Origin of the sequence: Lewinella cohaerens DSM 23179, from assembly GCF_000379805.1 — a bacterium.
Lineage (GTDB): Bacteria > Bacteroidota > Bacteroidia > Chitinophagales > Saprospiraceae > Lewinella > Lewinella cohaerens.
In genome coordinates this window covers 1-57,671 of record NZ_KB903537.1, presented here as the reverse complement: position 1 = coordinate 57,671, position 57,671 = coordinate 1, and the positions used below count along the sequence as shown (strand labels likewise).

Below are 57,671 nucleotides of genomic sequence, written 5' to 3'. Positions count from 1 at the left end.
ATTTCAAGATTAACGAAGCCGGTAATGGCCTGTTTTACGGTGAAGTATCGTTGGAGAACAATGGTGGGTTTTCCTCTGTCCGGCATCGTTTTAAATCAAAACAGGTAAGCGATTATTCCCATTGTGTCATCCGGCTCAAAGGCGATGGGCGCCGCTACCAGCTACGGTTCAAGAGCAGCCCTGATGATGCCCATTCTTATGTTTATTACTTCACCACCACTGGCGAGTGGGAGGAGATCACCGTGCCCTTGGCAGAGATGTACCCTACCTTTAGAGGCCGCAAATTGCGCATGCCCAACTACCCCGGTGAGCAACTGGCAGAGATCGCATTCCTGATCGGCAATAAAGAGGCGCAAGCCTTTCGCTTGGAGCTGGATTATTTGAGGCTAGCGTAGTTGCAATTGGTTGTTAATTGAATTTCTCGCATCTTTTTTGGGGCCCTGCCGGCAGCAGCGTTGCGGTGCAAACGCCACTGCGGCACCAGGCTGTCTATCCCTGCGGTCTGCCCATCCTTGGTCCTCCTCGTCACTGCGGCGTGCTTCGGCCTATTGGCCTACGCACATTTTATGTGTTTTGACCTTTCCGAGGTATTTCGTTTGATTCCCACTCCTGATTTGGTTGAGATGTGTCCCAATCGTAGATCGCACTGGTACGATTGGTGCAAAATAGCGCGCAAGCCAACGGCTGAAGCGCGAGGCGTTCCGATCTTCCATCGGAAACTAAGGACAAGGGATCGCAGCGGTATGCAATGCGCAGCACTGCATGAGAGCGAAGAGCCCGGTGCCGATCCCGTCCCGACTTTTCTAGTCGGGACGGGAGATGGCATGGCCCCAAAGCACCTGAAAGCTACTTTAGGTGCTCCCCGTTGCCGCTACAAATGAAATATGATGAAAATCACATGTTTCGTTGATGAAAATCAATGACCTCGCTGGTATAGTCGGGTAATTTTGTAATGAATTAGATAACCAGCAAAATGAAAAATCTCTTAATCTTAGGTGCGGGTACAGCGGGAACGATGATGGCCAACCACCTCGTCAAGAAGTTGCCTGCCAACGAATGGCAAATCACGATTGTCGATAAAGAAAAAACGCATTATTACCAACCTGGGTACTTGTTTGTTCCTTTCGATATCTATAAACCAGAACAGATTGTTAAGTCTATTGATCAGTTTATTCCTAAAGGAGTGAAACTGGTGCGTGAGCCTATTGACCGGATCGCTAAAGACGAAGACCAGGTGTATCTGGCTAATGGTGAAGCGCTGAGTTATGATTTGCTCATCGTTGCTACAGGTACCGATATTGCTCCTGACGAGATAGAGGGAATGCTGGGTGAGCACTGGCAGGAGAGCATCTTTGATTTCTACACCTTCGATGGTGCGAGCAATTTGCGCAAGAAGCTGATGAATTGGGAGGGCGGTAAAATGGTCGTTCATATCTGTGAAATGCCGATCAAATGTCCGGTAGCTCCCTTGGAGTTTGCCTTCCTCGCCGATTCTTTCTTCAAGAATAAAGGGATGAGGGACAAGGTAGACCTCACCTTCGTGACACCGATGGATGGTGCCTTTACCAAGCCGCGAGCCACCAAGGAACTCAACTACTTGCTGGAGCAGAAAAACATCCGCATTGTCCCCAATTTTAATGTAGAACGAGTCGACGGCGAAGCGAGGAAAGTATACGACTACGGCGGTCAAGTAGTAGATTATGATCTGCTGGTGACGGTGCCTACCAACATGGGAGACCCCATGATCGAACGTTCTGGTATGGGGGATGATCTGAACTTTGTGCCGACGAATAAGGCCACGCTGCAAAGCCTGGTCAAAGACAACATCTTTGTGATCGGCGATGCTACCAATGTTCCAGCTTCTAAAGCGGGTTCTGTAGCTCACTTTGAAGCAGAGGTACTGACAGAAAACATCCTTGCCTACATCGCAGGTAAAGAAATGAACGGAAGCTTTGATGGCCACGCCAACTGTTTTGTAGAAACAGGAAATGGCAAAGCGCTACTCATTGACTTTAACTACGATCAAGAACCCGTAACGGGTACCTTCCCAATACCAGGAGTAGGCCCACTACGGTTGCTCAAAGAGAGCCGGGTAAACCACTGGGGTAAGCTGGCTTTTCGCTGGATTTACTGGAATATGCTGATCACCGGAAAACCGATCCCCTTCGTGTCTTCTGCGATGATGACTGCCGGTAAAGACATAGAACCTGCGCCTGCTGAGGTAGGATAATAGCAGTACTGCTACGACAAAGCAATCAACCAACAACAATCAATCAATCAATCAACTAACAACTAATAATATCATGGCAACAAGAGCATATGCAGGAACCAATGTAGCTTGTAACGACGAAGGCTACATGACCAACCTGGAAGAATGGACACAGCAGGTAGGTGAAGAAATTGCAAAAGAAGAAGAAGTGGAGATGACCCCCAAGCACTGGGAAGTGATCAGTTTCCTTCAGGATCAATACCGCGCGGAAGTACCGTTGACGATCCGTAAGATAGGCAAGAGCGGCGTGACCAACATCAAGGAGTTTTATCAGCTGTTTCCTAATGGCCCCCTCAAAAAGGCGAGTAGAATAGCTGGGATACCCAAGCCTGTCAGTTGTATTTAATCTTTCCTCCTTTGGAGATTTCTTGCGAGGAGAAAAGTACGCTAAACTAAATAAGCAATAATGGAAAAGAATAATAAAGTAAAGAAAATGATGCTCATATTGTCTAAAGCGACTTTAGACAATGTATATGCCTGCTTTATTCTGGCTAATGGTGCCCGGATGGAAGGGATTGAATCTGAGATTTTCTTCACGTTCTTCGGCCTGGAAGCTATCCAGAAGTCTAGGCTAGAACACCTGCACGTAGCTACGGTAGGCAACCCGGCCATGCACATCCCGAGTATGCTAGGCGGTTTGCCAGGCATGGAAGCTATGGCGACCAAGATGATGAAGAAAAAGATTGAGGATTTGGATATTCCCCCCATTGATGAGTTTCTGGAAATCCTCACGGCATCTGGTACCAAAATATGGGCCTGTAAGCTGGCCATGGATATGTTTGACCTCGAAGAGAAAGACCTCATTGATGACCTGGATGGCGTACTGACGGTAGGTGATTTCTATGGTCGCGCGGAAGGGGAGGGTACCCATGTGGTGTTCATCTAGTAATAACAAACAAAGTCGGAGTTAAAGGTGTAAGGGTTGGATGGGTGTAAGTGTAGGGTGTCCAATCTGGTGCTTTTCTGATGCGACGGATTTTAGCGCTTTCTTGACAGGCTAAATTGCCAGGTAGAGTTGCCCTCAGCCAGGTTGCGCGGGCTTCAGCCCGCACCCCTAGAACGGAGAGAACTCCTTGCGGGCTAAAGCCACGCGTAACCTGAATTATCAGCCAGGTTGGACAGCCTAGGTGTAAGTGTGTAAATGTTGACCTCAATCGACCACGCGTAGCGGAATAGACTCGCTGCCACCACCAGGTGAACATAACAAACAAAGTCGGAACTATAGGAACCGGAGGATAGCTTTTAGCTGCTTCCGGTTTTTTTTTGAACATGTAAGGTCATAAAAGAACACATAAGCGCTTTCAATCAACGTCTGGGCGGTTAGACATCTAATCAAATCAAGAGCGGGGATCAAAAGAAACACCTCGGAGAGGTCAAAATCATACACGAAAATGTGCCCGAACCTTAGGGCTGAAGCCGAGGACGGTATCCCGACGAACCCTTACACTTTTACACTTTTACACCTTGTAAACCCTGAAAATCGTCTATTTTGCGGGCATGAAAATACCGCGTCATATCCTGCCCGTCATCGTTATTGCTCAATTTTGTTGTACATCCTTGTGGTTTGCCGGTAATGCGGTGATGGCTGATTTGGTGGTAGACTTTTCCTTGCCGGTGAGTGCGTTGGGGAACCTCACATCGGCGGTACAATTTGGTTTTATTGCGGGCACGCTGTTGTTTGCTTTACTAACGATTGCGGATCGGTTTTCACCAGCGAAGGTGTTTTTTGCGTGTGCAGTGCTGGGCGCGCTGTTCAATGTTGTCTCTATTGGCGCGTACAATACGCCGTTTACCTTGCTGTTGCTACGTTTTTTGATGGGGTGCAGCCTGGCTGGTATTTACCCTGTAGGCATGAAGATTGCTGCCGATTATTACGCGCAGGGCTTGGGCAAGTCGCTGGGCTATTTGGTGGGGGCGTTGGTGCTGGGTACGGCATTCCCGCACCTGTTGCAGGCCTTCAGCGGCGACTGGCCTTGGCGATATGTATTATTGATCACCTCGGGGTTAGCGCTGCTGGGCGGTACTTTGATGTTGGTATTGGTGCCGGATGGTCCTCACCGCCGAGCAGGGCAAGGGCTGGACGTTGGCGCCTTCTTTAGCGTGTTCAAAGACCGTTCCTTTCGGGCGGCGGCCTTTGGTTACTTTGGTCACATGTGGGAGCTGTATGCTTTTTGGGCTTTTGTGCCTGTGGCATTGCTAGCCTATATTCAGCTACACCCAGCGGTTGGTTTTAGTATCCCTGTTTTGTCCTTTGTGGTTATTGGTGTTGGCGGGATGGCGTGCGTATTGGGTGGTTATTTGTCGTTGCGCTTTGGTGCCCGCAAGATAGCGGCGATGGCCTTGGCGCTGTCTGGGGTGTGTTGCTTGCTTTCGCCGCTGTTTTTCCTGTACGCGCCTGCCGTTGTATTTGCTTTGTTTCTCGTCTTTTGGGGAATGGTTGTAGTGGCTGATTCACCGCTTTTTTCTACGTTGGTAGCGCAAAATGCTCCTGCTGAGAAAAAGGGGACCGCTCTGACGATTGTTAACTGCCTTGGTTTTTCGATTACCATCTTAAGCATCCAGTTGCTCAATTATTTACAATTGGAGGTGGCCCCGGCATATTTGTTTTTAGCGTTGGCGGTAGGGCCGGTGCTGGGGTTGCGGGGGCTTTTGCAGGGGTAATGGAAAAATTGACCACCCTCGGAAACCGTCAGAAGTTTTATATTGGGTGAGCATTCGCTTAATGACTCAGAACTTTGCAGGTACGATCATGCTCATTCCTCGTTCCGGCGCACTAGCTTGAGTTATCTTCAATCAAAAGAAAATATGAAACATATAGCATTGATATTGACCCTGCTGTTACTGGTTTCGTGTAAGCTTGAAACCAATAGCAGTAAATCGATCTCATCGGAAGAACCTGTAAACGAAAAGCTGTTTCTGGATTTAGGAGGAGCGTTGCAATATGTAGAGATAATAGGATCATCAAATAAGAATCCAATATTATTATTTATACATGGAGGACCAGGGTGGCCTCAAACGCCTCAATTGAGGTATTATAATTCTCAAATTGCAGAGGAATACACTTTAGTAATATGGGAACAGAGAGGGGCTGGAAACAGCTATGGAAAAAATCCAACGCCAGAGAACTTAACCCTAGAACAGATAATAAAGGATGGGCATCAATTAACCACCTGGTTGAAAGCAGAATATGATCAGGAAAAAGTGTTTTTGGCAGGCTATTCCTGGGGGAGTTTGGTCGGTATAAATTTGGTGAAAGATTATCCAGAAGACTATAGTGCGTACATCGGGATAGCCCAAATAGTAAACATGAATAAGGGCATACAAATTACTCAAGGCTGGCTAACTGAACAGGCAATAAAAGCCAATGACGATGAGGCCTTAGAACGTTTAGACAGCCTAAGAAACTTAGCCTATTATGAAGGTGATTTAGATAGATTCTTTCAGCAATGGGTGCTGTTGAATAAATACAATGGTACAACGTTTAACAAAGCCTCTGAAGAGGAAACAGAAAAGGCGATGTCCTATTACGAGGATTACAAGGATTATGACTGGTTTAAAGTATGGGAGCATTCCGCTAAAAAAATGCAGGAGGATATGTTTGGTACAGATGTAGAGCGTATTGAAGAAATAGAAACGCCAATCTTTTTATTGCAAGGAAGACATGATTGGAATATACCATCAAAATTAGCAGAAGAGTGGTTGAATAAGTTAAAATCCCCGAAGAAGAAGTTGTACTGGTTTGAGAATTCAGGTCACGGACCATTAGAAGAGGAACCGAAGAAGTTTAATGAAACAATGATTGGTATACTGGCCGAAATGGAATAAATGCCTGTCCGGAACGTGTATGGCGCTAAACCGCATCCCTTTTGTTTAGCGGGCTATTTAGCTGTAGTAGTAACATTCTAGGAGTTCCGGATTCGCCTTACCCTATTAGCAATGATTCCTTTGCAAAGGTCTCTCGATTAAAGATAGAGAACAATGCAGCCGTTGTGAAATTTAATTTAGCAAAGAGTGGATAATTGTCAATTATTGGCAACTTAAACACAAGTAAACAAAATGCCTCCTCAAGGCATTATAATAAGCCTAACTAATGTGTACTTTCGGCCTGTGTATGGACGAAATGATCGAAACCAATAAGATGCTGAATTATATTAAAGAGGTATTAGCTAATATGCCAATAGACTGGTTGGAGCTAACGACCCATCGATTAGATATTTTTAATGAAAAATTGGCCAAGGTTCAATTCCTGGAACAGTTTGAAATCTTGTTTAAGGACAATAATGCTGAAACTTCGGCACTCCGCGAATTACCTACTGCTTTCGACTATATTCGGTTAGGTCATCCGCTGTCTTCTGTTCTCGAGTGGGCAATTGCCAGGATGAACAACCTTAATGCAGAAAGTGTAATAAGTTTTTCGTCAAAGACGGTTCCTATTATGGCAATTCTAAGAAAGAATCTGTTGGATAATAGGAACACTCAAATCATTTATACCGATGAATTACCTGCCTCTTTTGATGTAGACCTGCTGCAGCGTGTTTACGGTTATAATTTTGAATTGAAGAGGGTAGAGGACGTAGCGGAGATTACCGCATTTGATGGCAGCACTATCTTCGTTTCTCAACAAGAAGAAATTTGTACGATTGACAGCTCCCTGAATGTTGACTTTTTTGTCAATATACACCCTCAACTTGGTAGTGTATTAATCGTGAAAGGAGAGCAAAATGAAGGTTATATCTCCGAAATTCAACATGTTAGAAGAAGAGAGACGATTGCCATGACACCAGCCAATTGTCTTGCGGCTTTAAAGGCGCTGATAGAGGAGCCTGCTGCTGAAGAGAAGCAAAACAATGTCCAGAAGAACAAAGCACGTGTCTTAGATTCCATTAAAGAGATTACGGGTATCAATACAAAGCCACTTGTAGGGTCTAGTGGACTATCTATCCAGTATGCGATCATGATGGGCTTGGTGCACGATGCTCTGGAAAAGTACCAGGGGAAGGCGATCAAGATTATTGTTCCTCCCAACTGTTATGGTGGTACCAATGATCAGGCAAGGCGAGTGGCTGCTTGTGTTGACAATGTGGAGGTCTTGGACTTACCCGTTGATGGGGATCATGATATGGTGCAAAGCATCGACATCGTTTTAAACCAAGTTGCTCATGAGAATGCGGTCCCTTACATCATCGCAGAAATCCCTACAAACCCCAGGGTTGAAGTTCCGGATCTTATAAAGTTAAGGGATGTTTTGAGTGCTCCTCGTAAAACCCAAAGCGGTGAGGCTGCTATCGACCCAGTGTTTATTTTAGACCAAACGTTTTGCCCTAATGTCCAATTCTTAGGGGAAGATGGAGTATTCTCAACGATCAGGACAATTTCCTACGTTAGTGGATCGAAATTCCCAAGTGGCGGCAAGTGTACCGCTGGCTACTGTGTCGCAAATACAAAGGGCGAAGCCCTGATGGAAAAGATAGATCAGCATTTAAAGCTTTGCGATAATGAAGCTACGGACCTTCAGGTTGAAATACTAGCGCAGCAGTTGCCTTCCATGAATCAAAGGATACAAGCAGCTTATGAAAATACGCGCGCCTTTGTAAATTTCATCAAGGAAGCCTTACCAGCAGCGAAGATCAATTTTGTTTCAGAAGAATTGGCAAAAGAAGGATTTACGCCATCCGTTTTTTCCTTAGACCTGCCCACAAAAGGGAATACCGAGGAAGAAAAAGAAGCCTACAAAAGAGCGCTGAATCTAAAGTTAATCAATTTGATGATTAACGAAATTCCTCACGAAAGCAAGTACTGTGTAAGCTATGGCCAGCTAAAAGGCTGTTACTGGACCATACCTGCCACCTCTACCCAAGGGACCACCAAAGAAGGCGATAAGGATTATATCGCCCGTGTAGCCCTTTCGCCTAATCTGGACCTTGAACTTCATAAAAAGGTCTTTTTAGATTTTGTGAGTGGGATGTGACCTCGTTCTTTCTAGGAAAATATCCAATAGACTGGAGATTGACTTGTATATGAACTATACTTACGGTATGTAGTTATCTAATTAGATAACTACATACCGGCATTTTTTACCATTAATGGAGTTAAAATTCAATTGTTTTTCCAAGATCATGCACCACCACATTTTCATACTTCTATTGCGGAATATAAGGCTATCATAAAGATTGAGACCTCAGAAATTCTAGAAGGTACGCTGCCAAAAAATAAGAAAAAAGAAATTTTGGATTGGGCAAGCGAGAATAAGGAAGTTTTGATGGAAATATGGAATGGTCTAAATGATTAAAATACAACAGGATATTTATGAAAAATGTAATTCACCTTCTGAAAATTAACGAAGTTAAAGGCTTTGAAATATACTGCGTATTCAGTAATGGTGAGTATAGAGTCATAGATATTTTAAAATTTTTAAATAGTAAAGAACTAAAGTCGGATAGCATTTTGAGAAACCTTTATGATGAGGATAAAGTGAAAAATGTAATTATTAAAAACGCTACGCTTACTTGGCCTGATATAAAAAAAGTAACTCGCCTCTCAAATGGTATGGAATTTGAAGTGGAGCTGGATTTGGATCCGGTCGTATTATACGAAAACAGTAAAATAGATAAAGAAAGAGATAGTGCGTACCAGCTAGGGCGAGCATTGAAAAAAGCAAGAATATCAGCAGGTATAACCCAAGAGGAACTTGCTCAGAAGGTAGGTACATCGAAATCCTATATTAGTAAGATTGAAAACAGTAGATCAGATATAGGCTATAAAACTTTGCGTAAAATCATTGAAGTGGGGCTTAATAAAAGAATAGTAATTGAGTGATTTCAAGTTATCTAAACTAGAGCGTTTGTCTATATGGTGAGAAATGAAGGAGCGAAAGCAATGATAGATATTGACTCAGGACTAGAGTTGGAGCATAACGACCCTGATTTGTTAATGTATAAAGATACGTTTGTTGATCTGAGTAATTCTAATTCGGTGAACCTGTCTAAACATTTTGATGGATTGCTATTGTTGCAGAACGTTTCTACCCCAGAAAAGTAGAGCTCTAGCTTTCTATGGCTCCTCCATTGTTATGAACAATCCGCAAAATCATAAACTCCGCAGGGCGAACCACAGCCATGCCGATTTCTATGATCATTCTACCGTCTAGAATATCCTGGGCGGTCATTGTTTGGTTCAGGCCTACCTTAATGAAGTAGGCTTGCTTGGGCGTGGACCCAGCTAAAGCTCCCTGTTGCCAGAGGCCATATAGATAACTGTCAACCATGTTTTCTACCTTTTTCCAGGTAGGGTGATCATTCGGTTCAAATACGGCGAAGGAGGTTGATTTTTGTATAGACTCCTCGACCGTGATAAAGAGTCGCCTGACGGGCACGTAGCGCCATTCGTTGTCGTTACCAGCTAAGGTGCGGGCGCCCCACACCAGCGTTCCTTTTCCGGTAAAGGCGCGAATGGTATTGATCGACTTCCCGGCGGTAGCGTCGATATTCAATGACGCTTGTTCCCTGTCCGTTATCTTTCTTGTTGGGCCTTCGATGCCTATTACACTCACATTTGCTGGGGCTTTCCAAACGCCACGATTCTGGTCAACGCGGGCATAAACACCTGCTATAGCCGCACTTGGCGGTAAGACGACTTTGGGGGCATTATTTAAGGCTGTTTTTACAAAACGGTAGATTTTTGGTTGGTCTTTACTCAGCTCAGCAAGCGTTTGGGTTTTAGTTTGATCTATGGTTACCTCTACCTGGGGTTCATCGTATCCATAGGACAAATTGGTCTTCAAATAGGGGAGGTAGGCTGCTCCGCATTTTAAATTTTCGTTCCCAATTTCATTTCGAAACTCAGCGGCTTCTAAGTCAGTATCCAGGACGTCTAATATCGCAAACCTATCCTTTGAGTCAGCACATTGCTGTAGTGCTTTTTGGCAAATAGCATAATACGGATTACTCGCTCCCCCTTGGGGCGAAGATGCATGAATTGTTGCGGCATCCGGGCAAACCAATAACGTGACTTCGTCTACGCTGGCTACAGCTTCCAAGCCCTCCTCGTGGGTGTCGCCATCGCTTAAGGGGACGATATAACAAGGCCCTCCATCATTTGTAAAATAGAGCTGCAAAGCGTAGTAAATAATGGTTTTTTCGGCTGCGGCATCCTTGCCAATAGAGGTTATACTGGGTTTGGCCGTGTTTGTGTCACGAACTATTTTTACGTCGTATGCATAGGGTTTGGCCTTGCCAAACAACCCCTCATATTCCAGCATCGAAGTAATTCTCACGGGTACTTTAGGGCCTGTTTTGGGAACTATTTGTGTAAATCCAATAAATGCAGGAATGGCAGTAGCGACTTCTGCAACGGAAAGAGGAGCGTTTGAAGTTTCTTCTACATAAACACCTGGTGTTTTGTAGATTGCCATAATTTTCACCTTTATTTTTTTGAAGAATCTACGTAGAAATGCGATCACTGGGCTTTGTTTTTTTAAGGAAACAATGTATTCTATCCAATAAACACAAAAAATGTCAGAGAATCAGGCAATTTACCATGCTTTTTAATAAGCTTACTCATACCGCAAAGCCGTAATTGGTACCATCGCAGCAGCTTTTTTAGCGGAATAGCAACCAAAGAAAATACCTGTAAATGCACAGACGGTAGAGGAAATCAAAATGGAGGAAACCGTAGCACTTACGAGGTACGTTCTTTCTGAGTAACTCCAATTCTGTGAATCTGTCTAAATACTTTGATGGATTGCTGTTGCTGCAGAACGTTTCTATCCCGGAGAAATAAAGCAAACAAGCACTTACCACTATCGGCGTCGTCACCTATGTTGAGTTGACGATAGTCACCCACCTCGATGACAATTATCACCAGGTATACCTCTAGCTTTTATTTGCTTTGTATACGTCAAGAACCATTACGGAAACCAATAGAAATGGGCTTTTGTGCGCTTAACAAGTCTTCCCTCGTGGGGTCTGTGTCGTCAGTGAGAGGCTGGCAATAAACAGGTGGAGGATATTTTTTAATAAAACCGACTTTATACAATGGATTTTACTGCAGAGCATTTGAAAAAAGTAAAAACGAGGGATGACTTAATTGCGATAGCAGAAAAGAACGATATCTCAATTGCTAAGACACTGAATAAGTTACAATATGAAGCAGAGCTTGTGATGCTACAAGCGGAGTTTGTCAACCTTCAGAAATGGATAGCTCAGAAGGGAATGAGGGTTGCGGTAATATTTGAAGGTAGAGATGCTGCGGGGAAAGGAGGCTCCATAAAACGATTTAAGGAACACTTGAACCCCAGAACATCAAGAGTGGTGGCATTGACGAAGCCAACGGAGGTTGAAAGAGGGCAATGGTACTTCCGACGGTATATAAAAGTATTGCCTAACCCCGGCGAGATTGTGTTTTTCGATAGAAGCTGGTACAACCGAGCCGTTGTGGAGCCGGTTATGGATTTCTGTACCCCCGAGCAGTATGAACAATTTATTATGCAAGTGCCTGAGTTTGAGCATTTGCTTTATGAAGATAATTTGAAAATCATCAAATTCTGGTTCTCTATTTCTAAGGATGAACAAAAAAAGAGATTCGATGCTCGATTGAGCAATCCCCTGAAGCAATGGAAATTTAGCCCGGTAGATGTGAAAGGGCAAGAGCTTTGGGACAAATACACGCACTACAAAGAACAGATGTTTAGTAAAACACATACTAATTTTAGCCCATGGATCATCGTGAAAACGAATGACAAAAAGCAAGCAAGGCTGGAAAGTATGAGGTATGTATTGTCGCAGTTTGATTATGAAGGAAAAGGGGAGTCTAAAATACCGCTTTTACCTGACCCCAATGTGATCATGAGGTATCATAGAAGTGCTATTCAAATCGACATTTAAAAAGAAACCTACTCTGACGTTTTTTGTGTTTCACGATGAACTCTAAATACAAAAGACACACCAGAGAATTAAAAGAAGCAAGATGAATTTAACAAAAGAAGAACTTACGCTCCTTAATTCTAAAGTAGGTCTGCACACGCTTTTTAAAAATAAAAAAGTGAGTATCCCTAAAGTTTTGGAAGAGGTGAAATACATCCATGACTTGAAGAAGAATCAAGAGGAATTGATAAAGCTTCAGAATTGGGTAATAAAGGGAAATAAGAAAGTTGTCATCCTTTTTGAAGGAAGAGACGCTGCAGGAAAGGGCGGGGCTATAAGGCGGATTACGGAATATATCAACCCCAGGCATTTTAAAATCGTTGCTTTAAATATTCCTACCAGCGACGAAAGAAATCAGTGGTTTTTTCAACGGTACATCAATCAGTTGCCAAAACCAGGAGAAATAGTTTTCTTTGATAGGAGCTGGTATAATCGAGCAGTGGTGGAGCCTGTCAATAACTTTTGTACAGACAGAGAATATGAAGTTTTCATGTCTCAGGTCAACAGCTTCGAGGAAATGCTCATTCAGTCTGACACCTACCTGATTAAGTTTTACTTTTCAATATCAAAGAAGGAACAAGCAAAACGCTTTAGAGATATCAAGAATAGTCCCTTGAAGCGGTGGAAGATGTCTTCTGTTGATGAAAAAGCCCAAGCATTGTGGAATGAATATACCCTCTACAAAGAGAAAATGTTTGAGGTAACCAATACGGAACACGCCCCTTGGAAAATCATTGATGCGAATAAAAAACCCAGTGCCCGATTAAAGGCGATTGAACATATTTTAGCATCAATTCCTTATTGAAAATCAGGAAGCACAAAGCGCTTGTTTGCAAATTTTGCGAACAAGCGCTTTTTCTTATCTTAAGCCACTTGCTAATTGGGTAAACGTTTGCTAAACATACGCTAATCCAAAAATGAAAAATTAATGAGTTTACTTACTGTCGGTGTTTTCGGAACTTCTAGAAAAAAACAAGAAAAACGCGTGCCCATCCATCCTGATCAATTGAGCTGGATCGATGAAGAGATCAGAAATCACCTGCTTTTTGAAGAAGGATATGGCTTGCCATTCGGGATGAGTGACGCCGAACTCGCCAAGATGAGTGGTGGTGTGCTTACGAGGTCTGAGCTCTTTCAGCGTTGTGATGTCGCTTTGTTGGCTAAGCCGGTACAGGGCGATTTTGATGATATGAAAGATGGCACCATCCATTGGGGGTGGCCACACTGTGTACAGCAAAGAGGAATTACACAAACAGCTATTGACCGAAAGCTGACCCTGATTGCCTGGGAGGCGATGCACCGCTGGTCGGCCCATGGAGATTGGCAAATGCACATCTTTCAAAACAACAATGAAATTGCAGGATATGCCGGTGTACACCATGCGATGAACCTGATGGGAATCGATGGAAACTATGGCCCGAATAGAAAAGCCGTAGTGATTAGTTTCGGTTCAGTGAGTAGAGGGGCGATACGCGCATTACAGGCTCGAGGGATTCAAGAGATTACGGTGTTTACCCAACGGCATTATTTCTTGGTAGCCGACCAAATGGCCGGGGTCAATTACCTTCAATTTGACCAGGATGAGGAGGGTAATCTGATGACGCTACATCCAGAACATGAATCCCGCCCCTTTGTGGAAGAATTGGTCGATGCAGATATTATCGTCAATGGTATGCTACAGGATACCGATAACCCCGTGATGCTAGTGCCAGAAGATCAAAATGATCGCCTGAAGCCAGGTTGTGTAATTGTGGATATCAGTTGCGATGAAGGAATGGGCTTTTCATTTGCTAAACCCACCGATTTTGAGGTGCCGATGTTTAAGGTCGGTAAAGTGTTTTATTATGCAGTAGACCACACGCCTTCCTACCTGTGGAACGCTGCCACTTGGGAAATATCTAATAGCCTGACACCTTACTTGCCCATCATAATGGGAGGTCCGGGAAAATGGCAAGGAAGTGAAACCATCCGGCGAGCTATTGAGATCCAAGATGGAATAATCCAAAATCCAAAAATCAATTCTTTCCAGAATAGATCAAGCGAATATCCTCACCTTGAACTTCCGGCAGGGTCTTGATGTAAGGGAGGAATAGCGAGATGCAAATGTCAGAGGAGCGATAAAGTGTAGTCTTTTACCAATTCCTGTTTCTATGATTTACATTACACAACTGATATTCATCAAAGAAGGAAAAGAAGAAATCTTCCTGGAGTTTGAAGACCATGCGATTCCGTTAATGGAAAAGTACAATGGGCGAATAATTTACCGACTAAGGCCGACTAAAGAAGCTTTCATTGCTGAACAAAAGGAATTACCTTATGAAATCCATTTCATCTCCTTTGATTCAGAAATGGATTTAGCCAACTTTATGAAAGATGACCGTAGGCTGGGTTTTATTCACTTGAAAAATGAATCCATAAGGTCTACCTTGTTGATTAAGGGCGAGAAAATGTAGAGGGGGCATTTGTATTGATTGGGTATACTTCAAAAAAAGTAAAACAGATCACATATTGATAACTACGGGCTGTAAGTCTGGAGTTAAGTTAGCTCTTATCCCGTGTTTGCCCTATTGATGAACCGTTATGAGGAGTATCTCTGACCTGATTAAGGAATGTGCTAAATAGAAAATGACCACCCTTTGCAGATTCAAAAAGCATAGTTTTTCGTAGCTTCGGGGTCAAACGCTAAAATTAGCCAATGAAAATTAAACTTATAACAGCCCTAACCGTGGCTTTATTCGCTAGCTCCATGGTAAGCCATGCTTGTAGTATGTATAAACTTACGCAAGGTGGCAAAACGATTGTAGGAAACAACGAAGATTGGTTGAGCCCCAATAGTCAATTTTGGTTCGAAGTTGGAGAGGAAAACAAGTACGGTGTCATGTATATGGGACTGCTCAATAGTTTTGCCCAAGGAGCTATAAATGAAGCAGGCTTGGTCTTTGACGGCTTTGCCAACCCTTACCTGGCGATAGAAAATACCGAAGGTAAATTGGCTGTTCCGATAGGGGATGCGATCAAAAACATTATGCAAACAATGGCAATGGTCGAGGAGGTGAAGGCTTATTTGGAGACAATAGACCTCAGTTCTCTGACAAGTAGCCAAGTTGTATTTGTCGATAAATCAGGAACTTATCTAATCGTAGAAGGAGATGAGTTGATCATAAGTGAAGAAGTAGAGAAATTGTTCTCGAATTTCTATTATTCACAAGTAGTCTCCGAAGAAGAGGTAGAAATAGCCAACTTTCAAAAAGGGCTACAGTTCGTTAAAACTACGGAAAGCGAGCCGTCTTTGGATTACGGTAGCCGTGTCATGGAGGAGCTATCCAACGTTGGGTTATCTTCTACGCAGTATTCAACTATTTATGACTTGAATGCCTTGGTGATTAGGGTCTATCTATTTCATGATTATACCCAGTTTATTGAGCTCGACTTAAAGAAAGAGCTAGCACAAGGTGAACGTAGCGTAATGATTGCTGATTTGTTTCCAGAGGCATCCATTGGGCGGCAATATTACCATAAGTACAACGACGAAGTACACCCAACACGCATCCTAGAGGAGGCCGTAGGCGAACAGGAATTGTCGGAAGCCGAGTTTATAGAGATGGACTTTAATTATGTTATCAATATAATCGGTTATGAATGGTTACAAGAAATCAAGAATCCGATGGCTGCTATCAAGATTTTTCAATATGGAACGGAACTGATGCCAAACAATGCCGACTTGTATGATAGCTTGGGTGAAGCCTATTTTGAAGACAAGGATTGGGATAACTCAATTATGAATTATGCACGGTCGCTAAGCCTCGACCCACAAAATGAGAATGCGATAGAGATGATTATTAAAGCGCATGAAAATAGGGGAGAAGGGGGCGATTAATGTCATTTTACATAAGGTACAAGGTGCGTAGATTGCCTTGGGAACCTTACTTATGGGGAAATCAAACTCCCACAAATACTTTTTTTACTTGATATTGAATTATTTAAAAGCTCTCATTATGCTGAATCGTACGTTCTCTCTCGTGTTTTTATTACTCTTTTCCTTTGCAATGAATGCTCAAAGTGGCGCTGAAATGAAAGCAGATTCGCTCGCTCTCATTGGCATGAACCTTATGGATGAAGGGGAAATCGCTGCCGCTATTGATTACCTCGAACAAGCTAAAGTAATCTTCCCGGGCAAGTCTACTTACGATTATGAAATAGGCTTGGCGCATTACAAAGGCGGGGATTATGGAGCGGCACTCCCTGTTTTTAGGTCCCTGCTAAAAGGAACTGATAGCCAACCGCTTTATTATCAAATGTTGGGCAATACTTATGATGTACTCGGTAAGCGAAAGAAAGCCAAGAAGATATATGAAGAAGGGATAGAAAAATTTCCCAACTCGGGTCCGCTGTATTTAGAATCAGGGGTAGTGGCCATGTCTGAAGAGGACTACAACCTCGCGCGTTATTATTGGGAAAAAGGTATTCAGGTTGATCCCACTCACCCTTCGAATTACTATTGGGCGACCAAGTTTTTTGCAAGTACTTCCGAAAAAGTGTGGGCGCTCCTTTATGGAGAAATCTTCCTCAATTTAGAGTTCGGCACCGAAAGGGTAGATGAAATTAGCGGCTTACTTTTTGAGCTCTACAATGAGGTCTATGTTGTAGAAAGTGATACTTCTGGTAGTTTCGATCTTACTGAATCTGGGTTTACTATCTCGGTCGATCGATTGAATTTGGAAACACTTCAAGCAAACAATTTCGCTTTGCTGCCCTTTGAAGGAGAATTTGCTATGAAATATGCGGTGACAGCCGGCGTGTATTCCGGCGGCCCCCTTGACCTTGAGGGAATTCATCAGGCCCGTACCGTGTTCTTGGAAGCTTGGATGGACGAAGAGAAGAACAGCCAGGAGAAATACCCCTTTGTACTCTTTCCTTATCACGCCGAACTAATCGAAGCTGATTATTTTCAACTATACAATTACTTCTTATTCAGGGCTGGAGATATAGCATTTTTTGGAGATTTTTATCAGGAAAACGATTTAGAATACGATGCTTTTTTCGAATGGTACAATGAGCACAACCTTGATTTTACTAATAATAACCATAGTCGCTTGAATTTTGAATAGTGCTTTAACTGGTCAGTTTATTAAAATCCCTGCCGCTCGGATCTTGAAAAACGCGTAAATCAAATTCCGGGACAACCGCTAAAATATGGTCGAAGATATCAGCCTGGATATTTTCATAATTAGCCCACTCCTGATCTTTGCTGAATACGTAAATCTCGATGGGCAAGCCATGTTCTGTTGAAGCAAGTTGCCTTACCAAAAACGTCATATCCTTGTTGATCATCGGGTGGTTGCTTAAGTAAGCTTTAACATAGGCACGAAATGTTCCAATATTGGTCATCCTTCTACCATTCACAAGGCTGGCGTTATCTACCTGCTCTTGCTTGTTGCTTTGTTGTAGCGCTACGGTTTTTTCCTCAATGTAATCGGAGATATACTGGATTTTACTAAACCGTTCCAGCATATCTTCTGTGCAAAACCGAATGGTGTTTATGTCGATATTGATAGAACGTTTAATCCGTCTACCACCTGATTCAGACATACCACGCCAGTTTTTAAAAGACTCGGTAATTAAAGCATAGGTAGGAATTGTCGTAATCGTTTTGTCCCAGTTTTGCACTTTGACGGTCGTTAAAGCGATTTCAACGATATCACCATTTGCACCATATTTTGGCATCTCAATCCAGTCTCCTTTAGCTACCATTCGATTCGCCGATAACTGTATTCCCGCTACAAACCCCAAAATAGCATCCTTGAAAACAAACATCAATACTGCCGTAAGAGCGCCTAAGCTGCTAAATAAATAGACAGGCGTTTTATTCAGTAAAATGGAAATGATAAATATGCCACTGGTGAAATAAATGATGATTTTAAAAACCTGAACAAAGCTTTTTATAGGAAGTCTATTTGAAACCTCATAAGTGCTGTAAATAGCCAGGGAAGCATTTAGAAAGGCATCAATAGCTAATATCCCCATCGCAATCATGTAGATGAAAATGAGCCCGTTAGCCAAAGAAATGAACGAATCGTAACCCGCCAGAGGAATTGGAATAGACAAGTAAATAAAAATGGCTGGCGCCAGATAAGCGAGACGATTGAATACTTTTTTATGCAGAAGCATATCGTCCCATTGCGTTGCTGTTCGGCCAATAATAGCGGCGAGTGCTCTTAGGATAAAACGCTTTGCAAGTAAATAAACAATAAGGCTTAAAATAATAATCAACACAAAAAGCAAGCTGCGTGATAAAAGATCGGCAGTAGACAATTCGAGGCCCTGGTTTATTATCCAGGTTTTAAAAATGTCAAGCATACGTAGGCTAAATTTTAGAGCTTGTTCGGAAAATTTCCAAACAAGCTCTAAAGATACTAGTAATACAACTAAGCAACGTAAGATCAATAAGCGCTTGGTTTTACTCAATGGTAAAACCAAGCGTAGCGACTAAAGCGCATACCGATATCCCACCAAGGCCTGCAAACTCACTCCTTGCTCTTGCCCTCGGCTGGAGATACTATAGCTGGCCATCGTGCCGATACGTAAGCTGCCTGCACCGACATTGGGAACAATGTAGCCCACTTGCACCCCGGTGCGGAAAGAGGAATCCAAGGTCAATCCTGTCCAGAAGGTATCGTACATCTCGTACTGCAAACCCAGCTGGAAGTGCATAATGTTGTTGGTAGCGTACAGCACTTGCAGGCTAGGCTCCACAAAGCCACTGCGATGATCAAAGTGATAACCTACCAGGCCAAAGCCATGAAGTACTCGCTTGAAGTTAGCTGTCTCATTGAATTCCGCAAAGCGTAGTGATCCCGGCATCACCTGCTGGGCACTCAGGCCCGCAAAGAGGTAAGATTCTTCATAGTCGTCAGGATCAGCCCCTGTGTAGTAAACACCAACACCGAAATTGGTTTGGTTAACCTTGCTTTCTCCTGTACCTAAAAGTTGATCATCAAGGTCGTAAGCAGCCAAGTCATTACCGTTAAATCCAAATTGACTCAAGTTTGCCATCACCCCGATAGCTAGTCGGTGATTGTAGTCCAGTTTTATCTGATAGGCATACAGCAACGAAATACTGGTTTGCCGCAAAGGCCCTGCTTGGTCGTTTTGTACCTGCAAGCCCGCACTCATGTTGTAATCCAGGATAGGCACTTGAACGTCGGCCATAACCGTTTGCGGTGCACCCGCAAAACCCAACCATTGTTGGTGATAAACCGCCTGGGTTTCTACATAACTCCAAGGGGCTGTCATCGCCGGGTTCCAACTCGCGTAGGTAGAACTGAACGCAGTTGTGTGAGGCACTTGTTGGGCCACCAACCAAAGCGGGAAAAACAAAATGAATAGGGTAGTATATCTCATAATATCTTTTTTAATCAATCACAATCGTCAAAGCACTCTTGATCGGCTTTGATGCTACATCAATATTTAATACGTAGTAGTAAATGCCCGGTGGCAAGGGCTGGCCATTCCAGGTGCCATCCCAGTATTCGCCGTCGATCTGGTAATTGGGTTTGCTGAAGATCAAGTCACCCCAGCGGTTGAAGATGCTGAGCTGATTGCCTCGGTAGTTCTCTAGCCCACGGAAAATCAAGACGTCGTTTTTTCCATCACCGTTAGGAGAAAGGAAGTTGACAAGGTCTACCAATACCTCTGGTGCTTCTTCTACGTTTACGGTTAGCGTTTCGGTTACGACACAGCCTTCAGAGGACGTAATGTCTACGAGTAAAGTGGTCGTCTCATCCAGTGTGACTTCTGGATCAGGGCAGTCGGTACAAGATAATTCTACGTTTGTCATCCAATTGTAGGCAATACCGCCTTCTGCAAACAAAGTGAGGGGTTGCCCGAAAAAAATAGTCGTATCCGGCCCTACCGTTGTAGGAAAAGGAATAAGGCTGATTGCAATGGTGTCGCTCAAAGTACAACCATCCTCGCTGAGCGCATCAAGGACAACCAGGCCTTCATTTGATACCAGAAGCTCTGGAGCATCAGTACCGGTAGGTTCTCCATCAACAGTCCAGTTGAAGGTCATTAAGTCTTCGTTGGCCAAGAGTAACAAGGTCGTTTTAGGGCAAATACTGGTATCTGGCCCCAAGTCAAGTAAGGGGAGAATCGCATCGCTAACAATCACCTCGTCCGCAGCGGTACAGCCAGCATCATTGCTCGCACTTACGGTGTAAAGCCCCGTTTCAGTTACGGTAATCTCATTGGTTGTTGGCGCAATCGGCTGCCCATCCAGCGTCCAGCTGTAGACAAAGGTAGGGTCGGTTCCTGCGCTAAGGGTGGTTGCCCCATCAGGGCAAATCCCTATATCTTCGCCTAGTTCCAGTACTGGCACTGCATCAGCATTGATGGTGATTTGATCAGTACTGGTGCAGCCTGCTGCATTGGTTGCGCTTACGGCGTAAATTCCTACCGTATTGATGCTTATTTCGTTGGTGGTTTCCGTTAAGGGTTGTCCCTCGAAAGTCCAGCTGTAGGTGAGGTTTTGGTCTTCACTTGCGGATAGGGTTGTTTCTTCCTCTGGACAGATGCCAAAGTCACTTCCTAATTCGATGAGAGGCGCAGCTACTTCTGTGATGGTAACCTGGTCGGTAGCAATACACCCACTGTCATTGGTTACAGTTACGGCATAAATGCCTGTAAAACTTATCGTTATTTCGTTGGTGGTTTGAGGGAAGGGTTGCCCATCTAGGGTCCAGCTGTAGGTGAGGTTGTCCGCTGTGCTGGCTGTTAAAGTAGCTTCATCGTTGGCACAAAGTTCAAGGTCTTGGCCCAATTCGGCTTCGGGTATCATGCTTTCGCTAACCGTTACTTGATCAACGGCGGTACAGCCGGCAGCATTTGTAGCACTTACGGCGTAGATTCCCGTTTCAGTAATAGTGATTTCGTTAGTCGTTGGTGTAATCGGTAGCCCATCCAGTATCCAGCTGTAGCTAAGGGTAGCGTCGGTACTGGCGGTTAGGGTTGCGGAGTCATCTGGACAAATAGAAAAATCATCTTCCAGCATAATCTCCGGAGCACCACTTTCTGAAATGGTGATCAGCGTATCAATAATACAATTTAAATCATCTTGTATTTGTACTAAATAATTGCCTGCTGCTAGTTGATTTTCTACTGCGTCAGGCGAAAACCCATCACCAAAATCATAGAGGTAAGCTGGCGTCCCCCCGCTTACAGTTAGCATAATGGAACCGGTAGGAGTATCACAGTTACTTTCTTGCAGTTGAATATTGTCGACTTGGATAGCGGATGGCTCTGTAATCACAAAGTCGTCTTCGTAAGTAGTGCCGTTTTGGTCGGTAATAGTAAGGGCATAATCTCCTGCTGCAAGATTATCGATATTCGGATCACTACTGGTAAACCCATCCGGGCCTGTCCAGTTGAATACATAAGTAGGAAGCCCGCCTTCAACGTTAGTTGTTATGCTGCCTTGGCTTTCGCCGAAACAAGAGTTAGATGTCGTCGAAGTTTCTATTTGTAAGGTTTCTGAAATAATTTGAACTTCTCCATCAATATAAGTGCCGTCTATTTCTTCAATGAGTACGCCGTTTATCACCCCGATTTGGATAGGGGTAGGAGCGTTGACAAAACTCAGCGGCGAGCTGTCGCCAAGATCGCCAATAGCGAGGAAGGTTACCGAAAAAATAACGCTGTCATCGGGTAAGGTAAATCCACTTACTTGGCCGTCGAACCACACAAAGGTGAGGCGCCCGTTAGCGATATCGGTTTCCCCAAAATTGAACTCCGACATGCCGGGGAGGCCATAGTCTCCCGTGTTTTGATAAGTAACCACTGCGGGGTCCCACTGGAGGGTGAATTGAATACTTACTACATCATTAAAATTAGCTACCGATACGGGTACACTAACAGTGCCTCCTTCCAGTACTGTTTCCTGCCCTGCCGTAATGATGGGGGCTTGGGCCTGGAGAGCCACAGCGTTTAAGAAGAGTAAGGTGAGTAAAATGTAGAATCTCATTGGGGATAATTTTGGGTGTTTGTTCTGCAAACCTGATTAGGCGGAAGCCCTTCATATTGAGCCACAAGCGGTATGGCTTTTCGTATAAAAAGAGATATCCCGCCGGAACAAGCCGGCGGGAATCTCCAAAAGATCCAATTTTTATTTTTGCAAAACCACCTTCTGCGTAGTGGTAAACGCTCCGGCTTTGAAGACCAGATAGTACATGCCTGCTGCTGGCAAATCACGACCATCCAGTTGCAAGGCCTGCTGCCCGGCAGGGTAGTATGCTGCCTGACGAGTGATCTGCTTACCGCTGATATCCATCAACTGAATTTCAACATCAGCTGCTTCTGGTAGGAAGAAAGTCAATGTTGCTTCTGCTACAAATGGATTAGGCTTAAGGGCCTCCACCGATATATTTTTCTCAACAGGATTGCTGGTCGAAGTTACCTCCAAGCGGTAATCTGTTTGAATGTCCAGCGCTTCACCAGTATTGGTGTAACCAGCAGATCGCATCGTAGCTACATTCGTCTGAATGCGCTCTTCCATGCTGGTGCTGATATTCGATGCCGCAAACTTCAGGGTGAAGAGTACCTCGTCGGCCTCTAATTCCCAACCGTCTACTTGCGCGGTAGGATCATACCAAAGGGTAGTGATCAAACCTTCATCGAGGCGATTACGGCCAAAGAAGGTCTCATTCAAGCCAGGTAACGCACCTGGAATAACTTCTGCTAACTGCATTTGGTACTGGTCAAACCAGATGTCAAACTGGTAAGCAGAGATTGCCGTGTGTTCCGCCGAACGGAAACTGATGAGTACATCACCATTCACATCGGTTGTTTCTGTTATTACCAGGTTGAGAATACCGCCGTTTGGCTCTTGTAGCCCCATGGCCGTATTGTTTACATCACCCAATTTCATGGCAATGAAATCGTTACCCATGGTGTCACGATCTAGGCTCACAAAGTCAATCTCCTCAGGGAAGGTTTCCTGTAATGGGTTAGCAGGGTTCAGAAACGTGTATTCCTGATCTACAAAACGCCAAGAGTTGAAGTCTGGGAATTCAGTCGTGATATTCAAGATCAACTGTTGAATTTTTACGAGGTCAATGCCACTTACCAGACCAGAAACGTCTACATCAGCAGCAATGATCTTGTAAGGAGAATCCAGCATCTGTACATTGAGGATGTGGCGTTGAATCAAAGCCAAATCCAGGGCAGTTACACCATCTACGTGGTTGGTATTGCGCATAGGCGTTACCGTGTAAGGTTGTCCAGCCGTCAGGTCGAGGAATTCATAGTCGCCGGCTGCATCCGTCATGGTTGACGGTTGGCCAGTACAATCTACGATCACTTCGTCCAGTGGAGCACCGGTTTCCCGGTAAACTTTACCAAGGATATCAACTTTAGCCAGGATACAGGCTTCGCCAGCGTTCAGTACGTAAGGTACAGCACCAACAATACCTCCGTTGATGGCTCCCACTTCCACAAAGGTTGGGTTGTCATCCATAAATACGGCGGTACATTCATCTACAGTAGAAAGGAGTTCTACACGGATGGTATAAATCACTTCACCGTCAGCAACACTCACACCATTGGCGCTAAACCACACTGAAGTGATGGTCTCGTCACTGGCGAGGTTAAAGTCCGAGTTGTCGAGCTCCGACAGGTTGAAGTTGTTTACACCCACCAAGCGGGCAATCGTTGGATCGGCTACATGGATCGACTTCTGGAAAGAAACGATGTCCGTAAAGTTCTCTACGCTCACTGGAATCTCTACAATCTGTCCAGGCTGGCCGGTTACTGTTCCAATGTTAAAGGTCACAGCCCCGGTGGTGCTTACATCTACAGTTACTGGTTCACAAACGATGTTGTCGCCGCAGTCATTGGTTACTGTTAGGCAAACGGTGTAGGTTCCGGGTGTAATGTAATCGTGTACCGGGTTTTGATCGGTAGATGTCATGCCATCCCCAAAGTCCCAAGACCAAGCGAAAGGCGTGCCCGTAGAGTTGTCAGTAAAGCTGGCCGTCAGTTCATTGGTGGTCGCACTGAATGCAGCTACTGGTGCTGCTCCTGGGTTGTCTGTCACCACTGCATCAGCAGTAGCAGTACAGCCGTTTGTACCGGTTACCGTTAAGGTATAAGTACCCGCTGTATTTACCGTTGGGTTTTGCGTGGAAGACATAAACATATTCGGTCCCGTCCAGGCGTAGGTGACGCCCGCGCTGGTGGAGTTCCCCATCAATTGGATCGTGCCCGTTGCACAGTCCAGCGTTCCGCCAGTAGCGGTCACCATCATGGGTTCGGCAATGTCCTGGGTTACTTCTACCGTGGTGGTAGCGGTACAGCCGTTAGGTGCGGTCGCTACGACGGTATAGGTTCCTAGGGTACTAAATACCTGTGCGTTTTGATCCGTTGTAGTAAACCCATCAGGGTCAGTCCACAAGTAGGTTACATCAGGGGTCGTTGAGTTCGCCATGACGAAAAATGGTCCTGCGCTACAATCAAGAACAGTGCCCGTAGCCGTCAGGTCTGGTACATTCGCATCCTGACCCACGATTGCATCAGCCGTAGCTGTACATCCGTTAGGCGCAGTTACAGTGAGGGTATAGGTGCCTGCCATTGTTGCCAACGGATTCTGGTCACTACTCATGAAGGTATTCGGCCCCGTCCAGCTGTAGCTTACGCCTGGAGTCGTCGAACTACCCATCAACTGTACGCTGCCAGTTGCACAGTTTAAGGTGCCACCCGTAGCTATAGCATCAGGGGCGTCGGTATTACCAGTTACGGTAGCGGTTGCCATTGCGGTACAGCCATTGGTGCCGGTGTAGGTTACGATATAATCGCCAGCTATACTTACAATAGGGTTCTGCTCGCTAGACATGAACATATTCGGCCCCGTCCAGCTGTAAGTGCCACCGGTAGGATCACCACTGGCCATCAATTGTACATTGTTGCTTGCGCAATCCAATGCACCGCCGGTAGCAGTTACGGTAGGTGGTGCCGTATCCAGAATTACCTCGACCATTGCTGTTGCTGTGCAGCCGTTAGGTGCGGTAGCCACGACGGTATAGGTTCCTGCAGTGGTAAATACCTGTGCATTTTGATCGGTGGTAGTAAACCCATCAGGATCTGTCCATAAGTAGGTTGCGCCTGGGGTCGTCGAATTTGCGGTTACAAAAAACGGCCCAGGACCACAGTCAATCGTAGTACCCATCGCCGTCAGGTTAGGTACATCTGCATCCTGGTCTACCGTAGCATCCGCCGTAGCAGTACAGCCATCCGGAGACGTTACCGTCAGGGTATAGGTGCCAGGCATGGTTACAAATGGGTTCTGATCACCGGACATAAAGCTATTAGGTCCCGTCCAGCTATAGCTTACACCAGGAGTAGTAGAACTACCCATCAGTTGCACATTTCCGGTAGCACAGCTTAGGGTGCCGCCAGTAGCCATCGCATCGGGGGCTGTTCCTCCGGTGATGATGACTTCACTAATGGCACAACATCCGTTTCCGCCGCTTACGGTTACAGAATAAGTACCCGCAGTAGTTACTTCGATGGTCTGAGTTGTTTCGAGCGTCGACCATTCGTAGGTGAGACCTGGATTACCAGCGTCCAATGTGATAGCAGTACCACAAACACTTTGGGTTGGTCCCAGGTCTACAGTGATGTCATTGGTTACCGTAATGGTGAAGTCAACACTAGTTGGGTTGCCACAAGCATCAACGACACTAATCTGGTAAGTGTACTCAATGGTCGGTGAAGGCACACATCCGGTGACCAATCCTGGAGGTAGAATCGTAATCAGTCCTGTCAAGTCGCCATCACAGGCGTCAAACGCAGCGAGGTTAGCAAAAAGCGTCGCTTCGTCTGGGTAGGCATCATCACAACCAATCGTGATATCATCCGGCACACCCGAAAGCAAAGGAGCCTGGGTGTCGTTCAGGTTAACCGTAATGGTAAACAGGTTAGGATTAGCATTGCCACAGTTGTCAACGGCCTCATAGGTGTAGTTGCCAGAAGAGGCATTGCCACCACCACAGGTGATTCCACTCGTGGCCAATACCAAGGTAACAGTTGAGGTTCCGCAGGCATCAGTTGCTGTAGGCAAGTTGGCTGCCAGGATAGCGTCTACATCATCGCCACATTCGGCGTCGATGACGAGGCTCAGGTTGGGATTATCCCACTCCGGTGCTTGGGTATCGACGACCTCTATGTCAAAGCTGAGCGAAGCACTTTGTCCACAGGCATCTTGAACGAAGAAGTTGTACTCTAATGTTTCTAGCGGTTCCCCCAAGGCACAGTCGCCAATCACGATTACAATATCTCCAGTGACGTCGTCACTGATGTCAAAACCATTTCCGTCAAAGACTAAAATGTCAGTGCCAAATTCAAAAGAAGGAATAGGGTCACCACATTCTACCGTGACGGTGCCGGTAGGAGCACCGACAAACATAGGAGGGGCAGGTTGCAGTACCGTCAGGTTGACTACGTAAAAATCACTGTTGCCACAATCATCTGTAGCAGTGAAAGTGATCACGTAATCCCCAGGAGGGTACAGGCCACTAGCATCTTCGTCAGGGCTGTTAGCAAATGGAGAGTCATTGGTAATGGTTATGGAACCACAGCCATCGTCGGCAGTAACGGATAGCCCAATCACAGCAGCTTCACAAGTACCGGGGTCTACCTCCAGTGTGATGTTTTGGTTAGGTCCTGAGGTAAAGGTCGGTGGCGTATTGTCGGTCTCTGTTACGGTAATGGCGAAGAAATCTGGGTTAGCATTACCACACTGATCTACCGCTTGGTAGAAGTACGTTGTTTCTGAGGTTAAGCCACACAAAGGAGTCGCTAGCGCACCATCGAATATAATTTCTACGGTCGTAAGATTACAACCGTCGGTTGCAGTGGGTAGGTTAGCAGCCAGTAAGGCATCAATGTCATCGCCACATTCTGCGGTTAAGCTCAATTCCAGTGAAAGGTCATCCCATACTGGAGGCTCTGTATCGATACGGGTTTGTGTCCAGGTTACTTCGTCAAAATTACCGTTAGCATCGGTAATGCGGTAGGTGTCGGTAATGATTTGGATGGTACCGTCAGAACAGTCTTGCGTATCAAAATCACTGCCAACATACTGGATGTTTGCACTGATATCACCGTCACATTCATCAAAAGCAATAATGTCTACACCGTTTACCAGAATAGGAGGTACACCTTCGGAACATTCGATAATCACATCAGTGACGAGCAGCGTGATAGTAGGATCGTCCAAATCTGGATCACAGGGATCCGGAGCTACGATTGCACAACCGGCCAGTGCCGAGGTATTAAGCGTGGTAGGATCATATTGGGTGGCTGTAATGACTTGTCCTTCTGCAAGTGTGGCTGGGCCAGAGAAGTTACCACTGCCGTCAGCGGTAAGTGATCCAATATAGAAACCTTGGCAGGTGGTGTTTCCAGGACATGCATTATTGTCTTGAAAGTAAAATTGCACCTCTGCATTAGGGGCCGCAGTACCACTTACGACATCAGGGGTAGCACTCGTAATAACCGGAGGCTGAATGCCGCCATTACCACCACCTTCCATACTGAAGGCAGTATTCTCGTTGCAATAGAAATTAGTTTCAGAGTAGAAGTTATTCTGCGCGCCAGAACGGTTGAAAATGCCCGTTTGGTTAAAGCTTACCGTATTTCTTATGAACTGATTGGAGGAAGCGTCCTGGACATAAAACCCAACGTTACCACCGTAATCATCCCCCGCAGCATTGGTGCCGATGAAGTTGTCGGTGAAGATATTGAAGGAGGTCGTGTTATCCAGCATCGTGACGATATCGCTGGTTGTATTAAGTCCTCCCATGGTATTGTTAAAAACATTGATATCCCTGGAATCTTGTAGCCAAAGTGCTTCCGCATCGATAGTGCTAGCAACGCCATTTTCATCAATATTCAACAAGCATTCCGAAATAGTGCTGAATCCGGCACTCGCTAGGAAAATTTGAGTGAAACCACATTCCGTTACAATGCATTCAAAAATATTAAAGTTTGAATTGGCTGTCATGCTGATTCCAGCACCTACGGCATTAATTACTTTCAAACCAAGTATACCTACACCATCACCAAATACAACTACACCTTCATTGCCATCCATATCAATGGTAATAAGCGGTGTGCCTGCGTAGCTCGGTTGAGACGTACCATACAAGATGATCCCTTCGTCCGTGATTTGAGGAAAGTTTGCTGCCATCGTAATAGTATGCGAACCGCCCCCATCAATATCAAAAAAGATATCGTCGATAAATGGTTCTGTATTAGCGCAATCAATTGCTGCTCGCAGCGAGCCAGGGCCACTATCTTCTGTATTAGTGACGTAAAGGGATCCGAGGGCGTGCTCAAAGCAACCCATGTCCACTGAACATACTTTTACCCGCTCGGTCAGATCAAGGTCTACATCTAGGGTTTCTCCGGCACCATCACCATCTACATCGAGGATGTCGCTAGGGAGTAGGCTGGCATCACCAGCATTGATGGCGGGAGATGGGTCTTGCAAACGATAGTTGCCACCAGCAGGGCTGAAAAAGACAGGGTCACCAGTGATGTTGCCGTTAGACCCGATGGTAATGTTCGAACCACTAGCATCGCCAATCAGATTATTATTGGCGGTAAAAGATGGTCCAATCTGAGCAAAATCCGGGCTACTACCCGTATTGTTGGCAATGATATTGTTATAAAGGGTAACATCCCCACCGCTCCCAGCTTGAAAAACGCCACCGCCATTACCTGCACTGTTATCACTGATCGTATTGTTAACGATAGTAGCTACGGCACTAAATACAATAGCAATAGCACCACCGTTAGTATTTGATTGGTTGTTGTAAAACAAACAATTCGTAACGGTATTGGTACTGTTGGTGTTCAAATCTAGCGCACCACCCTGACCAGTAGAAGTGTTATCGATGAAGTTACAGTTTACGAAATTACCGGTACCAAAACCAACGGACACTGCACCACCAACATTAGCACCAGTGTTATTACGAAAAGTACAGTTGGAAGCATTAAGCGTAGCTACCGAAACTTCAATAGCTCCACCAAAAGCACCGGGAACATTAGCATTGGTCATCTCAAGATTTATCAGATTGACCACAGCATTGGAGTAAACGCCAAATATCCGATTACTACCGTTGCCACTGGCATCGATGGTTAAACCGGCTCCTGAAGCATCCAAGGTCATGTCTTTATTGAGGTTGATCTGACCGGAGGTGAGTAAAATAGGCCCACCAACATTGAAGTCAATCGTGCCGCCGGCAGGAATGTCAATCACCGCTTGCCGCAACGTACCCGGCCCGCTGTCCGCAGTACTGGTGACAGTGATTTGCGCCATCATCCACAAGGGAAGCAAAAACGCAATAAATAAAAGGTGTAGTTTACGCATAGTACGAGGTTTTAAAAACAGAATATGGAACTGGGTTTTAGGCGCTGAACACCTGTGTGGTTCCGATTAAGTAATTGGATCAGCTGTTCACTGATGAACCTTTGTTCTATGCAAAATTAGTTGGTGAGCACCCGGAATTCACGGACATTTTTTAACTTAAATAAGGTTTTAAATTTCGTTTTAAATCTTAATTGTATGATATTGAGTGCTTTATGGTTATTTTGAATAAGCTTTTTTATGTGTTTTTATTCGTGAGGTGAATTTATTTTGATAAGGAATAAGTAGTTTCGCATTGTGTTGGAAGAAAAGTAAATAGATGAAAATGGAAACACCAAACTATGGTATTGTTCTCTCCGGCGGTGGCGTAAGAGGGATCGCTCATTTGGGGGTGCTCAAGGCTTTAGAAGAGCACAGTATTTATCCCGAAATCATAGCGGGAGCCAGTGCTGGAGCAATTGTAGGAGCCTTTTATGCTGCCGGACATTCCTGGCAGGAGATTCTTCATTTTTTTAAATCTACCTCTATGTTTTCCTGGCAGAATTATACCTACCGCAAGCCAGGCATTTTGGATACCGACAAGTTTGAAAGCCTCTTTGCCTCTTATCTGCCCGGTGATAGTTTTGAGAGCTTGACCAAGACCCTCTTTGTTTCGACTACCGATATTGAGAAGGGAAAGAATGTAATTTTTAAAGAGGGCTCCTTAGTGCGTAAGGTACTGGCATCGGCAGCTTTCCCGATGGTGCTTTCTCCGGTGCGCATCTCTGGTATCTATTACGCTGATGGGGCTATCACTAATAATTTTCCGGTAGAACCACTCTTGCCGCTGTGTGACAAAATCATAGGTTCTTACGTTAGCCCACTTCCCGTTGTTCAACCTGGTGAACTGACCAACTCAATGGCCGTACTAGAGCGCGCGTTCAAAATCGGAATGGCTACCCTTTCTGAAAGCAAGTTCGAGCATTGTGATATCCTGATCGCTCCCCATCAACTCAATAAGGTAGGTACTTTCAGTATCAATCGTATTGATGAGGTTTTCGAAATTGGCTACGCGGCGGCATTCCAGAAGTTGGAGGAACTCCATTAGTTGATACCTCGAGGTCAAAATATCTCAATGTGTCCAATCGTAGGCTGAAGCCTAAAAAGGTGCGCAGCGAATAGCGCGGTGGCCAGCCGGTAGGCGTAGCCAGCTGCCATTAGTGACCAACAAACCTCTACTCCCTCCATAATGCAATGGGCTGCCTGACTTCGGTAATTCTCCCGTTTTCTTCTTTCAGGAGGAAAGTGCAAAGCAGGTAAGGCGAGTTGGTGCTTTTGGGCCTGGCAGGGAAGCGCAATGACTGCTTGCTTCCCGAGTTATTGATGAACGATGCTTTCTGCACCGAACGCCCCTGGTCATTTTCAATGATCACATCAACCGTGCCCGCCTGTGGTAGCTGGAATTCAAACAGCCACTCTCGTTCTAGGGTGTCCAATAGTAACGAAACGTCAACGCTTGTTACGCGCTGTTGCTTGATAATGCCTGACGCTAGAATACGCTTAAACAACAAGGCGTGCCCCCGGTCATTCATGTGGGTATAATCGCCAGAGTCGTAGATTTTTTTTATCGTTCCATCGCTATTGGCTAACCCCTCCCAAAAGTCGATGGCCTTGTTGCTGTATATGCACACAATCGAATCACGGATGGTTTCCTGCAATTGCACCTTGAGCAGATCGTTAAATTTTCGGGGTTGTGTGGTGGTAATCCACGCACTGGCACCACTCAAAGTTGCCGTATCCATGATTTGTTGAAAATTCTCTAGTTGATCAGCGGCTGGAATGCGGTAAGACGCATCGTTGGAGGGCATATTGACCAGCACTACCTTGGGGCGAAAGGAAAGGGCGTGGGTAATGTTCCTACTGGTATCTATCAACACACTTAACTGTGGTGGAATAGCGGTGCCTGTGGGCAAAATGTGGTAGGTGGTATAACCCGGTTTTGCTAAATTAATCAATTCATAGCGCGTGTCTACATTCAGCCATGCTCGCCAGCGGTTTACCCAGCTGCTATCGGGCGTACTCACGCCCGTACCTGCTGCGGTGGAAGACCCCAGCACGACAATCGGAAATCGAGCATAGTCTTTGATAATGGTAAAAACGCCCTGGTTTTCAATGGTCAATTTGCCAGTGCTAATGCGCACCTGACAGGCGTAGGAAGCTTCGTCGGGAATGATCCATTCATAACGCTCCACGCCAGGGGCAACCGTCGCAATAGCCGTCCAGGTATAGCCAAAATCGGTAGAGTAACCCAAGAGAACCGAGTCTTTAGCATTAGTTGACCAAGTGATAAAAGGTGACTTTCCTACTTGCCAATAAGCTCCTTCAGTTGGCGAACTCAGCCGGAGGAAAGGCTTGGGCGGTGGGTCTGGCTGGTAGATGATTTTGAGGGCACCAAGGTAGAAAAATCCTGCCTTGCTCTGCGTTCGGGGAGCAGAGGAGGCCGTGATTGTGATTTCTCCTGTTTTGCTGGGCAAGAGTCGCGCAGAAACGCCCTTACTTAATAAATTGGAGGTGTTTAAATACAGGGTGTCCGTCGTCAGCCCTTTTACAACATACCGCGTTTCGCGCAGCTCCGTAGACTGCCGAGCAGCATAAATCAAGAGTTTATAATGTTTCTGAGGGCTGAGGTTTTGCAAAATAACCCCGCCTGTAGGCTCAGAAATACCCTCAAATGGAGCCGTATTCCCAAAAAAGCTATCGCCCGCGGCCGTACCAGGAAAAACAAGGGCAGGGTCGGGGCGCAGATTACCTTCAGTATTGATCTTATTGAATGCATCATTTACGGATAGGCTATAAGGCGTTGCCACATTGGCTTGGTTGGTCAAACGGCGCAGCACTCCCTCTTTAGGGTTGCTCATGTTTAGCCACGGAAGGGGAGAGGGCACACTCCCGAAATCGATGGAAATAGTATCCAATACAGGGTTTTGCCCATGCACTGCAGGAATAAGAAAACCAAGTGTGGCCACGATACTCCATAAAGGCAATAAATGTTTTGGAAGCATAATATTTATCAACGGCCTGAAACAGATCAACACCGAAGGGCAAAGATACGACAGCCGATCAGGAACCATACCTGGACTTCCACAAAAGTTACCGTGTTTTTGATGTGAGCTTAGCTTGTTTTGGGGCCATGCCGGTAGTGGTGTTGCTGCGCAAACACCGCTACGGCACCAGGCTGTCTGGTCGCTGTCGCTCCCGTTCATCCTTCGTCCTGCTCTCCCGATGAAAAATCGGGATCCGCCGAGCTTCAGGCTCCGCCTTGCGCATTTTGACTAATGTTTAATGGTGAAATTCAGAATCCCTCTTTACCGAATTTTACCCCGAACATCCTCCGCCAGCATTTCCGTTTTTATCCAATAGATATCAGCCTGGCCATTGGTCAATCGCGTAAAAAACAACACTTTCCCATCGGGCGAAAGAGAGGGCGAATATTCCCATTCAGCGGTATTGATTAGGCCCTCCTTGTCAATAGAGATGGGTGGCGACCATTGGTTGTTTATCTTTTCGGAAAAGAAAATGTCTGAGTTGCCTACAGCATTATGCCCTGCGCTCATGAACAACATTTTTGTGCCATCCGCAAACAAGAAAGGTTCACCATCAACTTGATCGGTACTGATACTGAGTTTTTCTGGTTGGTCTTCAGGTGCCTCAAGGCTATACATATCTACGGCATTCAAGCCAGTACCCTCCCGATCAGCATGGAAATAGACTGTTCCGTCGTGCTCCGTTGCGCCACTGTCGATACCATCGGTGCTGAAGTTTCCTCCTAAATGCACGGGCTCCGACCATGTTTCTCCACTCCATTCAGCGTACCAGATATCGTTCTTCAACTTTTCGGCATCACCTTGCGTTGTAGGCCGGGTAGAGGAAAAATAGAGACGTTGTGATTGCTGATTGAAGGATACGTATTCGTTGTTCCATTCTTGAGAGAAAGGAGCAACGGTTGGGGTACTAAATTTACCGTCCACCCGCTTGGAAAGCATTATTTTCTTGTTACCATCACTAGCTCGGGTAAAAGCGATCCAGCCCGCATTGATGAACGTGATTCCGTATTCATTGGCTGCAGTGCAAATGAGGTCGGGAGCAAAGACCTTTGCTTCCGCAGGAACGGCCAAGGGGCCTTGCCAAAGTACCTGCTCGATCATCCAATGGCCGTCGTGTTTGGCCAGCAAAATGTAGTCGATCCCCCACCAAGCTGTAACTTTAGCCGCAGCAATATGGGCAGAAACATCGAGCACGTCAACTGCTTTGGGGGCTTCTGGGCGCACAAATTTTTCGTTCTCCAAGACGTTTCTCGCGTAAGCGATGGCCTCGTCATAACTCATCAGGCCCTCGCTTTCGTAGTGGCCCTCTTTATTTTTCCAGTAACCGAATTTATAAAGCGATGGCACGAGCACCGTTTGTAGTTTGACGGTATCTCCTTCGTAAAACCCTTCCAGATAGTTCAGGCAAGCGTTTTCAACCGCTATTTCTTCTGAATTAGTCTGAGCAAATGTCACTGAGGTAAAAAGCAATGCGATTAGGGAAAGGGTAAGTTTCATAGATACGTTAGTTAGGTAATTTCCAGAAATTACCACTTTCTCCAACATTATGAAAGTCCTGCCCCCTTCCTTGCAATATATCCCAATGACTTTGCGCTGTATGCTATCTAATTTGAAGCAAATTGGGCCTCTTCGGCCTTCTTCTCTATCATTTTAGCTGCTACACTATCCAGCGCCTGCCCCAAATCCCAACATAAATCGTTGACATTTTCTACGCCTATCGATAAGCGCACCAGCTTATTCGTAATCCCCAGTCGCTGGCGGGTAGCAGGGTCAACCCCAATATGGGTCATACTCGCCGGATGCTGTGCCAGTGATTCCGTACTTCCCAGGCTTACCGCCAATTGGAACAAGCGTAGCTCATTGAGAAACTTAAACGCTTCGGTTTCACCTCCTTTTATGGCAAAAGAGATCATCGCTCCTGGCGAGGTATACTGTCGTTTGTACAGTTCATAAGCTTCACTGCCTTCGGGCAAAAGGCCTAAATAATAGACCTTCTCTACCATAGGGTGCTCCTGTAGGAAAGTGGCAATCTCTTGGGCATTTTGCTGCTGGCGTTCCATCCGAACCTTGAGGGTCTCCAGGCTACGTAGCAACAACCAACAGGTATTGGGGCTCGACATATTGCCCAGGAAAGTTCGCAGAACCTTGATTCTTTTGATGGTTTCAGCATTACCCAATACGGCACCGGCAATCAAGTCGCTGTGCCCGCCAATGTATTTGGTAGCAGAGTAAATGACCAGGTCAGCACCTAGCTGTAATGGGTGCGACCAAAGTGGTCCCATGTAGGTATTGTCTACCGCCAAGTGTATAGGCTGGTCTTCGCTTGCGAAGTGGTCGGCAACTTTGCGACACATAGCAATGTCGATCAGTGCATTGGTAGGGTTCGCTGGTGTTTCTACATAGACGAGTTTCAGGCGATCTCCTTTTCCTGTGGCTTCAACACGATCCACAATATCTTGATAATGGTCTTCCTCGTTGAAAGCAATAGCTGTGACGCCTAATTGTGGCAACAAATGATGGATGAAATGATCCGTGCCACCATAGACAGGGTTACTGTAAAGGAGTGCATCACCGGGCTTCAGATACTCTAGTAAAACAGTACTGATCGCAGACATGCCACTCTCAAAAACAGCACAATCCTCCGCCTGATCCCATAAACAAAGACGGGTTTCCAGAATTTCAAGATTGGGGTTGTTGATCCGGCTATAAATTAAGCCCAGTTTTTCTTCTTGTTCTTTGTGTCTAAGCCCATAGGCAACTTCAAAAAAAGCCTTTCCTTCTTCCGCTGTTTTAAAAACAAAAGTAGAGGTTTGGAAAATAGGCGACTTAATGGCCCCTTCCGACCATTCCGGCTCGTAGCCGTGAGACATCATCAAACTTTCCGGTGCACATTTGTGATCGTGGTGCTTTTTCATGGTGGGCTGTTTTGAAGCAGTAGAGATGTTCAACTGCCTGGTTGCTGATAGTGCAAAATTACCGGGGTTTAGATAAAAAGTCTAGTAATTTGAGTTGATGAAGGAATTAATTCTGCTAATTATTGTTTATTTGGTTTTTTGGTCTAATATTGATGGATGGAAAGGCTTGGTGTAGAAAAATAATCCCCAGCCGCTCCTGCGTAAAGGATACCAGTGCCAATGGAAGTGTTCTCCCGAGAAACGAGCACCCCCGCAAGCGCAGCGCACACAAACCACCCACTATGGAAATAAAACTAGATGCCATCGACCGCCGTATTCTGCAACTTTTACAGGCCGATGGGAAACGGAAAATAAAGGAGATTGCTCACGAGCTGCAGATGACCAATACCCCTGTTTTTGAAAGAATCAAACGACTGGAAAAGGACGGATTCATTCGCGGTTATACGGCATTGATAGACCGTGCCAAGCTGGGTTTTATGCTTACGGTCTTCTGTGCTGTTAATCTGGAACAACACCACAAAGCTTACCTCGATCAATTTGAGGCAGATATCCGTGAATTACCTGAAGTAGCAGCCTGCTACCACTTGGCCGGAATGTTTGACTACCTACTGAAAGTATACGTGAAAGATATGGCAGATTACCAGTTTTTTATCACCCAAAAACTAGCCTCACTTGCCAACATTGGCCGGGTTCAAAGCTCTTTCGTGATGACCGAAGTGAAAGAAGAATCTGTTCTGCCAATTGATTGATTTAGGGCTTAGAAAAAAAATAAAGGCGCATCTTAGTTTCCGGACTAAGATGTCATATCTGGCTGGTCCCCTGACCAGCTAGCAGCGCACTAGATGCTTGTGTGTTTTCGTGCCTCAGTGTCTAGTAAAAAAGAAGGCAAGCCTCACTAATTCTCGCGCCACTTCAGGATTTCCTGCCAGGCGCGTTCTTCCATCCAGCTGTGCTTGTTTTTGCGTAAGCTAAACCCGACATGCCCGCCATCAGGCGTGAGTTCCAGAGTGAGAAAAGGGTGATCTTTGGCTTCTTCCAGCGGCAAGCAGGCTTCGGTAATGATCGGGTCATTAAGGGCCGAAACAGCTAAGACCGGCCGCGAAAGTGTGGCGACAAAATTTTTCGCGGAAGCAAGGTCATAAAATTCCTGAGCGGAATCAACGCCCAGTATTGGTGCTGTGAACCATTCGTCGAATTGTTTCCAGGTTTCAATTTTGTCCAATTTTTCCATGTCCAGCTTTCCTGGAAAGCGTTGGTCTTTGATGCGGAATTTCTCTCCCAGCTGTTTCATAAACCGCGTCTTATACAGCTCGTTCCCTGGCAGCTCAAGGGCATCCACACTCGCTTCGAGATCAAAAGGGGAGGAAAAGGCAATACCACCACGGATGACGTCTGGCAAATCCGGGCTATGTACAGAAAGGTATTTGGTCGTCATCGCTCCGCCCATACTATAGCCAATGAGCACAACTTCCTGATAATCCTTTTGAGCTAAAGCGTAAGTGGTAATCCGATGAATATCTTCAATTTCTCCATGATGATAAAAACGAAATAAGCGGTTCATCTCTCCGCTGCACGAACGGCAATTCCAAGCCAGTGCATCCCAGTCGCGTGCGTGAAAGAACCGGGCTGCCGAACGCATATAAGGGCGTCGGCTATTCCCTTCCAGCCCGTGGGTAAGAATGACGAGGGAACGGTTGCCCTTGTTTTGTAACCAGTCAAGATCGAGGAAATCACCATCGTCGAGCTCTAGTCGTTCCCGGCGAAAGCCTACTTTGGGGCCACGTAAAGCGGGTAGGATAGTTTGCCAGTGCCCGTTGATTTGATACCAAGGTGGGCCGGGATAACTATTGGTGTGAAGGATTGCCACGGTTGCTTACTTTACTACAATTTCATAAAATTCCCTTGCGGCTCTGGCTGGAGAAAGTGCAGCAATGTACTTGTTCTCCGCTACCACATAGTATTGTACTTCTTCTGTAAGCTCAATCTGCGCAGCCCATTCGTTGTTTTCGTTGGCAGCCATGGGTTGGCGTTGCCAGGGGGCAAAAGCTTCTAGTCTGAAATAAATCCAAACCTCATCAGCCTCCGTTACAGAAGCAGTAATAATAGCTTCTTCACCAACAACTTGGTGTTTGACTTCACTGACAACTGGAGGTGCCTTTTGCATCAAAGGGTGCGCCAGAATGTTTTCTGCCCTTTTGTCCATCAATTCTGTAATACCAATAATGCTGGAATTATCTACGCGAACCGTCTCATTGAGGTTCTTTTCGTAGAGCTCCATGGAATAGAGGCGATTGGGGTCTTTGTTGACGTCCTCACTGATGAGTGCTCGTATTTCATTTGCCCGCTCTTTGTACCAGCCGTTGCTGAAATTTTCTTCTACGATGGTCTTTACATGGGCCAGGTACATCTTTCGGTAATGACTAACGCCGAGCAGTTTAAGGACGAAGGGGCGTTGGGTGTTGTTTTCTTTGTAATGTAAAAACAAACTCATATCCTGCATCGCCTCATTACTCAGCGGTGTTCCCATGCCTGTATAACGAAAACCGCCGAAGCACAGGTTCATGTCCCATAAAACAGGGTGCCAGGTATTGTATTCATCCTGGTAGAGGTAATAATTGTGGCAAAGACGACCGATATAGCTATCGAGATTTACCATCACATTGTTATAGGCCAGCATCCAGAGCGCTTCGTTAATGTTCATCCGTTGTTCCAACGCTTCGGGATTGGTGTTGATAACGCTGATCAACTCCATGAGCTCTCCCCAACCATTCTTTGATTTTATCTCATAATAAGGGAAGTAACAGACAGAGTCTTTGCCGAGAAATTCGAGACTCGCATTGTTTCCTTTTTTACAATTACCGGGCGCACTTTGGTCCCAACTGGGGTCACATTTGAAGAAAACTCCTTTTTTGCTACCATAGTATTGTTTCAGAAAATCCTCGTCTACCGATTCTGAGAGGTTATACAGCCCCATATAGTTGTCGTTGACATATACACGAGAGTAATTGGCACGCGGAGCAGGTANATACTTACGGGCAATATCATAAGACAACACTTCCCGAATAAAGCTGGGGTCGCGGAAAACGTTGGAAAGCTTCAGCGTTTCGTAACCTCCAGGTAATCGGGCATCCTTTTCCTGGAAGTTTACCTTGATATTGAAAGGTAGTTTGCGACCACCGGCATTGCGAACATTAAAGTAGGAGCTGTTGCCTTTGTACCGAATCCCAGAATTAGGATATGCTTTTCCGTCAACATTAACATCGGCAATAAGTCGCTCGTCTTGTCCTCGCTCTTTGAGCGAGTCCAGTAATTCGTGCCAGTTAGGTTCAGAAAAATTAATCCTAACTTCCACAATGTGTTCAAGGGTGTAAAGCTTGTCTTGAGCTTGTAGAGCAAACGATAGAAAGCCCCAAAGGCTACAGATAATAAGTATGCGATTCATTGACGATAATTTACAAAAAAACACCCCTTCCTACTGATTGACTTCCCGGAGGGTAGTTTTGTATTGTTCGAAATTGTAGTGGCTGGGGCTAAAACTTACGGTCTTAACGTTTTCTGCCATCAAGTAGTATTGAATTTGGTTCTGGCCATCGGTTGGTTTAATGACCACACCAAAGACGCCATCGTTGGCTTGCTCATCATAATGCTCCCCATCATTAAGCATTGGAACCATTTTGAAGGCTTCATTTTCGTTAAAACGGTAGTAAAGGTAGACATTCTTGGGGTAGTCTTCTACCGTAGCATGAATTCTGAATTCATCAAGTTGGGTGCTGGAAAAGCGTTCCCGGCCTTCAACGCCAACTTTACTAATTGCCGGAGGAAGAAAGATATAGACCTCCTGACTTTCTAACCAACTGGCTCGCTTGTCCATAAAATCAACCAAACCGGGAATACGGCTACGCTTGCCAATGACCTCGGTTAGGCTTTGGTTAAATTCAATAGGAGAATAGTACTGGCCGGGATCATTCCTGCGGGCTTCGCTGATCATAGCTTGTAAGGCTTTGGCCCGGTTTTCTAGCTTACCACTCATCACCCATTCGACCAGGATAGTGCGAAAGTGCGCAAGATATTGCTTGTAGTTAATCTCGTCAGCAAGAATTACGCTGATGAGCGGCCTTTCTTCATTGTTTAGGTGAAGGTCGGGGGAAAGCGTTAATAAAGTAGCAGTACTTAAGTCCGAAGAGTTGGCACCGTCATTTTTGTAACTACCAAAAGCAAGGTTCAATTCTCCTAGAATAGGCGTGATCTTACCTCCAAGTGGTTGGTATAAATAATAATTACTTGCATACTGCCCGGTATAGGAATTCAGGTTTACCAAAACGTTGTTGAAGGCCAGCATCCATAGCGTTGCATCAATATCTACGAGTTGAGCTAATTCGGCAGGTGATGAGGCAAGGGTCGATGATAATGTTTGTACCAGACCCAGGTCTCCTTGCAGAAGTTTCCAATTTGCAGCGACACAATTTGCAGGTTCTTCGTGCTGTAAAGAACCAAATACATTACGGCTACATTCTTCTGAAACAATAGTTTGAGGTTCCTCTGTAGGAGTAACTAATGTGCCCTTGGCGTTTTCAAACCGATCTTTGAGATATCCTTTTTCTACGGCTTCTATATTAGCGAACAAACCGTAGGGTTCTCCGTTGATGGTTACTTCCGCGAAATTGGCAGCGGGCGCATTAAAGTAAGTGCGGGCGATTTCACTAGCCAATACTTCGCGAACCAAAGAAGGGTCACGCAATGCACTGGACAGATTGATGACATGGTGCCCCTGGTAATCTTTACTACCTAAATCAATGTAAAGGCCATTGCGCTTTCCGTTGGGGGTGAATGAGCGTCCGTCGCGGTAGCGAATACCTGCCTCTGTAAGGACGGTGCCGTTTACCTGGAGATCACCGGTGAGGAGCTCGTCTCCGTTAAAACGAAGAGAATCCAGTAGGTATTTCCAATTGTCAGCATTGAAGGTGATATCAATTTGCTGGATGNTATCCGTTTGGTAAAAGTCATTTTGACTACTACCAAAACTGCACAAAGAAGTAACAAGGAGAAGGGTAAGAATGTGCTTCATGATAAAAGGAGTAAAACTGCTCTGGTGATGAAAATAGCGTGCCTGGCACTCTACCGGCACAACACTGCAATATTAATGATTTTTATGCAGATCATCCCCTTTGCTTAGTAAGCAAGCTGACCCTTGTGCAGATGGTAGGATTCCTTTAGGTAATGGTAGGGAATCAGGATGTAGAGGAGAAGAGCTGGGATACGTGCAAGACGACATTCATAAGCATAATAGCTGCTAGGGCCAGCCCAAGAAGGCGCATCCAGGTAGCATTTTGCTGTCGGAAGCTTTCCACCCGCTCCCGCCTTTCGGGATCTTTGACTTTGATAATACCACGAGCAAAGAGATAGAGGTATACCCCAAGGGCTAATAATAAGACTTCTACAAGAAGGCCAAGGAATTCCATAGTTCAAGGAATTGGTAAGTAACACTGCAAAACTAAGTGCTTATGGGGTAAAAGCACGGAGTTCGCTGGTTTTTTTCTGGTATTTACTTACGCTCGCTTCTTTTGCGGAAATACTTGGAGTTTACGATTAGTAGGCCAAAAGACTCTCCGGCTTCTTTTTCACGGTTGGCATGATGAGCACCGTGTGCGCGAAGAATAGCCCTGCTGTAGCGATTGTCCAACTGACGAAACCACTTGAAACGCTGGTGAATATAAACGTCGTGGATAAGGAAGTAGATCAGACCATAAATAGAAATGCCAATTCCTACGAAAGTGAGCCAGAAAAGGTTTTCTACATTCAACCCAATGATATAACTGGCCGCACTGGGAATGGCGAAAACCAGAAAAAATAAATCATTCTTTTCAAAAAAGCCCTCATCATCCGGATGCGGTTTGTGGTGATCTTCGTGCCAGGCCCATAGTAAACCATGCATCACAAATTTGTGGGCAAACCAAGCAACAAACTCCATCGCAAGGGTAGTTGCTATGATAATGACGATATAAAAGAGTGTGCTCATGGATAATATTCCTTTTGTTGGGTTTTCAACAAAAAAATAGAACGATGGTTTTATTTTTTCTCTTTCTGTATTGATTTTATCTAAAGCCTAGGATAGGTACTACTGAAGCGTATCTAGTAATTTAGCCGCTTTGGTATGTAATTGACCGCTATCTGTGGGTATTTTCTCCAAATATTCAACTGCGGCCTCCGGATTGTCTTCTGCGAGCGCAAATAGTGCTGCATACCAAAAGGCTTGGTCTTTGAGAATAGGATGGTTAAAAAGTGTTTTGATAGCGGATTTGGCTTGCTCTGTTTGGCCGTTTTCCCAATAGCTGATAGCTAATGCTAGTTGGAGCGTTGGCTGCTCTGGTTCATTTTGTAAAATATGATCAAACTCCTTGATAGCAGCAGTGTAATCTTGCTGTTGATAGGCTTCGAGTGCCATCGCTGCAGGATTTTCTTCACCTCCACTACGTGAAGTAGGGTCTAGGGAATACACTTCGTAGTTGTCTGCAAATAGCTCCTGTGAACTTGGGTTTTGTTGTAACAAAAAAAGAATACCCAAAGCTCCTACTAACAGTCCTGCGGCTACACTCCAGCGTAACCAAAGCTGTCGACCGATAGGAACAATTTTTGCCTCTTGGTTACTCTCTATAGTCTCTTCGTGAATCACTTGCAATCGACTCCTTAGGTTTTGCTGACTCCCAAAAGCAATACCCTGCCTCATCTCTTGCTGGAACAAGGTATCTTTAGCGAGTTTATTTTCTTCAGACAATCGTTGCCTAAAGGCTTTGTGAGCCTGTTGGTCCAAACTACCGTCCAGGTAATCGTCTATTTCGTTCCAATACTGATCTTCTTTCTCACTCATTTTGACTGATTATCAATCGTTCAGACGCAGTGGTACTATGTCTTTACGTTACAAAATTTCAACTATTAAACCTATTTTAACCATCAAACCATCAAACCAATTCACCCCCAAACTTCCTTAGCCACCGGTTGAGCTAAAACCCACTCCCGCAGTTTTCGCAGGCAGCGAGATTTTTTGTTTTTGGCAACCTGTTCGCCCGAGTAGCCCATCGTTTCGGCAATTCCTTTCATTCTGCTTCGCTCAAAGTAGTAGAGCTGCAAAACTTTTTGGCAATCGCCACCTAGCTGCCGTAATCCTTCCGCAACGAGCTGATTCCGGTCATTATCTTCTAGAATATCGAGAATGCCAGCATCCAAGCTTACCGTTTCTTGGTGAACCTCGGTCAGGGGTGTTTCCCTTTTCTTTTTCCGTAATTTCATTAACCATAGGTTACGGCATATTGCGTAGAGTAAGGTTTTCAAGCTAGCAGTGAGCACAAATTCGTTCTGACGAGTCTTGTGGAAAAGCGCCACGAGTCCATCTTGAAAAACATCGGCTGCGTCTTCTCGCTCGCCACTGTTTCGAATCACTAACTGCTCTATCATACTGTAGTACTGTTGATACAATGCACGCAAACCTTCATCTTGCTGGTTGCTGCGATTAGATTGTAAGTACTGTAGTATTTTCTGGTCGTTAATCAACAGGGTTTGACTATTATTGCTCAAAATGTAAAAAGGTAATCAAGCTGTTCAAGAAAATATCGGAGAATAAAAAGTAAAGATAGGTCTAAATCAATAAGTAACAGCACGAAAACAAAGTGTGTTTTCTGAGCACTAATAAGGTCTAAAATAAAATCCCGTATTCTGGTTACAAACCAAGAATACGGGATAAGAAATTTTTCTTTTTTGAAAGAGGAATTAAGGAAGCTCGAAGCTTGACAGCCGAAAGCCAATCTCTTGGGCTGAATTCCACCAATAATTATTAAATCGGACGATTCCGACCCCCTCGGCGTAATAAGTATTAATTAACTTATTATGTATTGGTTCGGCAGTATCCGTTGCCGTTACGGTACCTTGGACATTAATACAATCAAAAACACCAGCGGGAGTTTCAACAGTTGTGAGTTCATCATAGAAGATGTAATCAATAAAACCGAGGTTGGCAGCCACCGTATCTGTGTAAATAAGGTCTCCGCTTAGTGATGCATTTAGTGTGGGAATGGAATTGTCGTCTCCTTCCGCATAAAGTATGCCATTTGAAAGGCGGTAGCTATCTGGAATTATACTTTTAAAGATAAAACCGGCTGATTTTTCTATTTCATAAACAACATCTTCTCCATCCTGGTAGCTGTTTATTACGGTCATGGTATCCATTCCGGTTACAACTTCTTCTTCGTTTTCTACATTGTAAGATTCATACACCCAAAAGGCACCGACCTCCAAAGGGAAGTAGTCACTAGCATCTGGTGGAGGAACAATGTTTTCATCGTCATCATTACAGGTTGGGAAAAGGAGGACACTAAGCAGGAGCAAAGTGAAGAGAGAAAGCTTGGTCTTCATACTATGTGGTTTTCTTAATAAACGAGACCAATAAGCCACTGTTATAATTCAACTAGTTTTAACATGTTCTTATACGAAGAGTGCTTTGTATAGCTCCTCCAGTTTGCCAATGGTATACACCTTTATACTATAGCGTTCTGTATCCAGACCCTTGGTATTGTAACGGGAAATGAAGATTTCCTTAAATCCAAGGCGGTCTGCTTCCTGAATGCGTTGTTCGATCCTGTTAACCGCCCGTATTTCTCCGGATAAACCTACTTCTCCTGCAAAACAAACATCGGTAGGAATAGCAACATCTTCGTAGCTCGACATAATAGCAGCAACAATACTGAGGTCAATAGCGGGATCGTCAACCCGAATTCCTCCGGCAATATTAAGGAAGACATCTTGCTGGCCCAAGGCAAATCCTGCACGCTTTTCTAGCACGGCCAATAGCATACTCAGTCGACGCAAATCAAAACCAGTTGCGCTTCGTTGAGGCGTTCCATAAACAGCGGTGCTGACCAGCGCTTGGGTTTCAATGAGCATTGGGCGCAAGCCTTCCATTGTTGCCGAAATAGAACTACCTGAAAGTTCTTCATCTTTTTGCGAAAGCAGTAACTCCGAAGGGTTGGAAACTTCCCGTAAGCCCTGGGCCTGCATTTCATAAATACCCATTTCATCGGTGGAGCCAAACCGGTTTTTTAGCGTCCGCAGAATACGGTAGGAGTAGTTGCGGTCTCCTTCAAACTGGAGGACGGTATCTACAATGTGCTCTAGTAGTTTTGGGCCGGCAATACTTCCTTCTTTGGTGATATGCCCAATGAGGAAGACCGGAATGTTGGTTTCCTTGGCGAAGCGTTGCAGCTCAGCAGCACATTCTCTGACTTGGCTCACGGTGCCGGGCATGCTTTCTACATTAGGAGAAGAAAGAGTTTGGATAGAATCCGCAACAATTAACTTGGGTTGCAATTCCAGTGCGTGATTGAGTACCTTTTGAGTGTTGGTTTCTGTGAGGATGAAGCAGTGCTCCATATTGCCTCCCAGCCGCTCGGCTCTCAGCTTTATTTGTTGTTCACTCTCCTCACCACTTACGTAGAGGACCTTGGCATTCACACCCAGCGCGAGTTGTAGTAAGAGGGTTGATTTCCCAATTCCGGGCTGCCCGCCAAAAAGGACAAGCGAGCCAGGTACGATTCCTCCTCCAAGCACACGGTTGAGTTCTTCATCAGGGCTAACGAGGCGCTCTATTTCTCCCGCCTTAATTTCAGGAAGAGGTACAGGGCGTGGCCCGGTACGCTTAGTCTCCTTTCGCCAACTTTGAGTTTGCTCCTCCCTGGCATTGGTTTTGGAGATTTTTTCTTCTACCAGTGTATTCCATTCTCCGCACTGTCGGCATTGGCCTTCCCATTTAGGAGACTCACTTCCGCAATTCCGACAAAAGAAAACTGTTTTAACTTTAGCCAAGATTTAATTTTTTGTTGGAACAATGTTACGGATTTTTATCTTTTTTCAAAAATTTACCCAATACTTTAATCACAGACCTTTATAGTGCCCTTGCAGGGCTAGGGTGCGAAAAAGCTAGGTTGGTGCAGAAGGAGAGTACTATTTTTTTATGAATAAATGAAGCTTAGTTAATATAGTTGCTTTTTTTGATATGAAATTTTTTTGGGTGAAAATAAACTATGAACTAATTTTTATTCTATATTTGTATTGTTGAGCAAATAATATAGCTTGGCGCGAAAAGGTTTCTCCGCAGGAATTAGAGCAATTGATTAGAAGTGTGCGGATTCGACAACCCTTTCAAATTCTATCGAAGATTGTTTTCATTTGGTTTTTTGGGGTTATACAGGGTCTTCCTTCGGGAGACCCTGTTTTTGTCTGGGAGATACGCTTCTTCGTCGAAGGTTTTAATTATCTATAAACTCTTGGTGGTCTCTGATTGTATCTATATTTTAGAGTTTATTTTGGACTGGTTCGCAATAAGAATAAGTTCCGAACAACTTCTTAGAGTTTTTAATAGAAAAGCGCTCTGGCAAATATGCCAGGGATAAAACAATAACAATTTTTATGAAAAGGAGAGGAATGTTTTCGTCTTCCAGTAACCCGATGTTTCGGGAGAAAACGCTTCAGCGCGCAGCTCAGAACACATTGGATGGAGACTTTATTAAGGTAAGCGGAGATCGTATGACGGTCAGCGGAGCAGTGAATAAATCACTAATCTTAGGCGCTATCATGCTACTCACTGCTGTTATAGGGTTTACTTATGCGAGCCCTGTTTTGATGTGGGGAGGTGCTATTCTAGGACTGGTGACAGTGCTTGCTGCTAGCTTTAAACCGGAATGGTCGACCTTTCTGGCACCACTTTATGCAGCTTTGGAAGGTTTTTTCGTCGGTTCAATATCGATGATTTACGCAGCAGCATTTTTCCCTGGTATTATCTTTCAGGCAGTTACCCTCACAATGGCGGTATTCTTTGTGATGCTTTTTGTATACAAAATGGGCATTATTAAAGTAACGGGGAAATTCCGTAGCGGAGTAATCATGGCTACGGGTGCTATTTTCTTGGTTTACATCGTCAATTTTGCCCTTTCTTTCTTTGGCATCAATTTGCCATTTTTACATGAAGGCGGAATGATGGGTATTGGCATTAGCCTGGTAATTATCGGCGTAGCTTCGATGAACTTGCTGCTGGATTTTGATAATTTCGATAAAGGCGAGAAATTCGGAGCACCTGCTTATTACGAGTGGTTCTTCGCAATGGGTTTACTGGTAACACTGGTATGGCTCTATATTGAAATCCTACGCTTGTTATCTATCCTGTCGTCTAGCGATTAAAGATTAGCGATTAATAAGGATATGATTTTAGGGTAGAACGATATCTGTTATCGTTCTACCCTAATTTTTTAAGGCCTGGGGTATCCCAATTTTCCGACCTCTTCTGTTTTATAATAGGTGTCGAGACCTGCTACGCTCAGCGTGCCCAATTCTTGGTGTGCTACGTGCCCACTTTCTGCGATTACCTCATCAGGTAGCATTATTTCAACAATTTTTCCTATTAGGAACAGTGTGCCATTGGCCTTGATGTGGTGTTCTTCTACCAACTCCAAGCCAATTTTTACCTTGCTTTCTTGTACATAAGGTGCAGGAACAAGCTCACTGTATTCTGGCGTTAAGCCTACTGCTTTGAACTCTGAAGTCTCTAGAGGGTAGTTGGCGGAACTTTGGTGAGCAGCTTCAAGGATAGTTTCATCTACAGTATTGAGTGTAAAGAACCCTTGAGCTTTCATATGATGGTAGGTTTGCCTAGGTACTGTCAAAGGACGCATGATGAAACCCAGTAGGGGTGGAGTAGCGCCAATGTGTACTACCGAGCTAAATAGACCCAAGTTTTCCACTCCGCGATGGCTTTTGGTACCTATGAGGTGAAGCCCCCGCGGTCCGGGAAGGGTGTTGAAAAAATTACGCCGGAAAAATTTTTCCATTTTAGGAAAATCCGAAGCATTGAAGTGCATAAGTTGGTTTTATTTTGAATTGTAAGCCTATTACAACTAAAAAGCGGAAAGCTGGTTTTTGTTCACCTGCTTTCCGCAAAACGCCCTTCAAAATTTATCTGTTATACACGGTAAGGGAAACGGCGAGCCATCACGCGTGCCAAATGGCGGACAATCTCAGCGTGCCGATCATTCCAATCCGTTTGAACGACTTTGTCGGTATTCCAAACACTTATGCCGTCTTCTCCATCAAGTACGGAGGCGGAAAGAAATACATCACTGGTCTTCGTTGGGATAAACCAAAGAGCATCGCCGCCAAGGAGGCTTATGGCTGAAAGTGCCATGCTAACTCCAAAGGATTCCAACTCTGTTAAGAACATATCTTTACGGATACTGGTACGAACAACGGCATCCACGCCAAGCACTTCGGCCAGCTTGGTCGGAGACATGGTCCAGCTTTCGCGAAAGCCAATACCAGCTTCCTCCAGTTTAGCATTGGTTTCGGTATAGTGTTGTAGATTGATAAGAATTTCACCATCCCGCCGGCCAGAGCGCTGTGCTACTTCATCGAAAATGGCAATCTGAAAAGCAAGGCTTTCGTTTTCTTCGACTTGTTCAATCATTTCCTTTGTCATCTCTTCGGGAATGCGACCGGTGGTGATGGTTTGGCTAGGTAAAACAGCGATGGTTTGATGCTCGCCCGCATAGTTTTCATAGGCGGCGGTTTCGTAATACTTGGGGCTACAACTAAACCAGCTAAGAGTGAGTAAGAAAAGCAAGAATTGGAGAGCTTTCATAAAGGTTTAATTTAGGGGTTTGTAAAGGTTTTTTTATAATTGCTACCCTAATTTACGGAGACTTTTGGGGAGTTGACAAGAGATGAAAGGTACTTTAGGATCACCTTAACTGGAGGCATTAGAATTAAGAAAAAGCTAACAGGTTTTTCAGCGTTTTCGGTCCTTCTTTTGACGAATTGATAACATTATTTCTGATAACTTTTGCTTTGTATAAGTTTGCTCTCGGTAAAAGCGTTTACCTTTGGATACAGTATTTGATAAAGCCATAAATAAGTGGCATCCATGATGAAAGCCTTATTGTTCACTTTACTTTTTACTTTACTGGGGAGTGGTCTGTTCGCACAGGACGCCCTTCAGGAAGCCCGCCGACTGAGTAATCGTCATGATTATCAGCAATCCTCTAGCCTTTTACTTACCTATATTGATGAGCATCCCCAGCGTAAGTATGATTTAGGTCGGGCTTGGATGCTTCATAGTTATAACCTCCTAAGAGTAGGGGAATTGGTGAAGGCTAAAGAGGCAAATGATCGCTCTCTTACTTTGAGAATGCAACTGCGTTCTGGAGATATTGCGGAAAACTACCTGCAAGCAGCACAGATCAGTCTTTCTAATAATCGACCCGATGATGCCTTGGTAGCTGTACAGCAGGGAATGCAAATGTTGATCGAGAACCCTCAATTGTATGCTGACCTCAATTTGCTGGCAGCGCAATCACTTAATCTGATGGGCCGCTATGATGAAGCCAATCGTTATTTTCAAACAGCACGGGAAGTACTGACCATTGAGTTAGGAACTGATGACCCTGCTTACGGGATGCTGCTAAGGTCTGGCGGTCGTTTACTACAACAGCAAGGGCAATACCAAGCGGCGTTCAACCACCTGGCTTTATCTTATTCGACCTTGAATACTCCGGTGGAAAAGGTGAGATCTCTACTGTTGGCTTACGAGTTGTATTACCAGGTAAAGACTAAGGGGTAATCGATTGCTACCCCACTAAGGTTGATAAAGCTTCTGTGTGAAAAGAAACCCGAAGTTATCATTCTCCAACGGAATAGTCAGCTCAAGTGATTGGGTGTTGTCAAAGCGGGGAAAGGCCACGAGGCCTCGGATACTCTCTCCAGGGCGTAGGGTCGTACGCCTTAATACGATTTCTTGCCAGAAAGGGAGCTCTTGGGAGGAAGGCAATGCTTCTGGGTATTCCGTAAGAATAGGATCTTGGTGAAAACTTAAGCCCCAGGCGATTGTGGGAACGGCTACATCTACGGCAAATTCGAGGGCATCAAGCGCATCGTTGTCATAATAATTGTCACTATCCGAGTCATTATCGCTTGTAGCAGCTACAACAGCTGCCCCTACTAGTACAATCCCTCCTGCAACAGCAGCGTTTTTAGCATTAGCTTCTTTTTGAGATGCTCGCATCTCCATAGACAGTATAATGGCCTCTGGGTCAAGCGCGGGCATTGGGTAGCCGCTGGGCGTCTTAAGAGAAAGGACTTCGGGGCTTACTAGAATAGGGAAGTCTTTTTCGTTAATCACCTCTATATCAAATAGTAAATATTTACGATCAGTATGGCTAAAGGCAGCCCTAACAATGACACTATCTTGTTTCTTTTCGGCGATCGGCTGTCCCTGGAACCAGAAGACATTCTCTTGCGCCTCAGGAACGATACGAACAATCTTTTGGGGTGTAAAGCAGCCCGTGAATAAAAGGCTTATACCCATAAGAAGGAGAAGGTTGGTATAGATTCTTAGCATGTGGTAGGGTGTTTCTATTTAATGTAAAGGTACTCAGGGAGTACTACTTAAGGCAATGTCGTTGGCGTTAAGGAAGGGTTAAAATTGGTCGAATAGATAATCTGTTTAATCGAATAGCGCAGAGATAGCTCTTTGTTTTACCTATTATTAGAAAATCAGAAATTAATGATCACTGGTTGTAATAAATTTCAACGAGTGATGACTAATAGACAAAACCAACACATTTACATGAGTACTCTAATCGAAGCGCGGGGCTTAATCAAGGATTTTGGTGATTTTCGCGCGGTAAATAATGTTTCCTTCCAAGTAGAGGCAGGAGAGATTTTTGGCCTGCTAGGCCCCAATGGAGCAGGAAAGACCACAACACTAAGGATGTTGTCTGGATTATTGACTCCCTCCGGCGGAGAGGCCATTATGAATAGCCATTCTATGCAAAAGGAGCAAATGGCTGCTCGTCGTTCACTGGGTTTTCTTACCGGCGATATGGACCTTTACCGACGCTTGAATCCAAGAGAATTACTGATGTATTTCGGTAAACTTTACGAAACGCCAAAGGCAGAATTAAATGCTCGGGTAGACCGTCTTATCGAGGCTTTCGGGATCACCCCTTTTGTCGATCGTCATTGCGAAAAACTGTCGACGGGACAGAAGCAACGCGTTTCCATTGCCCGCACCTTGGTGCATGATCCCAAAATTGTGGTATTGGATGAACCTACCACTGGTTTGGATATTATGGCTTCGGAATTTATTCTTCAGTTTATCAAGAAGATGGCCCGGGAAGAAGGAAAAGCACTCATCTTTTCTACCCACAATCTTACAGAGGTCGAGCGCCTGTGTGATCGTATCGGCATTATTCATGAGGGAGACCTTGTTTACCTGGGAGATGTTGCTGGAATCAAAAAGCAAACAGGGCAAGATACTTTACCGCAAGCATTCTTTGAATTGGTGAAAGAAGATAAAATGGCTACCTCTAGCCTTTAATCTGTTTTTCTGCGCAATACTTCTGGAACAGCACGAAAATAGATTGCGATTTTATTTTCCACAATAGATAACTAAACGGTTCAATTCAAGTGTGTTAGCTATTTGGAAAATTTGAAAAAAATCTTAATCTGTTTTCTGCGCAATACTACGTCAAATAAATAATAGAATGAGAAGTCATATTATCGCTACAATATTTTCAAAAGAAATCAAAGAGGTTCTTCGCGACAAGCGAATGCTCTACTTGATTATTTTACTTCCTTTTTTCTTGTACCCGGTCCTTTTTACGCTCATTGGTGGGGTAGGGGCTAGCCAGCAAGAGAAACTTATGCAGCAGGAAATTGCCGTTTGGGTTTCTCCTAATGCTACAGATACACCCTTGCCAGAGATACTGGCCGAGGACCCGAGCCTGAAAGTAGAAATGAAAGCTTTTACGGAAGCCGACCTAGAAGGACAGAAACGAACCATGGGTATCCAACTACCCGATGATTATCAGGAGCGCCTCAATAATGGACAATCGGCTGAAATTGTCATTTATGCGGATCAATCGCAGGACGTGTTGAACATGCGGGAACGAATATTACGGACCCAGTTGACCGGTTTAGGAGATCAATTACTAAACGAACGATTAGCCAGCAAGGAGTTGAGTCCTGAATTTGCTAACCCACTGTCTATCGATAGTGTAGATTTATCGCCGGAGGAAAGTGGAGACCGAATGATGGTCGCATTTTTACCCATGATGATCTTACTATTCATTTTCATTGGTTGTATTTATATAGCTATTGATATCACAGCCGGAGAAAAAGAACGTCGAACGCTTCAGACCTTGTTTACGACCACTGCTTCTACGAAAGAGATCGTAGCGGGCAAGTTTCTTGCGGTCGCTGCCGTGGGAATCGTAAGCGCTACCATGAATATATTGAGTTTGGTAGTAGCCATGAATATTCAAGCCTATCTATTGGAAGAGGAGTCTGCTGGTATGGCCATGAATTTGGCACCGGAAGCATGGGTTTGGCTAGTTATCCTCGTACTTCTGACCACCCTGTTTTTAGGAGCCTTGTCGCTTGCAGTTGTGCTGTTGGCAAACTCTTATAAAGAGGCACAAAGCTACGTCAGCCCACTGATGATGGTGGTGCTTATTCCTGCTATGATGGCCATAATGCCGGGAGTCGAACTCAATATGCAAACAGCATTAATTCCTGTATTCAATGTAGCACTTTCAATTGTAGCTATCCTGAAAGGGAACTTCGATACCAGTATGTTGGCTATTGTTGCGGCGGCAAGTTTTGTATATGGCATCTTAGCCCTGTATCTGGCGAGCCTCAGCTTTGGTAATGAGAATATCATCACCGGCGAGAAGGTCAACTGGAAAGCGCTTTTGGGGAAATAATTACAGGTAACTACGGCCAGTAGTAAAGTCTATAAATAAAAAGGAGGCTGATCAAGCATTTGATCAGCCTCCTTTTTATTTTCCAGTACCCAGTACCCAGTACCCAGTACCCAGTACCCAGTACCCAGTACCCAGTACCCAGTACCCAGTACNCCAGTACCCAGTACCCAGTACCCAGTACCCAGTACCCAGTACCCAGTACCCAGTACCCAGTACCCAGTACTTATTCTACCACCACGCGTTCTACGTGCTGGCCAATCTGGATAAGGTAAATACCCGCAGGTAAAGTACTCAGGTCCAAGTTGTGCTGTAGCGTACCGTTAGCTACTTGTGCTTGCTGTAACAACTGAGCTTGCAGGTTGTACACCCGCAGGCGATAATCCTGCGTTGTTGCTTCACTCCACTGTAGTACCACCTGACCTTTGGTCGGGTTGGGATACAAGCGGAAAGCTTCTGCAGCGGCAATGTTTTCGTTACTCGTTACACAAGCATCAAGGATGTCGATAGTGAAGCTGGTTACAGGCAAGAATCCACCGGTGCCATCTTGCACTACAAAAGTGAAGTTGTCTTCTGTTACCGAGTTGTCGGTGTTAGCGTAGTAAACATTACCTGCATCCAGTGATGACTGACGGAAGATGTCTCCTACGAACAGCTGCTGATCAAGGAAGTAAAGTTCGCCAGCTGTAGGTTCTGATACGACCATATATTCCAGTTCAAAGGCGTTTTGAGAATCATCCTCAACAGCTAAGAAAACGCCGGTAATATTGCCACTTTCGTTAGGCTTTACACAGAATTCTTCGTTGCGAACAACGATAGGAGCATCAGGAGAAGAGGATGCACAGAACTCAATGGCCCATTCATCAACAGAGCCTGGAGAACCAAATCCTGTTTCTGTAATTTTTACGATTAGCTTCCATTCTCCTTGGCTCTCTTCACCAATAAAGGCGGCTAAAGCTTCTGTAGGTATATAACTTGACTGACTTGTAGGAGGACATTGGATAGTCTGTGGAGCATCATCATCAAAACCTACATTTACTCGGTCTGTAGAGAAACACTCACCATCATAAAGCAATACTTCTGTTAGCTGTGGGCTACGCAGTATAATCTGGAAGTTTTGAATAGGCTGGTAGCGAACATTAAGAATCGGAATGTTGATATCGCTAATTGTTCCTTGGAAGTCAACATTGATTGTGGAAGTTATCGTCGGTAGCGGCCCCTGGCCAGGGATGTTTAAAGGAGTGTCAGTTGATGTTTGACCTTCGCAAGTAGCATTTTCTGTATGAAAGGTATAAGGCGATGACCATGGTCCACCGCCACACTCGTTGATAGGACGAATACGCCAGAAGAACAAGGTATTCTCTTCAAAGAGAATCGTAGGGGTATATTCCGTTGTCTCCAATCTTAGCGCTTCATCAATGATATCATCACCGAACTGTGGGCTGGTAGCCAGTTCAAAATCATAGAACTGGGCATTCGGTAAATCCGTCCAAGAAAAATCAGCACTTAACACTACGCCAGAGGCTCCTTCAGCAGGGGTTAACAGCTCCAATGCACTGAAGTCATTGTTGTATACCTCCACATTGAAAACACGGTAAGTCGTATCTTCATCTGTCGTTACAGCTCGGACTTCTACCGTAAGCGGACCATCAAAAGTACTATTGCTAAAGTCTAGCGTAAGACTAGTGCCTTCGCCAGGTTGGAGCTCAGTAGCAGTGAAGTTGGCAACCACGTCTTCAGGTAAAGTAGAAGTGATATCCAGCGTAATAGTACTGTCATAATCCAAGATCGATGCGGTAACGAACTCAATATCTGCGGTACTTTCAGGTACACAAATCTCTTGGTACAAAGGACCATAGTCGAGCGTGTAACCTGCTTCTACTGCTGGTTCGATGCTGAAATCTTGGTTGGAGATATCAAAAAAGATATTATCCGCAGCATCTATTCTTACTCTCGCATCACTAGATACAGCATTAGGCACCGTTACAAAGGCACTGCCATCATTAGGCGTATCAGCCAATAAAGTGATGGGGTAAGTTAAACCACCATCTATAGACAAGCGAATATTTACGCGTTGGCAATTTACAATGTCTCCATCGGTATTGGCCACATCCCATGTTACTTCGGTGTAGTCGCCTACATTCCATTGGTCGCCGCTAGTGTTTGGCGAAGTCACCAGGAATGGACCTGCTTCTACAGCTGCCCGAAAGGCAACACCTGCCCAAGCCACACCGCCGCTAGTAGGGTGGTTGTCACGTACCGCACAGCGAAAGGTCATATTACGGCTGTAAGTAGGGAGCACCTCTGTATTGTCACTAGTATTGTTGATAATCTTTGTCAATAGCGGAAATACCCTTGTTGGAGAACTTGTTGGCGAAAAAGAACGAAATAGGGGAGAGTCTCCTACTGGCGAGCCAGGAAAAGGTCCGTAATCGCCCGCTTCTTCATCGTAAGGGTAGCTCAAGTTAGTATTACGTTGTTCCCAACAATAGGTCAGGTCATCGTTTTCCATATCTGTTGCACTAGCCGTTAATTCGAAAGGCGTGCTGATAGGAATGAAGAAGCCATTCTCATAATCTACCGTTACTTCAGGGATCGTATTCCCTTCTGCGATCGGTGTAGCACAAGCATTACCGTCGTCGTCACGGGTATAAGCAAAAATTTGCTGTAGCGAGGTCTGGTTGTAGTAGTCACTAGAAGTGTTGGCAATGTTATAGCCAGACGGACAGATACCTGCGTATCCCATGATTGTCGTACCACCACCTGGTTCAACAGCAGTACCTACACTTACGTTTTGGCAACCACTTTGTACGTGGGTTGCGCCAAACTGGTGGCCCATTTCGTGACACAGGATATTGATCACAAATGGATCACCCTGTGGGCTACTCCGGGTAGAAGTTGCGCGACCCTTACCCGAAGACCGACAAACACCCTGTAGTTGTGCAACACCCTGGCCACTGCTAGGTCCTGTGCTGATAACGTGGCCAATGTCGTAAGCTGCATTACCTATAATGCCATCGAGTACGCCTGGGTTATCATTGAGCATCTCGTCAGTTTGATTCTCATAAGGGTCCGTAGATGGATCCAAGAAGATCAACTGATCATTGTTCTCAATCAATTCGAGCTGGATCGCCATGTCACGACCAAAAACTTCGTTTACCCGGTTGATAATTGTGACGATTGCTGCCATGGAGGTCTCGACAGTGCCACCATGAAAGTTGCTAAACTCTCCGGTACAAGCCATCGCCAAGCGGTATCTACGTTGTACAATACTGGGCCCACCTGCAGTTGTCTTATCCTGTTGAGTAATCACTTCCGGAGAAGCATAGATTTCTTCAATGTTCAAGCCAGTTTCACCGCTGGCATTACACTCAAATCCGCTCCATAGCTCGGTATTCAGGTTCTCTTCTACGAAATAGCTTACGTAGTAGCGATCATCATTCAAAGCATAAGGGTCAATGTAGATGGTGCCTTCCGTGGTACGGATAGTAGCGTGCAAACCTTGGTAGGTCCATCCTACTCGTCCGCCAAGAATACCTTCTGCAAGCGTAGGCAAAACCTCGTAAGTCTGAATGCCCGGGTAGCGTGCCGCCAACCCAGGTGCCATTACGGATACTGGTTTGATGGGCATGGCAAGGGTTTTGCCATCAGGCGTAGGCAAGGTTACCTGACGCACACTTTTGTCTGTGGCAAGTAAACGGCTAGCTAAAGCATCAGATGCAAGTTCTACCAAGCGATAGTTGGTGGCGAAAGTTTGCGTTGTCGCTCCAGCGGCCAAGTCTAATTGGGATACCTGGCGGTTCGTCCACATGCCAGGGTCTGTTTGCGACCATCCAGCAGTGAAGGAAAATACACCAAGCAGTAGAAATAGTATACTACGTTTCATCGATAAAAGCATTAATTTAGTTTCTTCGAGGAAAGATAGTAACTAATTGGTGAGCATCGCTCGTAAATCAGCGAATTTGTAAGTTACTGCACTTAATCTACGCTAGCATTGTCTTTTTATGGACAATAGCAGTGTTTTCAACAAGCCCCTTGACTGGTTTGGGGGTTAGTCCGCGCGTATTGCAGTATTGTTGGTGGCGTTCATCCGCAGGCCAAAAGATAGAAGCTTCCTTTAATTCAGTATATACTTTGTGTCCTAGTTGTTCCAGCTCAACATGCCATGATTGAGCAGCCTCCATTTGTTCGGGCCTGGTGTAGAAAATCACCGATCGGTATTGTCCACCTTTACCACGACGGTCAATGCCAGGGTCATGGATAGAAAAAAATGCCCGCAATAGCTCGGAGGTCTTTAATTGTTGCTCGTCATAGGTGACAGCTACGACTTCGGCATGGCCAGTTGTCTTGGTGCACACTTTTTTATACGTAGGTGCAGGTAAGTGGCCACCCATGAATCCCACCTGGGTGGCCACTACACCAATGAGTTGGGCCAGGTGGTACTCTTTACTCCAAAAGCAGCCACTGCCCAGGTATATCTTCTTAATATTACCCTTGTTCGACATCCTCCCGCTTTACAAATTTGATAGAAAGTGAATTGACACAATGGCGGGTGTTTTTTGCAGTGAGTCGCTCTCCCTCAAAGACATGCCCCAAATGGCCGCCACAATTATCACAAACGATCTCTACCCGACGGCCATCTGCATCACGAACCCTGCGGACGGTATTCGGCAGTTCATCATCAAAACTGGGCCACCCGCAACCGGAGTCAAATTTGTCATTCGCGTCATAAAGCGGAGCTTCGCAACGGCGACACACAAAAATACCATCCACTTTAAAATCATTGTACTCCCCCGTAAAAGGCCGTTCTGTACCTTTGTGAGCAATCACATATTCTTCTTCCTTACTTAGGGTATTCCACTGTTCTTTGGTTTTCATTGGTTGTTTTTTTCTATTAACAATAGAGTGTTCAAAAAGATTAATACTTGGGGCCGTGCCATCGTTCCTCGGCACCAGGCTGTTCGCTCTTTCCGCTCTTTAGGGGCGGGTTTTAAACCCGACCCTAAAGAGCGGAACCGCTTCCATCCCTCGTCCTAGGTCGCTCCGCGCCCCGCGCTCCGGCCTAAAGGCCTGCGCGCTCGTTTGGTGGTGATGAGGGGGTCGTTAATGGCATGAACAAGGCAAATTCATGAACAAGGCAAATTCATGAATTTGCCCTTAGGTTAAAACAAAAAAGCGGCGGCACCCCTAAGGATACCGCCGCCTGTTGCTATCGTATGATCAAGAAGAGGTAGCAACTCACCCCTCCTTCAATTATCGTTAATTACTT

Annotated in this window: 45 protein-coding genes (1 of these 45 running past the window's edge); 22 read left to right on the top strand and 23 right to left on the bottom strand. The window is 45.1% G+C overall.

Going from position 1 to position 57,671, the window contains the following annotated elements:
- From A3EU_RS0107670 to A3EU_RS0107625, 10 genes are all read left to right on the top strand, one after another.
- Positions 1-395, top strand: partial view of a CIA30 family protein gene (locus tag A3EU_RS0107670; protein WP_020535557.1) — the 3' portion only. Its footprint begins 136 nt before the window's first position; only the last 395 of its 531 coding nucleotides appear in the window; the start codon falls outside the window, past its left edge; it ends in the stop codon at positions 393-395.
- Positions 396-973: 578 nt separating this feature from the next.
- Positions 974-2,230: a type III sulfide quinone reductase, selenoprotein subtype gene (sqr, locus tag A3EU_RS0107665; RefSeq protein WP_026211280.1), complete on the top strand. Its 1,257-nt coding sequence runs from the start codon at positions 974-976 to the stop codon at positions 2,228-2,230.
- A gap of 73 nt (positions 2,231-2,303) precedes the next feature.
- Positions 2,304-2,615, top strand: coding sequence for a TusE/DsrC/DsvC family sulfur relay protein (locus A3EU_RS0107660; protein ID WP_020535555.1), 312 nt, complete (start codon positions 2,304-2,306; stop codon positions 2,613-2,615).
- A gap of 60 nt (positions 2,616-2,675) precedes the next feature.
- On the top strand, positions 2,676-3,155 hold the full coding sequence (locus A3EU_RS0107655) for a DsrE/DsrF/DrsH-like family protein (protein ID WP_020535554.1): 480 nt from the start codon (positions 2,676-2,678) through the stop codon (positions 3,153-3,155).
- A 611-nt stretch (positions 3,156-3,766) separates the two neighbouring features.
- Positions 3,767-4,930: an MFS transporter gene (locus A3EU_RS0107650; protein WP_020535553.1), complete on the top strand. Its 1,164-nt coding sequence runs from the start codon at positions 3,767-3,769 to the stop codon at positions 4,928-4,930.
- 144 nt (positions 4,931-5,074) lie between these two features.
- Positions 5,075-6,094 carry an alpha/beta fold hydrolase gene (locus A3EU_RS0107645; protein WP_020535552.1) on the top strand — a complete coding sequence of 340 codons (1,020 nt, stop codon included), beginning with the start codon at positions 5,075-5,077 and terminating at the stop codon, positions 6,092-6,094.
- A gap of 265 nt (positions 6,095-6,359) precedes the next feature.
- Positions 6,360-8,237 (top strand): PLP-dependent aminotransferase family protein, encoded by a 1,878-nt coding sequence (locus tag A3EU_RS0107640; RefSeq protein WP_020535551.1) that lies wholly within the window; start codon positions 6,360-6,362, stop codon positions 8,235-8,237.
- A 93-nt stretch (positions 8,238-8,330) separates the two neighbouring features.
- Positions 8,331-8,558 (top strand): DUF4160 domain-containing protein, encoded by a 228-nt coding sequence (locus A3EU_RS0107635; protein WP_044085568.1) that lies wholly within the window; start codon positions 8,331-8,333, stop codon positions 8,556-8,558.
- 17 nt (positions 8,559-8,575) lie between these two features.
- Entirely contained in the window at positions 8,576-9,085 is a 510-nt protein-coding gene (locus A3EU_RS34780) for a helix-turn-helix domain-containing protein (RefSeq protein ID WP_020535549.1), read from the top strand.
- Between the two features lie 60 nt (positions 9,086-9,145).
- Positions 9,146-9,307: a hypothetical protein gene (locus A3EU_RS0107625; protein ID WP_156825695.1), complete on the top strand. Its 162-nt coding sequence runs from the start codon at positions 9,146-9,148 to the stop codon at positions 9,305-9,307.
- A 4-nt stretch (positions 9,308-9,311) separates the two neighbouring features.
- Here the strand turns inward: A3EU_RS0107625 and A3EU_RS0107620 are convergent, their stop codons facing one another.
- The gene (locus A3EU_RS0107620) at positions 9,312-10,679 is read right to left on the bottom strand and encodes a phage tail sheath family protein (protein WP_020535547.1); all 1,368 of its coding nucleotides are present in this window, start codon (positions 10,677-10,679) and stop codon (positions 9,312-9,314) included.
- 622 nt (positions 10,680-11,301) lie between these two features.
- On the opposite strand from A3EU_RS0107620, the gene ppk2 (A3EU_RS0107615) reads away from it, so the two are divergent.
- From ppk2 (A3EU_RS0107615) to A3EU_RS32595, 6 genes are all read left to right on the top strand, one after another.
- Positions 11,302-12,150 (top strand): polyphosphate kinase 2, encoded by an 849-nt coding sequence (ppk2, locus tag A3EU_RS0107615; protein ID WP_020535546.1) that lies wholly within the window; start codon positions 11,302-11,304, stop codon positions 12,148-12,150.
- 82 nt (positions 12,151-12,232) lie between these two features.
- Complete coding sequence (gene ppk2, locus A3EU_RS0107610; protein WP_020535545.1) at positions 12,233-12,994, top strand: polyphosphate kinase 2; 762 nt, start codon at positions 12,233-12,235, stop codon at positions 12,992-12,994.
- Positions 12,995-13,117: 123 nt separating this feature from the next.
- Complete coding sequence (locus tag A3EU_RS0107605) at positions 13,118-14,266, top strand: N(5)-(carboxyethyl)ornithine synthase (RefSeq protein ID WP_020535544.1); 1,149 nt, start codon at positions 13,118-13,120, stop codon at positions 14,264-14,266.
- 73 nt (positions 14,267-14,339) lie between these two features.
- Positions 14,340-14,642 carry a hypothetical protein gene (locus A3EU_RS0107600; protein WP_020535543.1) on the top strand — a complete coding sequence of 101 codons (303 nt, stop codon included), beginning with the start codon at positions 14,340-14,342 and terminating at the stop codon, positions 14,640-14,642.
- A 242-nt stretch (positions 14,643-14,884) separates the two neighbouring features.
- Positions 14,885-16,066, top strand: coding sequence for a tetratricopeptide repeat protein (locus tag A3EU_RS0107595; protein WP_020535542.1), 1,182 nt, complete (start codon positions 14,885-14,887; stop codon positions 16,064-16,066).
- Positions 16,067-16,184: 118 nt separating this feature from the next.
- Positions 16,185-17,297 (top strand): tetratricopeptide repeat protein, encoded by a 1,113-nt coding sequence (locus A3EU_RS32595; protein ID WP_020535541.1) that lies wholly within the window; start codon positions 16,185-16,187, stop codon positions 17,295-17,297.
- Positions 17,298-17,301: 4 nt separating this feature from the next.
- Here A3EU_RS32595 and A3EU_RS0107585 read toward each other — a convergent pair whose 3' ends face one another.
- The 4 genes from A3EU_RS0107585 to A3EU_RS0107570 form a co-directional block, all read right to left on the bottom strand.
- Positions 17,302-18,546 (bottom strand): mechanosensitive ion channel family protein, encoded by a 1,245-nt coding sequence (locus A3EU_RS0107585; RefSeq protein WP_020535540.1) that lies wholly within the window; start codon positions 18,544-18,546, stop codon positions 17,302-17,304.
- Positions 18,547-18,675: 129 nt separating this feature from the next.
- Entirely contained in the window at positions 18,676-19,590 is a 915-nt protein-coding gene (locus tag A3EU_RS0107580) for a PorP/SprF family type IX secretion system membrane protein (protein WP_020535539.1), read from the bottom strand.
- Positions 19,591-19,600: 10 nt separating this feature from the next.
- Positions 19,601-22,207: a T9SS type B sorting domain-containing protein gene (locus A3EU_RS0107575; RefSeq protein WP_020535538.1), complete on the bottom strand. Its 2,607-nt coding sequence runs from the start codon at positions 22,205-22,207 to the stop codon at positions 19,601-19,603.
- Positions 22,208-22,348: 141 nt separating this feature from the next.
- Positions 22,349-29,614: a PKD domain-containing protein gene (locus A3EU_RS0107570; RefSeq protein ID WP_020535537.1), complete on the bottom strand. Its 7,266-nt coding sequence runs from the start codon at positions 29,612-29,614 to the stop codon at positions 22,349-22,351.
- Between the two features lie 322 nt (positions 29,615-29,936).
- On the opposite strand from A3EU_RS0107570, the gene A3EU_RS0107565 reads away from it, so the two are divergent.
- Complete coding sequence (locus A3EU_RS0107565; RefSeq protein ID WP_020535536.1) at positions 29,937-30,698, top strand: patatin-like phospholipase family protein; 762 nt, start codon at positions 29,937-29,939, stop codon at positions 30,696-30,698.
- Positions 30,699-30,825: 127 nt separating this feature from the next.
- On the opposite strand, the gene A3EU_RS0107560 is transcribed toward A3EU_RS0107565, so the two are convergent.
- The 3 genes from A3EU_RS0107560 to A3EU_RS29720 form a co-directional block, all read right to left on the bottom strand.
- Complete coding sequence (locus A3EU_RS0107560) at positions 30,826-32,652, bottom strand: SGNH/GDSL hydrolase family protein (RefSeq protein ID WP_020535535.1); 1,827 nt, start codon at positions 32,650-32,652, stop codon at positions 30,826-30,828.
- Positions 32,653-32,955: 303 nt separating this feature from the next.
- Complete coding sequence (locus tag A3EU_RS0107555; protein ID WP_020535534.1) at positions 32,956-34,191, bottom strand: nuclear transport factor 2 family protein; 1,236 nt, start codon at positions 34,189-34,191, stop codon at positions 32,956-32,958.
- A gap of 107 nt (positions 34,192-34,298) precedes the next feature.
- Positions 34,299-35,609, bottom strand: a complete 1,311-nt coding sequence (locus A3EU_RS29720; RefSeq protein WP_020535533.1) for a cystathionine gamma-synthase family protein — start codon at positions 35,607-35,609, stop codon at positions 34,299-34,301.
- A gap of 281 nt (positions 35,610-35,890) precedes the next feature.
- Here A3EU_RS29720 and A3EU_RS0107545 point away from each other — a divergent pair, with 281 nt between their 5' ends.
- On the top strand, positions 35,891-36,358 hold the full coding sequence (locus tag A3EU_RS0107545; RefSeq protein ID WP_020535532.1) for an Lrp/AsnC family transcriptional regulator: 468 nt from the start codon (positions 35,891-35,893) through the stop codon (positions 36,356-36,358).
- A 146-nt stretch (positions 36,359-36,504) separates the two neighbouring features.
- Here A3EU_RS0107545 and A3EU_RS0107540 read toward each other — a convergent pair whose 3' ends face one another.
- The 9 genes from A3EU_RS0107540 to radA all read right to left on the bottom strand — a co-directional run bounded on the left by A3EU_RS0107540 (position 36,505) and on the right by radA (position 45,458).
- Complete coding sequence (locus A3EU_RS0107540; protein WP_020535531.1) at positions 36,505-37,476, bottom strand: YheT family hydrolase; 972 nt, start codon at positions 37,474-37,476, stop codon at positions 36,505-36,507.
- A gap of 6 nt (positions 37,477-37,482) precedes the next feature.
- Positions 37,483-39,051 carry a CotH kinase family protein gene (locus tag A3EU_RS0107535; RefSeq protein WP_020535530.1) on the bottom strand — a complete coding sequence of 523 codons (1,569 nt, stop codon included), beginning with the start codon at positions 39,049-39,051 and terminating at the stop codon, positions 37,483-37,485.
- Between the two features lie 30 nt (positions 39,052-39,081).
- Entirely contained in the window at positions 39,082-40,674 is a 1,593-nt protein-coding gene (locus tag A3EU_RS0107530; RefSeq protein WP_156825693.1) for a CotH kinase family protein, read from the bottom strand.
- Positions 40,675-40,837: 163 nt separating this feature from the next.
- Positions 40,838-41,068, bottom strand: a complete 231-nt coding sequence (locus A3EU_RS0107525; RefSeq protein ID WP_020535528.1) for a hypothetical protein — start codon at positions 41,066-41,068, stop codon at positions 40,838-40,840.
- Between the two features lie 83 nt (positions 41,069-41,151).
- Positions 41,152-41,625, bottom strand: a complete 474-nt coding sequence (locus A3EU_RS0107520; protein WP_020535527.1) for a sterol desaturase family protein — start codon at positions 41,623-41,625, stop codon at positions 41,152-41,154.
- A 99-nt stretch (positions 41,626-41,724) separates the two neighbouring features.
- Complete coding sequence (locus A3EU_RS0107515; RefSeq protein ID WP_020535526.1) at positions 41,725-42,474, bottom strand: tetratricopeptide repeat protein; 750 nt, start codon at positions 42,472-42,474, stop codon at positions 41,725-41,727.
- A 101-nt stretch (positions 42,475-42,575) separates the two neighbouring features.
- Positions 42,576-43,178, bottom strand: a complete 603-nt coding sequence (locus A3EU_RS0107510; RefSeq protein WP_156825692.1) for an RNA polymerase sigma factor — start codon at positions 43,176-43,178, stop codon at positions 42,576-42,578.
- A 192-nt stretch (positions 43,179-43,370) separates the two neighbouring features.
- Positions 43,371-44,012, bottom strand: a complete 642-nt coding sequence (locus A3EU_RS0107505; RefSeq protein WP_020535524.1) for a TapB family protein — start codon at positions 44,010-44,012, stop codon at positions 43,371-43,373.
- Positions 44,013-44,081: 69 nt separating this feature from the next.
- Positions 44,082-45,458: a DNA repair protein RadA gene (gene radA / locus A3EU_RS0107500; RefSeq protein WP_020535523.1), complete on the bottom strand. Its 1,377-nt coding sequence runs from the start codon at positions 45,456-45,458 to the stop codon at positions 44,082-44,084.
- A 603-nt stretch (positions 45,459-46,061) separates the two neighbouring features.
- Here radA and A3EU_RS0107495 point away from each other — a divergent pair.
- A complete protein-coding gene (locus A3EU_RS0107495; RefSeq protein ID WP_211213911.1) occupies positions 46,062-46,829 on the top strand; it encodes a Bax inhibitor-1/YccA family protein in 768 nt (255 codons plus the stop codon).
- A 68-nt stretch (positions 46,830-46,897) separates the two neighbouring features.
- Here A3EU_RS0107495 and A3EU_RS0107490 read toward each other — a convergent pair whose 3' ends face one another.
- Together A3EU_RS0107490 and A3EU_RS0107485 are read right to left on the bottom strand one after the other, a co-directional pair.
- Positions 46,898-47,476: a flavin reductase family protein gene (locus tag A3EU_RS0107490; RefSeq protein WP_245569341.1), complete on the bottom strand. Its 579-nt coding sequence runs from the start codon at positions 47,474-47,476 to the stop codon at positions 46,898-46,900.
- Positions 47,477-47,607: 131 nt separating this feature from the next.
- On the bottom strand, positions 47,608-48,282 hold the full coding sequence (locus tag A3EU_RS0107485) for a hypothetical protein (RefSeq protein WP_020535520.1): 675 nt from the start codon (positions 48,280-48,282) through the stop codon (positions 47,608-47,610).
- A 282-nt stretch (positions 48,283-48,564) separates the two neighbouring features.
- Here A3EU_RS0107485 and A3EU_RS0107475 point away from each other — a divergent pair, with 282 nt between their 5' ends.
- Positions 48,565-49,260 (top strand): tetratricopeptide repeat protein, encoded by a 696-nt coding sequence (locus A3EU_RS0107475; protein WP_020535518.1) that lies wholly within the window; start codon positions 48,565-48,567, stop codon positions 49,258-49,260.
- A gap of 15 nt (positions 49,261-49,275) precedes the next feature.
- On the opposite strand, the gene A3EU_RS0107470 is transcribed toward A3EU_RS0107475, so the two are convergent.
- Entirely contained in the window at positions 49,276-50,037 is a 762-nt protein-coding gene (locus A3EU_RS0107470) for a hypothetical protein (RefSeq protein WP_020535517.1), read from the bottom strand.
- A 228-nt stretch (positions 50,038-50,265) separates the two neighbouring features.
- On the opposite strand from A3EU_RS0107470, the gene A3EU_RS0107465 reads away from it, so the two are divergent.
- Positions 50,266-51,018 (top strand): ABC transporter ATP-binding protein, encoded by a 753-nt coding sequence (locus tag A3EU_RS0107465; RefSeq protein WP_020535516.1) that lies wholly within the window; start codon positions 50,266-50,268, stop codon positions 51,016-51,018.
- A 166-nt stretch (positions 51,019-51,184) separates the two neighbouring features.
- Positions 51,185-52,405: an ABC transporter permease gene (locus tag A3EU_RS0107460; RefSeq protein WP_020535515.1), complete on the top strand. Its 1,221-nt coding sequence runs from the start codon at positions 51,185-51,187 to the stop codon at positions 52,403-52,405.
- 223 nt (positions 52,406-52,628) lie between these two features.
- Here A3EU_RS0107460 and A3EU_RS0107455 read toward each other — a convergent pair whose 3' ends face one another.
- The 3 genes from A3EU_RS0107455 to A3EU_RS0107445 all read right to left on the bottom strand — a co-directional run bounded on the left by A3EU_RS0107455 (position 52,629) and on the right by A3EU_RS0107445 (position 57,280).
- On the bottom strand, positions 52,629-56,288 hold the full coding sequence (locus A3EU_RS0107455) for a reprolysin-like metallopeptidase (RefSeq protein ID WP_044085565.1): 3,660 nt from the start codon (positions 56,286-56,288) through the stop codon (positions 52,629-52,631).
- A gap of 97 nt (positions 56,289-56,385) precedes the next feature.
- Positions 56,386-56,907 (bottom strand): peptide-methionine (S)-S-oxide reductase MsrA, encoded by a 522-nt coding sequence (msrA, locus tag A3EU_RS29715; protein WP_020535513.1) that lies wholly within the window; start codon positions 56,905-56,907, stop codon positions 56,386-56,388.
- Positions 56,891-57,280, bottom strand: coding sequence for a methionine-R-sulfoxide reductase (locus A3EU_RS0107445; RefSeq protein ID WP_020535512.1), 390 nt, complete (start codon positions 57,278-57,280; stop codon positions 56,891-56,893). The genes msrA and A3EU_RS0107445 overlap by 17 nt, the downstream gene beginning before the upstream one ends.
- Positions 57,281-57,671: the final 391 nt, after the last annotated feature.

What these genes read in the sequence shown, in the direction of transcription:
- A3EU_RS0107605 (WP_020535544.1), top strand. Translation starts at nt 13,118, where the DNA reads ATGAGTTTACTTACTGTCGGTGTTTTCGGAACTTCTAGAAAAAAACAA.
- A3EU_RS0107485 (WP_020535520.1), bottom strand. Translation starts at nt 48,282, where the DNA reads ATGAAAGCTCTCCAATTCTTGCTTTTCTTACTCACTCTTAGCTGGTTT.
- A3EU_RS0107490 (WP_245569341.1), bottom strand. Translation starts at nt 47,476, where the DNA reads ATGGAAAAATTTTTCCGGCGTAATTTTTTCAACACCCTTCCCGGACCG.
- A3EU_RS34780 (WP_020535549.1), top strand. Translation starts at nt 8,576, where the DNA reads ATGAAAAATGTAATTCACCTTCTGAAAATTAACGAAGTTAAAGGCTTT.
- A3EU_RS0107545 (WP_020535532.1), top strand. Translation starts at nt 35,891, where the DNA reads ATGGAAATAAAACTAGATGCCATCGACCGCCGTATTCTGCAACTTTTA.
- A3EU_RS0107570 (WP_020535537.1), bottom strand. Translation starts at nt 29,614, where the DNA reads ATGCGTAAACTACACCTTTTATTTATTGCGTTTTTGCTTCCCTTGTGG.
- A3EU_RS0107565 (WP_020535536.1), top strand. Translation starts at nt 29,937, where the DNA reads ATGGAAACACCAAACTATGGTATTGTTCTCTCCGGCGGTGGCGTAAGA.
- A3EU_RS0107580 (WP_020535539.1), bottom strand. Translation starts at nt 19,590, where the DNA reads ATGAGATATACTACCCTATTCATTTTGTTTTTCCCGCTTTGGTTGGTG.
- A3EU_RS0107505 (WP_020535524.1), bottom strand. Translation starts at nt 44,012, where the DNA reads ATGAAGACCAAGCTTTCTCTCTTCACTTTGCTCCTGCTTAGTGTCCTC.
- A3EU_RS0107660 (WP_020535555.1), top strand. Translation starts at nt 2,304, where the DNA reads ATGGCAACAAGAGCATATGCAGGAACCAATGTAGCTTGTAACGACGAA.
- ppk2 (WP_020535546.1), top strand. Translation starts at nt 11,302, where the DNA reads ATGGATTTTACTGCAGAGCATTTGAAAAAAGTAAAAACGAGGGATGAC.
- A3EU_RS0107470 (WP_020535517.1), bottom strand. Translation starts at nt 50,037, where the DNA reads ATGCTAAGAATCTATACCAACCTTCTCCTTCTTATGGGTATAAGCCTT.
- A3EU_RS0107560 (WP_020535535.1), bottom strand. Translation starts at nt 32,652, where the DNA reads ATGCTTCCAAAACATTTATTGCCTTTATGGAGTATCGTGGCCACACTT.
- msrA (WP_020535513.1), bottom strand. Translation starts at nt 56,907, where the DNA reads ATGTCGAACAAGGGTAATATTAAGAAGATATACCTGGGCAGTGGCTGC.
- A3EU_RS0107445 (WP_020535512.1), bottom strand. Translation starts at nt 57,280, where the DNA reads ATGAAAACCAAAGAACAGTGGAATACCCTAAGTAAGGAAGAAGAATAT.
- A3EU_RS0107625 (WP_156825695.1), top strand. Translation starts at nt 9,146, where the DNA reads ATGATAGATATTGACTCAGGACTAGAGTTGGAGCATAACGACCCTGAT.
- A3EU_RS0107620 (WP_020535547.1), bottom strand. Translation starts at nt 10,679, where the DNA reads ATGGCAATCTACAAAACACCAGGTGTTTATGTAGAAGAAACTTCAAAC.
- A3EU_RS0107595 (WP_020535542.1), top strand. Translation starts at nt 14,885, where the DNA reads ATGAAAATTAAACTTATAACAGCCCTAACCGTGGCTTTATTCGCTAGC.
- A3EU_RS0107655 (WP_020535554.1), top strand. Translation starts at nt 2,676, where the DNA reads ATGGAAAAGAATAATAAAGTAAAGAAAATGATGCTCATATTGTCTAAA.
- A3EU_RS0107650 (WP_020535553.1), top strand. Translation starts at nt 3,767, where the DNA reads ATGAAAATACCGCGTCATATCCTGCCCGTCATCGTTATTGCTCAATTT.
- sqr (WP_026211280.1), top strand. Translation starts at nt 974, where the DNA reads ATGAAAAATCTCTTAATCTTAGGTGCGGGTACAGCGGGAACGATGATG.
- A3EU_RS0107460 (WP_020535515.1), top strand. Translation starts at nt 51,185, where the DNA reads ATGAGAAGTCATATTATCGCTACAATATTTTCAAAAGAAATCAAAGAG.
- A3EU_RS0107520 (WP_020535527.1), bottom strand. Translation starts at nt 41,625, where the DNA reads ATGAGCACACTCTTTTATATCGTCATTATCATAGCAACTACCCTTGCG.
- A3EU_RS0107455 (WP_044085565.1), bottom strand. Translation starts at nt 56,288, where the DNA reads ATGAAACGTAGTATACTATTTCTACTGCTTGGTGTATTTTCCTTCACT.
- A3EU_RS0107515 (WP_020535526.1), bottom strand. Translation starts at nt 42,474, where the DNA reads ATGAGTGAGAAAGAAGATCAGTATTGGAACGAAATAGACGATTACCTG.
- ppk2 (WP_020535545.1), top strand. Translation starts at nt 12,233, where the DNA reads ATGAATTTAACAAAAGAAGAACTTACGCTCCTTAATTCTAAAGTAGGT.
- A3EU_RS0107600 (WP_020535543.1), top strand. Translation starts at nt 14,340, where the DNA reads ATGATTTACATTACACAACTGATATTCATCAAAGAAGGAAAAGAAGAA.
- A3EU_RS0107640 (WP_020535551.1), top strand. Translation starts at nt 6,360, where the DNA reads ATGTGTACTTTCGGCCTGTGTATGGACGAAATGATCGAAACCAATAAG.
- A3EU_RS0107555 (WP_020535534.1), bottom strand. Translation starts at nt 34,191, where the DNA reads ATGAAACTTACCCTTTCCCTAATCGCATTGCTTTTTACCTCAGTGACA.
- A3EU_RS0107465 (WP_020535516.1), top strand. Translation starts at nt 50,266, where the DNA reads ATGAGTACTCTAATCGAAGCGCGGGGCTTAATCAAGGATTTTGGTGAT.
- A3EU_RS29720 (WP_020535533.1), bottom strand. Translation starts at nt 35,609, where the DNA reads ATGAAAAAGCACCACGATCACAAATGTGCACCGGAAAGTTTGATGATG.
- A3EU_RS0107495 (WP_211213911.1), top strand. Translation starts at nt 46,062, where the DNA reads ATGAAAAGGAGAGGAATGTTTTCGTCTTCCAGTAACCCGATGTTTCGG.
- A3EU_RS0107525 (WP_020535528.1), bottom strand. Translation starts at nt 41,068, where the DNA reads ATGGAATTCCTTGGCCTTCTTGTAGAAGTCTTATTATTAGCCCTTGGG.
- A3EU_RS0107645 (WP_020535552.1), top strand. Translation starts at nt 5,075, where the DNA reads ATGAAACATATAGCATTGATATTGACCCTGCTGTTACTGGTTTCGTGT.
- A3EU_RS0107475 (WP_020535518.1), top strand. Translation starts at nt 48,565, where the DNA reads ATGATGAAAGCCTTATTGTTCACTTTACTTTTTACTTTACTGGGGAGT.
- A3EU_RS0107585 (WP_020535540.1), bottom strand. Translation starts at nt 18,546, where the DNA reads ATGCTTGACATTTTTAAAACCTGGATAATAAACCAGGGCCTCGAATTG.
- A3EU_RS0107575 (WP_020535538.1), bottom strand. Translation starts at nt 22,207, where the DNA reads ATGAGATTCTACATTTTACTCACCTTACTCTTCTTAAACGCTGTGGCT.
- A3EU_RS32595 (WP_020535541.1), top strand. Translation starts at nt 16,185, where the DNA reads ATGCTGAATCGTACGTTCTCTCTCGTGTTTTTATTACTCTTTTCCTTT.